The following is a 55,640-nucleotide window of genomic DNA, read 5'->3' on the forward strand; positions in this document are numbered from 1 at the left end:
AGTCGGCCGTCGGCGTTCTGGCCGACCGCGAGCCGGTCGATCCAGCCGCCGAGGGAGGCCCAGCCGGACCAACGGCCATTGGGGGTCTGCCACTTGTGCCAGAGGGCGCCGTCCGAGCCGCGGGCGAAGACCTCGAGCCGGCCGTCGGCGTTGCGGCCGACCGCGACGCGGTCGATCCAGCCACCCAGTGAGGCCCAGCCGGACCAGCCGTTGTTGGGTGCGGTCTGCCACCTGTGCCAGACGGCGCCGTCCGAGCCGCGCACGAACACCTCCAGCCGGGTCACCGGCTGGTTCTGGGCCGCTGCCGACTTCGCCTCGGCAGCGGGGGAGACGACGACGGTCAGCGCGGACGCGACGAGGGAGAACACCAGTGCCGCGACGAGCATGAGAAGCCGCCGACGGACAGGTCTGAGTTCCGTCATTGTGGATCCTGATTCTGTACGCTCATACCCCGAAATAGGGTGGGAAAGCCCCGCCGGCGACCGACAGTCTCGTGAACCGTCGTTTGTCCGGTACCCCAGTGCCGGCGCGAGCTCGAAGACTCTGCGCGCGGCTCCCATGGTGGCGGGCGGCAACCCGGGCGAGCAATCCCCGGTACGGGTCGACAAAAGACCCGAGCGAGTGATCACACCCCTCGTTCGAGTTCAGGCTAAGGTGAGGGTCCGTCATGGTCTTTCTGGGGAGTCATGCCTTCGCGAGCCGTCCACCGACGCACGGTCTTGCGTGCCGCCGCCCTCGGCCCGGCGTTCGGGTTGGCGGGCGGCTGCGCGGGACTGGGCCGAGCCACCGGGCTGGGTGAGTCCGTCCGGATCGCGGTGAGCTGGAGCTCGACCGAGCTTGCGGCGTTCCAGCGGGTGCTCGGCCGCTACGTCGACGACTGCGCGCTCGTTCCGCTGGGCGACGACATCGACGCCGCACTCGGCGCCAACCCCACCGGCCGGCCCGACATCGTGGCGCTGCCCCAGCCCAAGCTCGTGCGGGCGAACCGGGACCGGCTGGCACCGCTACCGGACGAGGTCTGGCACCACGACTTCGACGCGCTGTGGAGCCCGCAGCTGCCGGCATACGGCGGGCGGCACCACGCGGTGCCGTTCAAGCTCGCGCACTCCTCGGTCGTCTGGTACCGGCGGCGGCTGTTCGTCGAGCACGGGCTGGACACCCCGAGGTCCTGGACGGACTGGCTCGACCTGAACGAGCGGATCGTCGAGCGGACCGGTGTCGCGCCGCTCGCCCTGGGCGGCGCGGACGGGTGGCTGCTCGCCCGGTTCTTCGAGAACGTGCTGCTGCGTCACTTCGACGACACCTACGACGCCCTCGTCGCGGGCGAGCGGGGTGGCTGGGCTGGCCGCGACGTGCGGGACGCGTTCGGGATGGTGGCCGAGATGTGGGGTGCGTCCGGCGCGCTCGCCGGGGGGCCGGAGCGGGCGCTGGTCGCCCAGTACCCGGAGGCGGTCCTGGAGGTGTTCCGCCACCACACCGCGGCGATGGTGGCGGCGCCCGCGTTCGCCGAGTCGGTGACGCGCTCCTTCGGCGTGCCCGACGACGAGATCGGGACGTTCACCTTCCCCTCGGCGGCCGGGCTCGACGGGCGGCTCGTGGTCACCGGTGACCTGCTGGTGCTGACCGCACCGGCGAGCCCGGCGGCGCGCCGGGTGCTCCGCCACCTGTGCACCCCGGACGCCCCGGTCCCCTGGATCAGGGACACCGGCGGGTTCATCGCGGCCGACCCGGAGACCGACACCCGCGAGTACAGCCAGAACCTGCTCGAGCTGGCCCTGGAGCTGGCACGGCCCTCGAACGACCTCCAGTTCGGCCTGTCGGACACGGTGGCCCTGGGCGCTCTGCTGCAGGAGGTGCTGCAGAACCTCCTGCGCGCGCTCGCCGCCGGCACGGAGCCGGGCGAGGCCGCACGGGAGGCGGCGACCGCGATGGCCGACGCCGGGAGGGCGGCGCGATGAGCACGGAGATCCGGACCGCGGGTGGGCTGCGGCTCGAGGTCGCCGGGCGGGAGCTGACCGGCGGCCTGCGGCCGGCGACCGCTCGCGGCGGCTGGAGCTACCTGCTCGGACTACCCGCGCTGGCGCTGCTCGTCCTGCTGGTGGTGCCGATGGCGTGGACGCTGGTCTGGGCGCTGTGGGGGCTCGGCAACTTCGGCGACGTCCTCACCGACCCCGACGCGCTCCGCGCGGCCGGCCACAGCGTGCTGTGGGTCGGGATCGGCGTCGTTCTGCTGGCCGCGGGCTACGTGATCGCCGTGCTGAGCCGGCTGGTCAGCGGGTTGTGGCGGTTCCTGCTCTACCTGATGGTCCTGCCGTTCGGCGTCTCGGCGATGGTGTCCGGCGCCGCGTTTCGCATGATCTTCGACCCCAACCCCGAACGCGGCACGGTGACCGCGTTGTTCGGCGAGGCCACCTGGCTCGGTCCGGGCCTGATCTGGTGGGTGCTGGGCATCGCCTTCGCCTGGTCCTGGCTGGGTTTCGTCGTCGTGTTGTTCCGCGCCGGGCTGGACGCCAACAACGGCCTCGGCTACCGGGTCGGCCGGTTGCGCCTGCTCCGGGTCGGACCGGTCGCCTCGGTCGTCGTGCTGACCGTGCTCGTCGCCGCGATCCGCGTGTTCGACCTGGTGCTGATCGCCTCCCCGGACTCCATCTCCGCCGACGTCGACGTCGTCGGGCTGCTCTGGTGGCGGATGACGACCGGGTCGACCGAGACCGGGGCGCCCGCCGCGCTCGCGGTGCTGCTGTTCGCGGCCGTGGCGTCGCTGAGCCTGTTCGGCACCCGGGGGATCCGCCGGGCGCCGGTGCCGGACCCGGTGCCGCTGGCCGAACCGGCCTCGGAGCGGACCCGGTGGTGGAGCTGGGTGATCGGCCTCCTGATCGGTCTGGTGTGGACACTGCCGCTGGTGGTGCTGGTGGCGACCGCGCTGCACGACCCGGCGGCGGCCGGAGCGTCGGGCTGGTGGCGGCTGGACGGGCTGGGTCTCGGCTCCTTCGCCGCCGTCGCCGACACCTGGCTCTGGCCGGCGCTGGCCGCCAGCGTCTCCATCGCCGTTCCGGCCACCCTGCTGGTGGTGGCCTGCGCGGTGCCCGCTGCCTACCTGCTGACCTGGCGGCTGCCCAGCCGGGTCTCCGGGGTGCTGACCGTGCTGCTGGGCGTGCTGGCGGTGGCGCCGGTGCAGATGTACGCCGGGCCGCTCAGCGAGGTGTTCGCCGGCTCCCGGGTCTCGCTCGCGCTCGTGCACGCCGCGGCCGGGCTGCCGTTCGCGACGCTGGTGCTGCGGGCCGCGTTCGCCGCGGCGCCCCGGGTCGGCAGCGACGCCCGCCCCGCGCTGGACGCGATGTGGCGGCGCGGCCGGTACCGCCCGGCTCTGGTCGCGGTGACCGTGCTCGAGTTCGTGCTGGTGTGGAACGACTTCATCGTCAGCTTCCTGATCGGCGGACCGGCCGACAGCCCTCTGGCCCTGCTGCTGTGGGGTGAGGCGCGGCAGTTCGCCACCTCCGCCGGCACCGTCGCCGCGGGTGCCGTGGTGTCCGCACTCGTCCCGGTCGCGATCCTGCTGGCGACCTGGCGGACCGTGGTGGCCGGGCTGACCGGCGGAATGGCCAGGTAGCCGCGGTGGGCAGACCCGAGCGCAGGCTCCTCACCCGCGTCAAGCTCCTCCTGTTCGGCGCGGTCACCTGGTTCGTCGCCACCCTGCTCTCCGAGCAGCTCGGGGCCGAGGCGGGCGAGTCCTGGTGGGGGACCACGGTCGGCCCGCTGCTGCTGCCGGTCCTGACCGGGGTCGCGGTGCTCGCCGGCGTGGGCTGGCTGGTGCTGGTGCTGCTCGACCGCCCCCGCGAGCCGACCGAGCCCGAACCGCCGCGGATCGAGCACCTGCCCTGGCACGCCCCGTCGGAGCCGCTGTTCGGTCGGAGCGACGAGCTGGAGCAGGCGCGGGACCGGGTGCTGCGGTTGGGCGCGGTCGTGCTGGCCGGCGTCCGGGACATCGGCACCTCGGCCGTGGCCGAGCACGTGACCCAGCGGCTGGTCGAGAAGGACGGCGGCGACCCCAGCCGGATCTTCCGGTTCGACCTGCGCAGCCGGTCGACGAGCGAGCCCTACGACGCGGTCCAGACCGCAGCCCGGTTCGTGACCGCGTTCGGGGTGGACGAGCCGTCCGACAGCACCGACGAGGTGCTCGACCGGGCCGCCGAGCAGCTCCTGGACAAGATGCCGGGCCAGGGAGCCATCCTGTTCCTGGACAACGTCTCCACACCCGAGCAGGTGGCGTGGCTGTTGCGTCGGTGGCCGACCGGCACCTGGCCGCGGCTGGTGGTGGCCGGTGAGACGGCGGTCGGCGACGCCGCCGAGAGCCGCGTGGTTCCCGTCCTCGAGCTGCCCCTCGTCCACCTGCGGGAGATCTGGGAGCGGGAGGTGCCGGAGCCGGCGGCCCGGCAGAGGATCCTCGACCTGCTGCGCCGGCTGCGCGGCCCCAGACAGGACGACCCGGTCGACGCGCTGCTGGCCGCCTCCTGCGCCGGGCGACCGGGCGCGGTGAAGACCCTCGCCCGGGAGATCCGGCGGCTCAGCGCCGTGGAGAGCGCCGAGGAGTCGGTTCGGCGCATGCTCGTCCAGCTGCGGGCGAAGGGGCAGGTGCACGGGCCCCTGGAACGGGTGTGGACCGCGATCCTGGACAACATCCGCGACGGTCTGACCGTGCAGGAGGCCTGGCTGCTGCGGGCGCTCGCCGAGCTGCCGGTCACCGGGATCACCTGGGGCACGGTCGACGCGATCGTCCGCACCTGCGCGATGAGCCCGCCCGGGGGCAACGCCACGGAGCTGCTCGAGGCGCTGCGGCTGCGCAACCTGGTGCGGGAGCAGGACGGGCGGTACCGGGTGCCGCAGGAGATCCGGGGACCGCTCCTGCGCACCGAGCCGGCCCAGCGGCGCGCGGTGGCGCTGTGCGCGGTGCCGGCGCTGGTGCGGTACTTCGCCGGTTTCGTCGAGGAGTGGGCGGGCCGGCTGGACGTCGACACCACGAAGGCACGGGACTGGTTCCGCGACTCCGAGCCGTCGCTGCGCCCCCTGTTCCAGGGACAGCACCGTCCGGAGGGGGAGCTGCTGGCGCTGGTGTTCGACCACCTGTGCGTGATCGCCGACGGGCTGAACAGCTGGTACGTCCGCGAACAGCAGTCCCGGGGCCTGCTGGAGGTCAGCCAGGGGCTCTATGAGCTGGCGCTGGCCAACCGCCGCGAGGACGTGGCGGCGGTCGCCGTCCAGCGCATCGCAGCCGCGCACCGGCTGGCGCGCCGGCCCGGCGACGCGCTGCCCTGGCTCGACATCGCGCGCTCCCACGCGATGGCCGTCCACGGTCCCGTTCGCACCCAGCTCGACATCCGGGAATGGGTGGAGCGCGCACTGCTGGCGGCCGCCGGGCCCGAGCCCGACTCCGCCGCGATCGGCGCCGCGATGACGGCGCTGGAGGCGCTGCGGGCGGGGGCCGACCGGCCTGAACAAGCGGTGATGCTGGTCAACCTTGGCATGCTCGCGATCCTGCAGAAACAGCCCGACGAGGCGCTGGAGTGCCTGCGGGAGGCGGAGAAGGTCGCCCGGGACGCACGCGACGCCGGCAGCGAGGCGCACAGTGTCGAGCTTCAGGGCACGGCGCTGGCGACCCAGGACGGCACCCTGGTCGAGGCGGCCCGCTGTTGGCAGCGGGCGCGGACCGTGTTCCGCCGGATCGGCGAGGACCCCGGCGAGGCCCGTTGCCTGCAACACCTCGGTGCCGCCGCCCTGTGCGAACCCGGCGTCGCCGGCCTGGTCCGCGTCGGACGGCCGGTCCCGCTGCCCGGACCCGACGCGGCTGCCGTCGCGCTCGCGCTGCTCGAACGGGCCAAGGAGCTGCGCACCGGCCAGCCGGACACGGAGCTGGTGGACCACTACCTGGACCAGGCCCGCCGCGCGCTCAAGAGCTGACCCCGGCCCTCGTCCGGGGTCGGGGTTGCCCTGACGCAGGGGCAGTCGCCGAGCATGGGGGCATGGGCGCGCGAGCAGACCGTCTGGTGGTCCGACACGACGGCATACGGATCCCGGTGTCCCGCAGCGGGCGAGGACGCCCACTGGTCCTGTGCCCCGGGCTCCTCACGACGCAGGCCGAGCTGGGGGAGCTGACCGAGCTGCTGGGGCGCGACCACGACGTGGTCACCTTCGACCTCCGCGGACACGGCCGCACCTCGCCTGCCGTCCGGTACTCGTTCGAGGCGTTCCTCGGTGACCTCGGCGCCGTGATGGCGGAGCTTCCCCGCCTCGGGTGGCGTTCGGCACCCGTGCTCGTGGGCCACTCGCTCGGGGCGGACCTGGTCGTGCACCACGCGGCCGAACATCCCGACACCGTCGCCGAGCTCGTCCTGGTCGACGGCGCGAACCCCGTACCCGAACCGTTCATCACCGAGGCCGAGCTCCCGGAGTTCCGTGCCATGGCCGAGACCCTGGCCAGCGAGGCCGAGCGGGTGTCGCTGACCGCACGGGACATCCTGGACCTGAACGTGGAGGTGGAGGCGGTGCGAGCCAGGATCCTCGACCGGTACGAGAGGATCCCGCACCCGATCACCATGATCATGTCCACCGCGATGGCCGGCGAGAGCCGTCAGGGGCGGGCGGCGTGGCGCAACCGGAACTGGCGGGCGGGCGTCGAGCGGCTCGTCCGGGAGCGGCCGAACGTCGCGGTGTCCTGGCTCGACGCCGGGCACGGGCTGGTCCTCAGCCACGCCCAGGACGTCGCCCGGATCATCCGGACCTCTGGAAGGGAGGCCCCGTGCTGACGATCGGCGAGGTGGCGTCGTATGCCGGGGTGACGGTCCGTGCCGTGCGGCACTACCACGCGACGGGCCTGCTACCCGAGCCGGAACGGGACCACCGCGGCTACCGGCGGTACGGCGCCGAGGCCGTGCTGGAGCTGGTCAGGATCCGGACCCTGGCCGACGCGGGTGTTCCGCTGGCCCGGGTGCGAGAGCTGCTCGAGGCCGACGAGGAGGAGCTCGCCAGGGCCGTCGCGGACATCGACGGGCGGCTGCGGGCGGAGATCCGGCAGCGGCAGCGGCACCGCGAGCGGATCGCCCGCCTGGCCGCCGGCGACGACCTGGCGCTGCTCCCGGAGGTGGTCGAGTTCCTCGCGCACCTCCGCCAGCTCGGGGTGGACGAGCGAATCGTCCGGGTCGAACGCGACGGGTGGGTCCCGCTCGTCGCGCACCGCCCGGAGCGGGTACCGGCGTGGGTGGGACGGAAGCGGGAACAGCTCGCGGACCCGCGGCTCGTCGGGTTCTACCGCACCCTGGGCGAGACGCTCGACCGGACCGACGCCGATCGCCGACTCACCGAGCTTGCCGACGAGCTGGCCGCCGGCCTGACGCGGATGGCCGACGAACGGGGCGCGGACTACGTCGACGACCTCGACATCGACCCGTCGTTCGCCGCGGCGATGGACGCCCTGGCGTTCGACAGCGCCCCGCCGGCCCGCCGGCTCACGGAGCTCCTGACGCAGCGAGGCTGGACCGGCTGGACCACGCTCGAACGAACCGCGAGACCGGGACGATGACCGGGGCTCGCCGCCTGGGCGTGCGCTCGTCTGGACTCACGCTCCCGGCGACGGGCCGGCGAACCGTCGCGGGCGGTCCCGCGGAAGGGCAGGACGGCCGAGAGGCCGGCTCACCGTGGTCGGGTGAGCCGGCCTCTCGCCGTGATCTGGTCGGGATCAGCCGACCGGGGTGAACTCGACCCAGTTCAGGTTGACCAGGCCGCTCGCCGGGCCACCGGGCACCGACCGGAACACCAGGTAGAGCCGGTGCTCGCCGACCGGTCCGGACACCGGCACGGTGTGGCTCGCCCACGCGTTCGTACCGCTGGTCGCCGGCAGGGTGGCGGTGGTCACCACCGGGCCGGTCGGCGAGTCGAGGCGCAGCTCGACTGCCGCCCGGGGGTTGCCGACGGTCGTCGCCGAGCCGCCCGAGTACCGGAACGTCACCGCGGAGGCGTCGCCCGGGTTGATCGGGGCGAAGGCGATGTGGTCGCCCGTGTCGATGCCGGTCAGGGCGGTCCCGCCACCCGTGTCGTTGCTGACCGTCACGTCGACGCCCGATTTGACCTGGGCGTTCGCCGCCAGCTGGCGCGGGGTCTGGACGACCGCCTGGTCGATCGTGGTCAGTCCCGGCTGGCCGCCGCCGCCCAGGTCGGTGTACTGGGCGCTGATGCCGCCGTAGAGGTACCCGCCGGCGTGGTCGCCGCCGTCGGCGGGCGTGGGCAGCACCCCGCTACAGCCGGTGGTCGACCCCATGCCGTGCCCGTGGCTGTCGTGACCGAGGACGAAGGTCACCGTCACCCGCGAGCAGTCGATCGTGCCATCCTCCGGGTCGGTGACCGTCACCTCGAACGGGACGTCCTCGCCCCACTCGAAGAACGTGCCGCCCACCGGCGAGGTGACGCTCACTGTGGGCGCGGTGTTCCCGACGGTGATCGTCCGGGTGAGCACGGCCGTCTTGCCGCTGGAGTCGGTGACCGTCAGCTTGGCGGTGTAGGTCCCGTTGGTCGTGTACGTGAACGAGGGGCTCGGCTCGGTGGAGTCGACGGTTCCGTCGTTGGTGGAGTCCCAGGCGATCGAGATCGACTCACCCGGGTCCGGGTCGTGCGAGCCCGCGCTGGAGAACGCCACGGTGAGCGGTGCCGTACCCGAGGTGGGGGTCGCGCTCATCGCCGGCACCGGGGAACGGGTGCCCTTGACGTACCGGATCACCGACAGCTGGGCGTCCGGGTTCGGGCGGAAGAACCCGTCGCCGTACTCCAGCACGTACAGGTTGCCGTCCGGACCGAACTCCATCTCCATCGGGTTGTCGAAGACGGTGCCGGGCAGGAACTGTTCGACGCCGACCAGGTTGCCCTTGCCGTCGGTCCGCATCATGAACAGCTTGTCCCGGGTGAACTCACCGAACACGACCGCGTTGTCGTAGTACTCCGGGAACTTGGTGTTCGACGTGGACTCGCTGTCGTAGTCGTAGATCGGACCGCCGTGCGGACCGACACCGCCGGTGCCGATCACCGGCCACTTGAAGTCACACGGGGCGGGCGGCGTCACCAGGTACGAGCCGGCGCACGGGGTGCGTGCCTCGTAGGTGTACCAGAACTGCGGCTGCTGGACCGCCGGCAGCACGCGCAGACCAGTGTTGTGCCGCGAGTCGTTGACCGGCGCCCCGCAGTTGAACGCCGCACCCGAGATCTTGGTCTCGAAGTCGTAGTCGATGTAGGGCAGGCTCGGCGAGACGCAGAGCGGCCAGCCGTAGTTGCCGGCCTTGTTCGTGCTGAACCACCGGCCCGTGCCCTCCGGGCCCCTGGTGGGGCTCGACGTGCGTGCGTCGGGGGAGTAGTCGGCGATGTAGAGCCGGCCCGAGGGGTCCACGTCGAACCGGAACGGGTTGCGCAGGCCCATCAGGAAGATCTCCGGCCGGGTCTTGCCCTCCTGGTCGGCCGACTCCGGGAACAGGTTCCCGTTGGGGACCGTGTAGGTGCCGTTCTCGCGCACCTTGATCCGCAGGACCTTGCCGCGCAGGTCGTTCGTGTTGGACGAGGACCGGCGCGCGTCGAAGCCAGGGCCCTGGTTCGTCGCGTCGTTGATCGGGGTGTACCCGTCGGACCCACCGGCGTTCGTGTCGTCGCCGGTGATCAGGTAGAGCAGACCCCTGCCGTCGAACTTGACCTTGCCCGCGACGTGGCAGCAGATGCCGCGGTCGGCGTCCACCCGGATGATCTGCTGCTCGCTGGCCAGGTCCAGGTGCGGTGTCGGCGACTCGACCAGCTTGAAGCGGGACAGCTGGTTGTAGCCCTTGAACCGGTCCCACGCCGTGGGGTCGGTGCTGGTCGCCGGTGCGTCGCCCTCGTTCACACCCGGCGTCGAGGGGTCGTCGACCGGCGTGTTCAGCTTGGGTGAGTAGTAGACGTACACCCAGCGGTTGGTGGCGAAGTTCGGGTCGATCGAGAGGGTCTGCAGGCCGTCCTCGTCGTGGCTGTAGACCGGGATCGTGGTGATCACCGGGCTGGCGTCGGTGTCCGGGTCGTAGAGGCGGATCTCGCCGCCTCGGGTGTTGTGCAGGACCCGGCCGTCCGGCAGGACGGCGAGCGACATCGGTTCGCCCGGCTCGTCGTTGAGCGTGACCTTCTCGTAGTTGCCCAGCACCGTCGCGCCGCAATCGCCCGCGACCGCGCCGGCGGCCCACTGGATCCCGCCGAGCAGGTGGCCGCGTACGTTCTTGTTCCGGTAGGACTCGATGGAGTGGCCGAGCCCGGTGTACCAGGAACGCCCTCCGACGTGGTCCTGGCACCAGGCGACCGGGTGGTCGAAGCCCATCGTCCCACCGGTGAACGACTTCTCGTCCACAGTGGCCAGTACGTGCTGGCGTCCGCGGACGTTGGACGCGAAGTTGTACCACTCCTCGGTCAGCGTGAGCGTGCGCGCGACGGTTTTCGTCGAGGGGTGGGCGCGGTCGGCGACCTGTACGTTGCCCCGGCCCACGCTCGCCACACCGGCCACCTTCGTGCCGACGAGCTGCTGGTAGAACGCCCAGTCCGGCTCGGTCTCGGCGGCGGCGTGCACGCCGACGTAGCCGCCGCCGGCGCGGATGAAGCCCTCGAAGGCGCTTTGCTGGGTGTCGTTGAGGACGTTGCCGACGGTGTTCAGGAACACCACGGCGCGGAAGGTGGCCAGGCTTTCGGGAGTGAAGACGGCGGCGTCCTGGGTGGCGGTGACGGTGAAGCCGTTGGTGTTCGCCAGGTCCCGGATCGTTTGCACACCGTCCTTAATGGACGGTCTACGTTCGCCATCGGTCTTGTGGAACACCAGCACCCGGTAGGTCTCGTCGGCGGCGGGCGAGGGAGCGGCGGCGGCCGGCGTGACGCCGCCGACGGCAAGGGCTGTCACGGCGACCAGGGCGGCAGCGGTGCCGGTGGCCGAACGGAGCGCACGGATCATGTTTTCTCCAGCTGCGGCAGGGGACGCGGAGGTCAGCGGCGGCGGTAGATGGTCAGCTCGGACATGTTGGTGTAGCTCAGCGCGGCGAAGTCCAGCGACTGCGCGGGCAGCGTGGTGCCGCCGGGTGCGGTGTCCTGCTCCCAGTTGGCGTGGTGGAAGTCCTGCTCGCCGATCGTCTGGAAGAACTGCTGGAAGTTGATGTCGCCCTCGCCGAGCGGCACCATGTCGTAGCCGTTGCCCGCGGTCGGGTTCTTGTTGCCGTCCTTGGCGTGGAACAGCGGGAACCGCGTCGTGCGCGGGGCGACGGTGAGGATCGGGTCGAACACGTCGGTCCGCTGCCGACCGAGGCGGTCGGTGTAGGTGTGGTGCTTGAAGCGGGCGACGTAGGCCCAGAACACGTCCATCTCGAAGAAGACGTACCGGGGGTCGGTCCTGTCGAAGAAGTACTCGAGGCGGCGGAGGCCGGAGGAGCGGGTGGGCTTGCCGTTGGCGTCCAGGGGGCCGGCGTCGAGGAGGAAGCTGTAGGCGGCGTCGTGGTTGTGGGTGTACAGGCGGAGCCCGCGTGCCCGTGCCGTTCGGCCGAGGTCGTTCCAGGTGTCGGCGGCGGCGTCCCAGTCGGGGCGGTAGGCGCTGTTGGTGGGGTCGCTGCCGGTGCCGATGTTGCGCATGCCCAGTTCCTGGGCGATGTCGAGCTGTTGTTCGAAGGTGGCGGGGTTGATCTGGGTGTGGGTGCCGTTGGCGACCAGGCCGTTGTCGTCGAGGATCTTGCGGATCTCGCGTGGGGTGATCTGGCGGCCGAGGATCGAGGTGTGCTGGTTGTAGCCGGCGAACTCGATCTCCTTGTAGCCGATCTCGGCGAGGCGGGCCAGGACGCGTTCGAAGCCGTAGGGGACGCCGGAGGTGTCGGGTGCGGCCGTGATGCGGTCGCGGACGCTGTAGAGGATGATGCCGCGGTTGCGGGGTGGGATGAGGGGCTCTGGTCTCAGCCTGCCGTGTCGGGTGTCGGCGAGGGCTGGGGTGGCCGTGGTGAGGATGGGGAGGCCGGCGGCGGTCAGGGCGGCTGCGGCTGTGGCGGAGGCTTGAAAGACGTTTCTGCGGGTGACGGCGTTGTCAGGCATGGGGGGCCTTTGCTGGTGGGAAGGCATTGGGGCGAGTATTGCATGGTTTTGGCGAACTCCGGCTGACTTTTGTTGGTTAGTGACAGAAGTGGGCTGGGCGGGTAGGGTCCGCGCGGTTTGGCTGGGCTGAGGGGGCTGGGTTTGCTCAGGGCTGTGCGGGCTGGGGCTGCTCGGGGCTGCCTTGATGTCCTCGCCGGACGGGCAGGTCTCTGGGATGCCGGGGGGTGGGGAGGCGGGTGCGGTTGGGTGCGGCTCGGGGCCTGGCATCCCGTCGACCTCCCTGAGGGCTATCACTCCGCGTCAAGGGGCGTGGGGGGCTCGTTGGGGTTGGGTGGTGGAGGGCCCCTTGACGCGAAGTGATCGGGCTTCGCCAGGTCGACGGGATGCCAGGAGGCTCCTCTATGGGGTTTGGGTTGGGGGTGGGCGTTGTGGGGGAGGGGTTGGGGGTCGTATGTTGGGTTTGGGAGCGCTCCCAAACCCGGGCTCGGGTGTTGTGTATTGGTTCTGTGGAGGAGGTTGTTATGCGGTGGGGTGTTGGGGTCGTGGTGTTGAGTTTGGGAGCTTTGGTGGGGGTTGGGATGGGTGGAGAGAAGGGTGGAGAGAGGGGTGGGGTGGGGGAGGTGAGGGCTGCTGCTTGTCCTTCTGGGGCGTTTTGTGATGGGTTCGAGGATCAGGTGGGGGTTACGCCTTCTGGGGAGTGGAGCGTGGTGTTCCCCAACTGTCAGGGGACGGGGAGGGCGGTGGTGGACAGCTCTGTCGCGCATGAGGGGCTCCGGTCGGTGCGGGTTGATGGGGGGAGTGGGTACTGCGACCACGTCTTCGTGCGGACTACGCGGGGGGTGGGTGGGTCGGCCTTGTTCGCTCGGTTCTTCGTGCGGCACACGATTGCATTGCCTGATGCACATGTGACGTTTCTGGCCATGCGGGATGTGACAGACGGGGGGAAAGATCTGCGGATGGGTGGGCAGAACCGGGCGTTGCAGTGGAACCGGGAGTCCGATGACGCGACCCTGCCCGAGCAGAGTCCGGCGGGGGTCGCGCAGAGTGTGCCGCTCGCGGTGGGGGAGTGGGTGTGTGTCGAGTTCGGGGTGACCGGGTCCGAACTCCGGACGTGGGTGAACGGGAGTGAGGTCGCCGGGCTCCACGTGGACACCACGCCTACCCCGGACATCGACTCGCAGTGGTTGCGGCGGGGGCCGTGGACGCCGTCCTTGAGTGACTTCCGGTTCGGGTGGGAGAGCTACGGCAGCAGTGGCGACACCTTGTGGTTCGACGACGTCGCCCTGGGATCGTCTCGGATTGGGTGCTGAGGACTGCCGCTGCTCGTTGCCTGCGCTGTGAACCAGGCGACCGGCTCCTGACGTATACGAGACACACTGTATCGGAAACGTCACCACGTACACTCTGTCCGTGCCAAGATTGTGGAGCGAAACGATCGACGCGCATCGCCGCGAGGTTCGCGACGCGATCCTGGACACCACGGCCCGGTTGGCGGCCGAGCACGGCGTCCTGTCGGTGACCATGTCGCAGATCGCCGAGCGGACGGGCATCGGACGTGCCACGTTGTACAAGTACTTTCCGGACGTCGAAGCGATCCTGTTCGCGTGGCACGAACGGCAGATCGCCAGTCACCTCGAACTTCTCGCCCAGGTCCGAGATCAGGCGGACGACGCGGGCACGCGACTCGAGGCCGTACTCAAGGCGTATGCCATGATCCACCACCAGCGGGTGCGACACCACCAACACAAGCACCACGGCGCGGAACTCGCCAGCTTCCTGCACCAGGACAAGCACATTGCCGCGGCGCAGCAGCAGGTCCACTCCATGATCAGCGAGCTGCTGACCGCGGTCGCCGACGCCGGCGACCTCCGCGACGATGTCCCACCCCACGAACTCGCCACCTACTGCCTGCACGCCCTCGACGCGGCCAGCACCCTGCCCTCCAAGGCGGCGGTCGGGCGGCTCGTCACGGTCGTCCTGACCGCCTTGCGCCCACGGCCCTGACCCGACCTGGTCCCCTACCGGTCGCGTTCCTCATTCTGAACCGATCGCTCAGGGGGTCAGGCCGGCCTGGTGGGCGAGGATCGCGGCCTGGACCCGGTTGCGGGTCCCGAGCTTGTCCAGAATCGAGCTGACGTGGGCTTTCACCGTGCCCTCGACGATGAAGAGGGCGGCCGCTATCTCGGCGTTGGAGTGGCCGGCGGCCAACAGCACAAGGACATCGCGTTCGCGGTCGGTGAGGGTTGTGATGACGCGGCGGGCCTCGTCGTGGGGGCCTTGGGTGCGGTAGCTCGCGATGACGCGGCGGGCTACGGCGGGGGACAGGTAGGCGGCGCCGCCGGCTACGGCGTGGACGGCGGTGAGCAGTTCGCGGGGGTCGGACGCCTTGAGGAGGAAGCCGTCCGCGCCGCCGGTGAGGGCTCGGGTTATGTAGTCGTCCTGGCCGAACGTGGTCAACATGATCACTGCCGTCGTGGGGGCGACGACGGCGATCTCCTGGGCGGCTTGGAGGCCGTCGAGGTCGGGCATGCGGATGTCCAGCAGGGCCACCTGGGGGCGGTGGGCGCGGACGAGGTCCACCGCCGTGCGGCCGGTGCGGGCTTCGGCGACGACCTCGATGTCGGGGTCGGTGGCCAGGATGGCGCGGACGCCGGCGCGGACCATGGCCTCGTCGTCGGCCAGGACCACCTGGATGGGGGTCATGCCTGTTCCAGGCGGCTTGTCGAGACCAGCACGTCCTCGGCGAAGCAGAGTTGGTAGACGTCGGGGCCGAGGTCGAACAGGCCGTCGCCGACGTGGTAGTAGCGGCAGGTGGCCCCGGTGGGGTGGGGCGGGGTGGCGACGACCCTGGGCTCTCGGCCGATGTCCTGCGGCGGGAGCAGGCGCTCGACCTCCGACCGCGGCTGGCCGGGATGGAGGGCCTGGAAACGGTCGGGCGGGAGGCCCGTCCGGGTACCGGTGACGAGCTGGACCGCGGCCAGGGCTGCCAGCAACGTCAGGGCGAGGCCCAGGGGGAGCGTGGCCGTCTGGAGAAGCTCGCGCCTGGTCAGGCGTCTGCTGACGCCCAGGTCGACCTCGAGCGGGCCGTCGTCGTCCTGAGGGCTGGCGTGGTCGGGCAGAACGGCGGTGACGGCCCATCCGCCGTCGGGGCTCGGGCCGGCATGGAGGGAGCCGCCGGCGACCCGGACGCGCTCGTCGAGGCTGATCAGACCCTGGCCCGCTCGTTCCCGGGCCGGCGGGTCGGCGGCCGGGGCGTTCGCGATCTCGATGCGGGTGTGGGCGTTCTGGCGGGCGAGGGTGACGGTCACGGCGGCGCCGGGGGCGTGTCTGGTGGCGTTGGTGAGGGACTCCTGGACCAGGCGGTGAGCCGCCTGGCCCGCCATCGGCGACCACGCGGGGGGCGGGCCGATGCGGTGGAACTGGACGGGAAGGCCGGCCGTGGCGGCCCGGCGGACCAGGTTCTCGATGGTCTCGTCGACAGGACGCAGGTCGGCGGCGGCGTCGGTGCTGCCGAGCACCTGGACGATCTCGTGCAGGCGGTCGGTGGCGCGGACGGCGCACACCCGCAGGTTCGCCGCGGAGCGGCGTTGTTCCTCGGTGATCCCGCCGGCCAGCTCCAGGGCGCCGCCGTGCAGGGCGATCAGGGCCAGCTCGTGCCCGAGCGCGTCGTGCATGTCCTGGGCGATGCGGGCGCGCTCGCGCAGCCGGGCCTGCTGGGCGACGATGACCCTTTCGCGGTCGGCCTGTTCGGCGCGCAGGCGCCGGTAGCGGCCGAACCACCACGGGAGCACCGAGGACACGAGCTCGACCGAGACGACCGTGACCCAGTGGCCGAGCGGGTCCGGGGAGCGCCAGAACGCCAGGGCCAGGCCGGCGAAACCGACGGCGGTGAACACCCCGAGTGCGAGCGGGAAGGACACCATCGCGCGGCCCGCGGGGTAGGCCAGCGCGATCATGACCAACGGAAGCCAGTCGGGAGTGGTATCGCGAACCTCGGTGAGGGAGAGCGCGCTGGACACGGCCAGCAGCGGCGCCCAGGCCAGGTCGGCTCGCCGGTTTCGCACGGGGGCAACCCTACAAACCCGGGGCGGGGCGGCGCCCCTGACGAAAGTCAGGGGCGCTCCCCGGCGGAAGACCGATGATCCTGAGACGCCCGCCGCCCTAGCGTCGGCACCGCCTTCACCTGACCCGAACCGAAGGAGTCCCGTTATGCGAGCTGTCCGCTGGATCGCGGCGAGCGTCGCGGCTGTCGCGTCGCTCGTCGGCGCGGCACCCGCCGAGGACCGGCTCGTGCTCCCGGCACCCACCGGCCGGCACGCGGTCGGCTGGACCGAGGCACACCTCGTCGACCGGGACCGGGTGGACCCGTGGGTGCCGACCGGGCCGCGCGAGCTGATGGTCTCGGTCTGGTACCCGGCCGCCGCCGCGAGCGGTGACCGCGCACCGTACGCGAGTGCCGAGGAGTCACGGGCGTTGCTGGAGCTGTACGGGTTCGACCATGTGCCGCCGGACTCGATGCACCGCGTCGACACCCACGCGCGGGTCGACGCGCCACCGCTGCGGGGCCGGCGGCCACTGGTCGTGCTCTCGCCGGGGTTGGTGTTCTCCCGCTGGACGCTGACGACGCTGGCCGAGGAACTGGCCAGCCGCGGCTACGTCGTCGCGAGCATCGACCACACCTACGAGGCGGCGGCCGTCACCTTCCCCGACGGCCGCGTCGCCGAGTGCGTGGTGTGCGTGGGGGACTGGGACGGCGAGGCGATCGCCGCGAGCCGCGTGCTCGACATCTCCCTGGTACTGGACCGTCTGCTGCACGGGCCCCGGTACCGCCACCTGATCGACCCCCGGCGGATCGCCGTCCTCGGCCATTCGATCGGCGGCTCCGCGGCCGCCAACACAATGCTCGTCGACCGCCGGGTCGACGCCGGCGCCAACCTCGACGGCTCGTTCTTCCCCGCCCTGGCCGAGGACCTGTCCCGCCCGTTCCTGATGGTGGGCGCGGAGGAACAGGGCGCCCCGGGCGCACGTCCGGACTGGGACCGGACCTGGACGCACCTGACCGGCTGGCGCCGCTGGCTGCACGTACCGGAGATGGGACACGCCTCCCCGAGCGACGCGGCCGTCCTGGCCGAGTGGCTGGACCTGCCACGTCCGTCGCTGGGGGGGACCAGGATCGTCGAGATCATCCGCACCTATCTGACCGCCTTCCTCGACCGGCACCTGCGCCACGAGCACCGGCCCCTGCTCGACGGTCCCTCACCCCAGTTCCCGGAGGTCCACTTCGTCGGCCCGTCGACGGTAACGCCCGGGTGACGCGGGTTCCAGTGGGATCGGCCTGACCCGCGGCGGCGCGGGTCTGGTCGATCACTGGAGGGTTCGCGAGACGAACGGTAGTCACACTCGCGGCGGCGGCGCACCCGCGTTGCCGCTCCAGGTGGCCCGGTTCACCCCGGCGCCGGTACGAGGCCTGCCCTCCGCCTTGCCAGCGACGACCTGGATCACCAAGCCCATCGACTGGGACTGTGCGGACGCGCCCTAACCGGCGGGGCTCTGCCCCGAACCGTGGTCGTGGCGTAGGTGGGCGAGGACGGCGAGGACGCGGCGATGCCCGTCGACGTGGGGTGGGATGTCGAGCTTGGCGAAGATGTTGTTGACGTGTTTGGCGATGGCGGCGTCGGTGACGTGGAGTTGACGGGCGATCGAGGTGTTGGTGCGGCCTTCGGCGATCAGCGCCAGCACCTCGCGCTCCCGCGGTGTCAGGCGTTCCATCGGGGCCCGCATGGTGCGGCGGCTGAGGAACCTGCGCACGATGTCGGGGTCGATGACGGTGCCGCCGGCGGCCACGTCGTCGAGGGCGGTGAGGAACTCGGGGATGTCGCCCACCCGGTCCTTGAGCAGGTAGCCGATGCCGCCGCCCATGGCTACGAGCTCAGCGGCGTAGGTGTGCTCGACGTACTGGGACAGCACGAGTATGGGCAGGCCGGGGTGGTCCTGGCGGAGTCGGAGGGCGGCCCGGAGTCCCTCGTCGCGGAAGTCCGGTGGCATTCGGATGTCGGTGATGATGGCGGTGGGGACCGCGGCCGCGACGGCGGTGAGGAGGCCGGGCACGTCCGGGACGGGCGTCACCTCGTGTCCGGCGTGGCGGAGGATGTGGGCGAGCCCTTCGCGCAGCAGGGCGGCGTCCTCGGCGATCACTACTCGCACGGCAGCTCCGCTCGCAGGACGGTGGGTCCGCCGGGCGGACTGCTGAGGGTGATCCGGCCGTGGAGCACCGAGACCCGGTCGGTCAGACCCTGGAGGCCGGTACCGCGGTCGGGGTCGGCCGCGCCGACGCCGTCGTCGCCGACCTCGACGACCAGCAGGGTGCCGGCGTAGGCGCAGGTGACCCAGGCCCGGTCCGCCTGGCTGTGCCTGGCGACGTTGGTGAGGCCTTCGCTGATCACGAACCAGGCGGCCGCCTCCACGGCCCCCGGCGGCCGGTGGGGCAGCTCGAAGCGCACGTCGACCGGGACCGGTGAGCGCTCGGCGATCTCGGTGACGGCCGGCGGGAGCCCTCGGTTGGTGAGGACCTGGGGATGGATGCCCTGGACGAGCTCGCGCAGCTCGCTCAGCGTCGTCCTCGCCTGCCGATAGGCGTCCTCCACCGCCTCGCTCGCCGGACCCGGCGTGGCGGCGAGCTCGAGCCGCGCCATGCCGAGAGTCATGATCAGGCTGGTCAGCCGCAGCTGCGCGCCGTCATGCAGGTCGCGTTCGATGCGACGGCGCTGGGCGTCCATGGCGTCCAGGATCCGCTCCCGCGAACGGGACAGCTCCCGCACCCGGTGCTCGGTGTTCGCGTCGGGACGGTCGACGAGGAAGCGGCGGGCGAGCGTCGCGCGGGCGGCGGCGTAGGCGGTGACCAGGTAGAGCGTTATGGGCAGGACCGCGAGGCCCAGTGCCGTCGCCAGCAGCGCCTCGGGCTGCCGGGCCGGGATCAGACCGAAGAGCTCCGGCTGGTATTCGGGAATCAACGCGATCAGCACCGGGAAGGCCATCACGTAGCCGGCGCACAGCACGAGCAGCCCCACCGCGGCGTCCACCCACGCCAGCACCAGCGAGAAGAGAACGGCGTGACCGAGCTCCCGCCAGGTGACCGCCTCCCGGAACCGGGTACCCAGCCAGGCCACGAGCCCGGGCCTGGCCGGTGGGGAATGCGGCGAGGGCGCCGGCACCGGGTCGATCAACCGCAGGCGTCGACGTTCCACCACGCCCAGCGGTATCCCGCCGAGCAGCAGTACCAGCCCGAACGCGGGCACGATCAGCAGCAGGGCCGTCACGGCCACCCACAGCATCGCGACGATCCAGCCGGTCAGCAGATAGGCGACCGACCGCCACGGCCACGACGACGCGAGAAAACGCGACGGCCCGCCGGTCAGCGTCCGCCAGCTCGTCTCGTCGCTTACCGTGGTCATCGCAACCCCCGACCGTACGGGCCGGCGCCCCGGTTGTCAGTCACGCCACCACTACCTCTCTCACTCACCCTGGCACCCGTGAAGAACGGCCCGCCGGCGGACACAGTGGATCGCATGTCTGCCGAACCCGCGGTGCGGATCGTCGATCTCCGCAAGATCCACGGCACCGGAACCGTCGCCGTCACGGCCTTGGACGGAATCACGCTCGACTTTCCGGCCGGCACGTTCACCGCGATCATGGGGCCTTCCGGCTCGGGCAAGAGCACCCTCGCGCAGTGCGCCGCCGGGCTGGACCGTCCCACCTCGGGCGAGGTCGCGGTGGACGGTGTGCTCCTGAACGCCATGGACGAGACCGAGTTGACCGTGTTCCGCCGGAAAAGGATCGGCTTCGTCTTCCAGGCCTTCAACCTGCTGCCCTCGCTCACCGCCGAGGAGAACGTGACCCTCCCGCTTCGGCTCGCCGGAGCTCGCCCCACCCCGGGACGAGCCAGGGTGGCACTCGCGACGGTGGGACTCGGCGACCGGGCCGGCAGTCGTCCGAGCGAGCTGTCCGGCGGCCAGCAGCAGCGGGTGGCGATCGCCCGCGCCCTCGTCACCGCGCCGGCCATCGTCTTCGCCGACGAGCCCACCGGGGCGCTCGACTCGGGCAGCGGACGGGACGTGCTGCGCCTGCTGCGATCGCTGGTCGACGAGCACCGCCACACCGTCATCATGGTGACCCACGACCCGGTGGCGGCGGCCCAGGCCGACCGGGTCGTCGTCCTCTCCGACGGGCGGGTCGCCGAGGAGAGAACAGCCGAGAAGAGAACAGCGGAGAAGGCTCGATGACCGCCCTCGCCCGGCAGACGCTGCGGACGCGGTGGGCTGGCTTCCTCGGGTCGTTCCTCGCGCTGGCGCTCGGCGTCGGACTGTTCGCGACGGCGGGTCTGATCCTCGCCGCGGCGCTGCGCGGCCACGACATCCCGCCACGCTGGTACGTCGCCCCCTCCGTGGTCGTCGCCGGGCCCGACCGCGCCGGCGTGACCGCACTAGACCCCGCCGACGGGTTCGACCCGGCGCTGCCCCCCGACGAGCGCGGGTTCGTCCCCGCCGGTGCCGTCGACGCGCTCGCCGGGCTCGAGGACGTGTCGGCCGTGATCGTCGAGCACGTCAGCTATGCGCGGTTCGGTGCGGCCACCGAGGCACGTCCCTGGGCCGCGCGCGCGTTGCGTCCCGGCGGGCTCGCGGCGGGCGGCCCGCCCACCCGGCCCGAGCACGTCGTGATCACGGCCCCGACCGAGACGCGGGTGGGTGAGGAGGTGACGGTGGTGACCGTCGAGGGACCGCGGCGGTTCACGGTCAGCGGGATCATCGAGACCCCGGCGGAGCCGGCGCTCTACGTCGCCAACGACCTCGCCGCCCGGCTGGCCGGCGGCCGGGTCGCGGCGATCGCGCTCGTCCCCGCGCCGGGTGTGGACCCGACGACACTCGGCGAGGACGTCCGGGCCGCCCTCGACGCCTTCCCGATGCTTCGGGTGCTCACCGGCGACGACCGCCGCGGCGCCGAGCTCGACCCCGAAGCCGGGCTCTACGTCGGCGTCACCTCGCTCGCGGGCAGCGTCGCCGGGCTGTCGGGATTCGTGGCCGTCTACATCGTCGCCGGCACCTTCCGGTTCACCGTCACCCAGCGTCGGCGCGAGCTCGCGCTGCTGCGCGCCGCGGGAGCGACACCCAGGCAGGTCCGCCGGCTGGTGCGGAGCGAGGCGCTCCTCGTCGGCGCGGCCGCCGGCCTGGTGGGCATCGCCCTCAGCGCCCTCGGCGCTCCCGCCGCGGCGGGTTGGCTGGCCGGTCACGGGCTCGCGCCGACGGGGTTCACCACCGAGTTGGTGTGGTGGCCGCTCGCCGCCGCGTACGCGCTCGGTCTCGCCGTCGCCGTGGCCGGCGCGTGGTCACCCGCCCGCCGGGCCGGCCGGATCCGCCCGGTCGAGGCGATCGGCGAGGCCACGGTCGAACGGCGTGGCGGCGCGCGTGCCGTCGTCGGATGGGTACTCGGGTCGGCCTGCCTCGGCGGAACCATCCCCATGGCTCGGCTCATGTCCGGGCCGGCCGGCGCTGCCTACCTCCTCGTCGTGGTGATGCTGCTGATCGTCGGCGCTACGCTGTTGCTCCCGACGCTGATGCGGCCGGTCAACCGACTGGTCACGACGGGCCGGAGCCCGATCGCCATGCTCGCCAGGGCGAGCGCGCGATCCGAGACCCGGCGCTACGCCGCCAGCATCGCCCCGGTGCTCGTCACCGTCGGCCTGGCCGGCGGAACGCTCGCCGGCACAGCGACGATCAGCGCGACCGAGGCGGCCGGCCTCCGTGACCACCTCACCGCGCCGATGGTGGTCGTCCCCGCCGGTGCCGCGCGGCTGCCGTCCGGCACCGCCGACCGGCTCGCCGGCCTGCCCGGCGTCACGGCCGCGGTGCCGGTCAAGGCCACGAGCGTGTTCGACGACCGGGGCGACATGGTTCGCGAGCACACCGCGTGGTTCGTCCACGGTGCCGCCGCTCGGCACGTCGTACGGCTGCCGACGATCTCGGGTTCGGTCGACGGACTCTCCGCGGGGGCCGTGGCCGTCTCCGCGTCGCTGGCCGAGGCCCACGGCTGGCGAACCGGCGGCACCGCCACCCTCTGGTTGGGCGACGGCGCGGCGGTGACACCGCGGATCGCCGCGGTCGTCGAGGACCGGCTCGGCCTGCCCGCCGTGTTCCTTCCCTGGGAACTCGCGCGGACCCACTCGACGACACCGATGCCGGACGCGGTGTATCTCGCGCTCACGCCGCAGGCCGAGCTGGCCGCGATCCGTGCCGCCGTCCCGCTCGGCGCCCTGGTCACCGTGGAGTCGCACCTGACCACCCTGGACGAGCGGTTCGACCGGCTCAATCGGCTCTCGCTGATCGCGTTGCTGGGCGTCGCGCTCCTCTACACCGCCATCGCCATCGCCAACACCCAGCTCATCGCCGTCGGCGACCTGACCCGCGAGCTCCGGGTGTTGTGCCAGGTCGGCGCGACGCGACGCCAGGCGCTCGCGCTGGCTCGGCGAGAGGGCCTCACGGTGGCCGTGACCGGTGTGTCACTCGGCTGCGCTGTCATGATCGGTACGTTGGCCACCGTCCACATCGCGCTCGGTAGGGTCAGCGAAACCGTTCGGACGCTGGTCCCGTGGCCGCCCTTCCTGGCCGTGGTCGCCTGCTGCATCGCGATCACGCTTGCCGCCGGCGTCCTCCCGGCCAGGCGGGCACTTCGCCGCCGGGAGTCGCATGCCGCCGGTGGACGCCGAGCCTCTGCGTCGTAGCGGCAGGCAGGCCGACGCTACCGACCGGCTTCGCGGAGCACGTCGGCGACGATGCCGTTCAGCGCGGTGGGCCGGTGCGAGCCGGACAGCAGGAGCGTGAGCGCGTCCGGGGTGAGTCGGCGGTGGGTGGTGCCGTCGTCCATCCCGTGGCCATCGCAGCCGCTGTAGCGGACGAAGACCTCGTGGGTTCGGGCGCTGTCGCGGACCAGGAGCAGCAGCACCTCGTCGCCGTAGGCGACCTCGGGGATGCAGGACTCGGGCTGGTTGGGGCCCTCGCCCTGCGGTGCCGCCGTGACCGCGGCGACCACGGCCCGGGCCTCGTCGGCAGAGAGCACGGTCCGCGACAGCACGGGGCTCGTCCGGGGACGCAGGACGTCGGTCAGCGCATACCGGCAGAGGGTGGCCGAGCGCACCTCGCCCGCCTCCGGAAGGCCGCCGGGAGCGGGGGTCGGGCGCGCGTCCGGCCCGGTCAACACCGGGTGCTCGGTGGGGCAGCCAGCCTCGCCGTCGGTGGCCGCGCGGCGGGCCGAGTTGAGGATGCGGGTGCGCTCGGTGGCGTCGTCGGAGAACACCGTGAGCGGCACGCCCGCGACCAGGCGGGTTTCCTCCACCCAGCCGCCGTCGTGGGTGTGTACGCCCGGTTTGGCGCTGGAGTCGAACCACAGGTAGGCACTTCGGTCCGCCAGCTCCGGTACGGACGGGCCCATGCACCCGATGGACTCGACAGCGCCCGGGCGGCCGACGTAGGGGGTGTCGGGCTCGATGCTGGGCAGGCAGGGCGGCGTGCCGGTGGTGCCGTGGCCCCACTCGTCGGGCACCTGGACGTCGACCCCGCCGTAGGACTCCCACCGCCACCCGGCGGCGGGGGGTGGGGCCTCCTCGGGCGACGCGTCCGGGGGTTGCTGACCTACAGCGGCGAACACGACGAACAGCGCTGCCGCTGCCGCGACGGCGGCGACGGTGACACGAGACCAGGTCTTCATGGTGAGCACCTCCGGCGGGAGGACGGACAGGCGGGCCGTCCGGGTTGCACGCCGCCTCACAACGCGTGGGTCCGTCTCGTCGGACCGGTATGAACATCGCTCTGTGGGGCATCGCCGGGCTGCTGGCCGTTCTCTTCCTGGCCAGCGGCGTCGCGAAGCTCGTCCAGTCCAAGGAAAAGCTCGTCGCCTCGGGAATGGGAGCCCTCGAGGGGTTCGGCCCCGGCACCGTCAAGGTTATCGGGATGCTCGAGATCCTGGCCGCGGTGGGGCTGGTCCTGCCCGCACTGCTCGAGGTCGCACCGGTCCTGGTGCCGCTGGCGGCGGTCGGGGTGGCGCTGCTGATGGCCGGCGCCTCGGTCACCCATCTGCGGCGTGGGGAGACCCAGGGCGTCGTCGTGACCCTGACCATCCTCGTCCTGGCCGCCGTCCTCGCGTGGGCGCGGTTCGGTCCACAGTCCTTCGAGGGCTGAGGCATGGACGGCTTTCGCGACGTCGCCGACCGGATCGAGGTCGCGGCGCTGGCCGGCGAGTTCACCGACGCCGGGACGATGCGCGACTACGACCGCTTCGTCGCACTGTTCACATCGGACGGAGTGTGGCGGATTCCCCACGTGGGTATCGGGTTCACCGGTCGCGCCGAGATCCGCGCCGGCATCGAGCGGCTACAGGGGCTGTGGGACTACTTCGTCCAGACGGTGCACCCGGGCACGGTCCGGATCGAGGGGGACACGGCGACCGGTCGGGCCTACACCGCCGAGTTCGGGCGAATGCGCGACGGCGCCGCGCACCTCAACTACGCGATCTACCACGACCGCTACCGGCGCACCGCCGACGGCTGGCGGTTCGCCGCACGGGTGTACGAGGTGCGGTACGTCGACACGACGCCGCTGCCCGGCGGGCCGCCCGGCACCGAGAAGGCTATTTCCCTCAAGGACGGTTTGTAATAGATTCACCTCAAGTTGCTCCGTAAGGTCAGTGAGTACCCAACCTGAGGCGGAGGGGTGGCCGTGACCGACGCGACCGGCCTGGCGGCCACCGTGGTGCATCGCGCATTGGACGGTCGCCGGTACGAGCTCAGCGGGCCGTTGGACCTCGGACGGCCGTGCACGTCGTCGGTGGAGGTCACTGTCGGAGGCAGACGGCACGAGTTGGTCGCCGGGAGCACCGGGCTGGGCGCCGAGGTCGCCACGGCGCTCGGGCTGTCCGGTTTCGACGAGGAGCTGCGGTTCGACGGCGGCACCCTGCTCGTCGGGCGCACCCGCCGCGCCGAGCCGGGGTCGCGGATCACCGAGGACCTGCTGCTGGTCGTGTGGCAGGGCAGGCGGCACTGCCTGATCGGCCACTTCTACGCCACGACCACGGCCACGGCCGTCGAGCTGTTGCACTCGCTGGGCATCGCCGAGCACGACGACGGCCTGATGCTGCGACCCCGGGACCCGGCCAGCGCCTTGGCCGCGCCGGCGACGCTGGTCAAGGAGATTCCCACGCTCGGCCTGCTCGAGCTGACCGTCCCCTCGGCACCGCAGGCGACCCGGCTGCCGGCGTGGAAGGGTGCCCGGACCCGCTCCGGTGAGCTGTTCTCCGACCGGCTGTCCAACGGCGACCCCTACTTCGTTCTCGCCGGCGCCGACACCTGGACCACCGTGCTCCCGCTCGCCGCCACCGACCTTGAGCGGGTACCGGCAGTGGTGGACCGGCTCGGGCTGCGCCTGCTCGACGCCCGGTGAGGCGGCATGCTCGCGTTCCCGGCCACGGTCGCCGCCTACGTCGTGTTGTTCGTCCTGGTCGTGGCGGTCGCCGAGCGGGTACGGGCCCCCGGCGCGTTGCCGTTCGCCCTGGCCGTGCACGGGATCGTGCCGCGGCACGCGGTGCGTCCGGTGGCGGGCGCGGTGACGGCGGCCGAGGTGGCCGTCGCCGCGGCGCTGCTGGTCGGACTGGTGCGGGCGTCCGGCTCGCTCACCGCTACCGCGCTGGCGGTCGCGGCCGCGCTGTTCGCCGGGTACGGCGGCTACAGCCGGCACGTCGCCAGGAGCGGCCGCGGCGGGCCGTGCGGCTGCGGCGGGGCCGAGGTGCCGATGGGTCGGTGGGTGATGGTCCGGGCGGTCACCCTGGCCGCGCTGGCGGCGTTCGCCGCCACGGCCGCCGCCGTGGTCCGGCCGCTCACCCGGGTCGACCCGCCGCTGGTGGTGGCCCTGCTCGCCGCGCTCACGATCGGCACCCTGCTCTGGCACCTGCCAGCAGCGATGCACGACCCGGCCCCCGACCGACATCACGAGGTGGTCCCGTGAGCTTCCAGACCAGCGCGCTGATCGTGACCTGGGTTGCCCTGCTGCTCCTCGCCCTCGTCGTGTCCGGCCTGGTCCGCCAGGTGCACGCGCTGTCCTCGGGCACGGTCCGGCACACCGCGCGGAGCGGTGCCCGACCGGGCACCGGCGCGCCGGACCTGGACCGGCTCGGCACCCGGCTCCCGGCGGTGCTGCTGTTCCTGAGCCCGACCTGCCACACCTGCACCGAGGTGCTGGAGGAGACCGCCGGGGAGGTCGGGGACCGGATCCCGGTGCACGCGCTGTACGAGGGAGCCGCGCCCGACCCACCGCCCGCCGGCGTCACCGTCCACCCCGATCAGGGCGACCTGTTCGCCGCCTACGGCGCGCTCGCCACGCCGTTCGCGGTACTGGTCGACGACGACGGCCGGATCGGCGCCGCCGCCCCGGTGGGGTCGAGGGCGGCTGTCCGCGAGCTGCTCGACCCGGTGCGGACCCGCTGACAGGAGGCCAGACGTGACCACGATCGTCCCACCGCTGCGCGGAACCGAACCCGGTGTGCCCGTCGAGTGGCGTCCGCGGACCGCCCGACTGTCCGTGCGGGGCTGGGCGCCGACCAGACGTGCGGTCCTGCGGGCCGGCGGCGCCCTCGGGCTGTCCGTGCTCGGCACGGTGTTCCCGACGGTGCGCCGAGCCGTGGCCGACGGGTACGACATCTACCCGACCTGCCCGTCCTACGCCGCGGACCACAACTGCTCGCCGGGCTGCGGCCCGAGCACTATCTTCGCCGACGCGTGCGAGACCTCCGGGCCCAACCTCGGTTTCCACAAGGACGACCAGGTCACCTGGCGGCTGCGGCCCAACGCGTGCCTGTCCGGTAGCTACGACGGCTGGCTGTGGCGCTACGACCAGGCCTGCGGTACGTGCTCGTGCCACATCGAGCGGCGCTGCCACGACGGCTACCGGTCGACCGCGTCCGGATGGGTCCGGTCGATCTGCCGGTGGACCACCGAGTGCGGCTGCCCGCAGACGGTGAGCTGGCCCAGGGTCGGCTCGGGCGCGCGTGGCGAGACGGTGTCCAGTATCCAGCACCTGCTCACCCACCACGGCTTCGCGACCACAGTGGACGGTGTGTTCGGGTCGGGGACGACAACCTCCGTGCGCTCGTTCCAGACGGCTCGCGGGCTGTCGGTCACCGGCATCGTGGACACCGCGACCTGGCCGGTCCTGGCCGTCACGACCCGCTCCGGTGACAACGGCCAGCAGGTCCGTGCGGCCCAGGTGCAGCTCAACCGGTACGGCTACCGGCTGACCGTCGACGGGGTGTTCGGATCGGCCACCCGTGCCGCGGCGAGCGACTTCCAGCTGCAGAACAGGTTGTCCGCGGACGGGGTGGTCGGGCAGCAGACCTGGCGCACCCTCGCCGGCGGCGCGGTGTGACCAGGCCGTACCCCGCCTCCGCCCGGCGCGGGCTGACCCATCCGCTGGCGCCGTTGCTGGTGCTGGCCGCGGGCGCGGTCGCGCTCGCCCTGGCCGGCTGGGCGGTCGCCGCGTGGGCGGTGCTCGGCGGCCTGGCCGGGTTCACGCTGTCCGGCTCGGTTTGAACCAGGAACAGCGCTGTAGCGCTGACCTCGCCCGGGTGGCGGGGCCGGACGAGGCAAGGTGTCGCGCTCGGACTGTTCAGCACCGGGCTGGTGCTGGGTGGGGCGGTGAGCGCGGTGGTGCTGTACGCGGCCAGCGGCCTGGTCGCACCCGCCCCAGAGGCGGTGCGCTCCGGGGTCGTCGTCGCGCTCGCCGCCGTCGGCGTCGCCAGGGACGCCGGCCTGGTCAGGTTCCCACTGCCCCAGAACGCGCGCCAGGTGCCGCGCGAGGTGCTGACCGCGAACGTGGCACGCGGCTCCCTCCAGTTCGGCTTCGAGCTGGGCACCGGCGTACGTACCTATGTCTCGTCGACGGTCCCTTACGTCCTGGCCGCCGCGCTGCTGCTGTCCACACCGGACTTTCTCACGGCGGTTCTCACCGGGACCGGCTTCGGCCTCGGCCGCGCCCTCACCCCGCTGGCGCGCTTCGCGAGCCGGGCCGGCGAGGCGTGGGACACGACCCTGCGCCGGAGCCTGCGCACGGTCACCATCGGGGGTGGCCTCGCCGCGGCCGCCGCGCTCGCCCTGTTGGTGTTCATGACCGGCTAGGAGTTGGGAGACGAGATGAACCAACGCACCCGAGTGCGCCGAGTCCTGTTCGGAGGGTTGGCGGTGGTGGCCCTGGGGCTCGCCGGCCTGGCCCAGGCCCCGGCGGCCGCCGCCGAGCCGAAGAACCTCCAGGTGATGTCGTGGAACATGTGCGGCTCCCAGCGGCCGTCCTGGGGCTGCGCGAACACCGGGACACCGCAGGACAAGATCGATGTGGTGAAGCACCACGTCACCAACAGCTTCGTCCAGGCCGTGCTGCTCCAGGAGGTCTGCGAGAACGACCTCACCGCGCTGATGAACCAGCTCGGGGCCGGCTGGAGCCGCAGTTTCCAGCCGTACCAGTGGTCCGAGGACGGTGTGCGGACAAACAACAAGTGTGGAGAGGACACCGGCCGCAACGACCGGATCGGCACCGCCATCGTCGTGAAGGCCGGACTCGCCGACGCGCGGGCATACCCCACGACCCAACCGTGGACCGGCCAGAACCGACCGTTCCACTGCGCGACGGCCACCTACTGGAACCTCCGGCTCTGCAACCTGCACCTCACCCCGGCCGGCGGGAACCCCGACCAGCCCAGCTGGGAGTACGCCGACGACCAGCTCGCCGAGATCAAGGCCGTCGTCGACGGCTACCAGAACGTGGCCTTCGGCGGCGACTTCAACGTCGAGCCGCCGTACTTCGCCGGCAACTCCCGGGCCTGGCTGTGGCCGGCGGGGGTGTACGGGGGGCGGTACGCGGAGTGCGACAACGGTTCCGACCGGGACACCCACGACGGTGGCTACAAGATCGACTACATCTTCAGCACCGAGACGACGCGGTGGTGCGGCGTCGGGAACTCCGCCTACTCCGACCACCACGTGGTCGTCTACAGCGTCGAGGTGGTCTGAGGCGAAGCGGGATCGGCTCAGGTCGCTCGTGGGAACATGCCGGGGAGGCGGTCGAGGGTGGCCTCGATCCCCTCGCGGTTGCGGGCGGGGAAGCCGAGCAGCTCGATGACCTTGGGGAACCGTGCGGTGGACCAGTCGAAGGTCTCGGTCACCTCGGTCCGGCCGTCGCCGAGGTCGTCGAGCTCCCAGCGCCAGCGGTGCCCGGCGAAGTGCCGCCAGGCGATCTTCCTGCCGTCCTCGAACTCGACGACGGTGTTCAGGATCCGGTAGGGCAGGCCGAGCCGCATGTCCATGCCGAACCGCGAGCCCTGTTCCAGCCGCCGGGGTCCGGTGCTCCTCGACCCGCGAACGGTCCCGGACCCGTCGATCACCGGGTGGTTCGCGGGGTCGGCGAGCAGCTCGAAGATCTCCCGGGCCGGCGCTTCGACGACGCGGCTGGCCGACACCTGACGAGTCACCGGTCCACCATAGCTACGGCCCGCCCATCAGGATGAAGCTGACGTAGCAGCCGTCGGTCGCCTCGACGAGGACGGCGATGGGGGTCGTGCCGGGTTGAGGCTCCATGGTGAGGAACATGGCGTGGGGCGACCCCCACAGCGTGGGGACCTCGCCGACGCGGTGCAGCCGACCGAGTTCCAGCTCCGCACGCGGAGTGCAGTACGGGGTTCCCACGTCCGCGCGGCGCGTGCCGGGCTCGCACCAGTCGGCGCCGGCGCACGTCACGTGGCTGCGGTAGTCGCGGTCGCCGTACTCCACGCGGTAGGGCAGCCCCTGGTCGCCGGGCAGCGCGTAGCCGAAGTGGTTCGCACTCCACGGCAGGAACGCCGCACCGGCCAGGGCGCCCAGCCCGACCAGTACCACCGCGACGAACACCCACACCCGGCGCCTCCGCACAGCGTTCATCGTCAGGGGACGTCCACACCCACCGTTCGTTGCCTTTGACCGGAACAGCCTGTTGTATACTGTACACACGCAGAGTGGCTCAGCGGAGAGGACGGCCTGTGTCTCGGTTGCTGGCGTTCCTGGCAGTCCTCGTCTCGGTCGTTTCCTGTGGCGGTACCGACCAGGCCGCCGGCCCGTCGGCCGAGCGGTCGCTGATCCTCGCCACCACCACGAGCACGCAGGACTCGGGGCTGCTCGACGAGCTGCTGCCGGCCTTCACCGAGGACACCGGGTGGAAGGTCAAACCGCTTGCCGTGGGTAGCGGGCAGGCCATCGAGCTGGGTCGGCGGGGAGAGGCCGACGTCCTGCTCGTCCACTCTCCGGAGGCCGAGCTGGACTTCGTCGCCGAGGGCACGGCGGGGGAGCGCCGCCTGGTCATGCACAACGACTTCGTGATCGTCGGCCCGCCGGAGGACCCGGCCGGGGTGCGTGACCTCCCGAGCGCGCGGGCGATGCGGGCGATAGCCACGGCGAAGGCGGGTTTCGTCTCGCGCGGCGACGAGTCCGGGACGCATGCCCGCGAGGAGCGGCTCTGGGAGCAGAACCAGATCGACCCGAAGGGACAGTGGTATCGGTCGACCGGACAGGGCATGGGCGCGACGCTCCAGGTGGCCAGCGAGACGGCCGCCTACACGCTGACCGACCGGGCGACCTACCTCGCGCAGCGGGCGAACCTGCGGCTGGAGGTGCTGAGCGAGGGTGACAAGGCCCTGCTGAACATCTACCACGTCATCGAGCTGACCGAGCGCGCCGGCGACCGGGTCCAGCCCGACGGGGCCAAGGCCTTCGCCGACTGGATCGTCGGGCCCCGGGCGCAGCGGATGATCGGCGACTTCGGCACCGAGGAGGGCGGTCAGCCCCTGTTCGTCCCGGACGCCGGCAAGGACGAAGCGAACCTGGGGAACTGACCGCGTGGACGTGCTCGGCGAGGGCCTGCTCGAGGCACTGCGGCTGCTGCTGACCGGGGACGAGCAGACCTGGGAGATCACCGGGCTGACCCTGCGCGTCTCGCTCACCGCGACGGCCATCGCCGTCCTGCTCGGGGTTCCCGTGGCCGCGGCGCTCGCGCTCGGCCGCTTCCGGGGGCGGCAGGTGCTGCTCGCGGTCGCCAACACCGGGATGGGCCTCCCGCCGGTCGTGGTCGGGCTGTTCGTCACCGTGTTGCTGTGGCGCGACGGTCCGCTCGGTGCGCTCGGCCTGCTCTACACCCCCACCGCGATGGTGGTCGCCCAGGCGGCAATCGCCGTGCCGATCGTGGTGGCGCTGACGGCCGCGGCCCTGCGCCAGGTCGACCCCGACTTCCTGCTCCAGATGCGCGCGCTGGGCGCCACGAGGGTCCGCGCGCTCGGCGCGTTGCTGGCCGAGGCGAGGCTGCCGCTGCTGGCGGCCGCGATGGCGGGGTTCGGCGCCGTGGTCAGCGAGGTCGGCGCTGCGCAGATGGTCGGTGGCAACCTCGCGGGGGAGACGCGGGTGCTCACCACCGCCGCGGTGCTCGCCACCAGCCGCGGCCAGTTCGCCCTGGCGATCGCGTTCGGCCTGGTGCTGCTGGTCATCGCGTTCGCGGTCAACCTCGCCGTCACGCTCGCCCAGCACCGCACCACGGCTCCGCGGTGAGCATCGGCTGCCGCGATCTGCGGGTCAGCGCGGGCGGCCGGGAGGTCGTCGCCGTGTCGCGGTTGGACGTTCCGGCGGGGGAGACCCTCGCCGTTCTCGGGCCCAACGGCTCGGGGAAGTCGACGCTGCTGCGTGCGCTCGCGCACCTGGGCGGTGCGGCGCGGTCCGGCTCGGTCCTGCTCGACGGACGGACCGCCACGACCACCGAGCTCCGGCGTGCGGTCGCCGCGGTACTGCAACGCCCCGTGCTGCAACGCGCGACCGTGCTCGACAACGCCGCGGCCGGTCTCCGGCTGCGCGGGGTGCGGCGCGGCGAGGCACGGCACCGGGCGCGGCCCTGGCTCGACGCGCTCGGCGTCGCACAGCTCGCCGGCCGCGACGCCAGAACCCTGTCCGGGGGCGAGGCCCAGCGGGTCGCCATCGCCCGGGCGCTCGCCGTCGGTCCGCGGGTGCTGCTGCTCGACGAACCGTTCACCGGCCTCGACGCGACCACCCGCACCGATCTGCTCGCCGACCTGCGTGCCGCGCTCGACCGGCAGCGCGCCGCCGTCCTGCTCGTCACCCACGACCGGGAGGAGGCCCGTGCACTCGCCGACCGCACCGCCCTGCTGGTGAACGGCGAGATCCGTCAGCTCGGCCCGACCGCCGAGGTCCTGGACGCGCCGGCCGACCAGGAGTGCGCGACGCTGCTCGGGTTCACCACCCAGCTCCCGCCCGCGCTCACCGGCCGGGAGGTGTTGCTGGTCGCCCGGCCCGAGCGCTGCCGACCGCTCGCCGGGTCCGCACCGCCCCCACCCGACGCGGTCGTGGTCGAGGGTGTCCTGCGCCGGGTCGTCCCCCTCGGCGGTGCGTTCCGGCTCGACCTGGACACCCCGGCCGGTTCGCTCACCGCGGTGACCACGGCGGTCCTCACCGAGGGCCCGGGCGACGCCGTCCGGGTCGCGGTCGCCGCGGCGGACCTCCGAGCTTGTCGGTGATCTTGACAATCAGTAGACCGGTCGTCATAGTTTCGCCGTGGCCAGGCGAGGCGAGTCCCGGGAGCGGATGTTGCGCGCCGCGGCCCGGCTGTTCCAACGGCAGGGCTACGGCGCCACCGGCCTGAACCAGGTTGTCGAGGAGGGCTCGGCGCCGAAGGGCTCGCTGTACTTCCACTTCCCGGGCGGCAAGGAGCAGCTCGCCGCCGAGGCGGTGAGCATGGCCGGCGCCGAGCTGGGCACGGCGATGGCCGCCACGGCGGCGCGGGCCGAAGACGTCGGCGAGGCGATCATGGCGGTGGCCGAGCTGTTCGCCGCCGAGCTGGAGCGTTCGGACTACCGGGCCGGCTGCCCGGTGGCCACCGTCGCCCTGGACGCCGCCGCGGACAGCGAGCCGATCCGGGCCGCCTGCGATGGCACCTACTCGAGCTGGCTCGCCGGAATGGCCGAGCTGCTGCGCCGGCACCGGGTGGAGGACGCCGAGGCCGTCGCCGTGCTCGTGGTCTCGGCGATCCAGGGCGCGCTGCTGCTCGCCAGGGTCCGCCGCGACGCCACAGTCGTCCGATCCACGGCGAGGCAGGTGGCCGACCTGGCCCTCGCGGCGAAGGGAGCGAGATGAGGGTCCACCACCTCAACTGCGGTTCGGTCCGCACGATCGAGGCCACCTACCCCGGGCTGTCCCCGGCTCCGGTGGTGAACCACTGCCTGCTCGTGGAGACCGACACGGCGGGGCTGGTGCTGGTCGAGACCGGCCTCGGCCTCGACGACGTGCGCGACCCCGGCGGGTCGCTGGACGCCGACTGGGTCGCGTTCTGCGAACCCGCGCTGCGCGAGTCCGAGACCGCCCTGCGCCAGGTCGAGCGGCTCGGCCACGACCCCTCCGACGTGCGCCACGTGGTGGTGACCCACCTCGACGTCGACCACTGCGGCGGGCTGCCCGACTTCCCCCGGGCCTCGGTGCACGTCCTGGCGAGCGAGCTGGCCGCGGCGCTGTCCGGGAGCTACGGCCCGCGGTACCGGCCGGCCCACTGGGCGCACGGACCGCGCTGGGAGGTGTACGGCCCGGCCCGCGAGGAGCGGTGGTTCGGGTTCGACGCCATGCGGGTGCGGGGCGTCCCCGAGCTGCTGCTGGTGCCCCTGGGCGGGCACACGCCGGGACACACCGGAGTGGCCGTGCCCGACGGCGAGCGATGGCTCCTGCACGCCGGCGACGCGTACTACTACCACCGCGAGCTCGGCGAGCACCGGGAGCCGCACCCGCTGCTCGATGTCATCCAGACCCGCGCCGAGGTGCACCGGGACCTGCGGCTGGGCACCCATGCCCGGCTGCGTGAGCTGGCCGCGACCCACGGGGACGAGGTGGCGGTGTTCTCCGCCCACGACCCGTGGGAGTTCGCCCGCTTCGCCGCGCCCACGGCTGCCGCCAGTCCGGGAGGGACGTCATGAGAAGTCGCACCGTCGCGGTCGTACAGGCCGCGCCGCTGCTGTTCGACCTGCCGGAGACGCTGGGTCGTTTCGAGGCGCTGCTGGCCGACGCGAGCTCCGGTGGCGCTGAGCTGGTGGTGTTCCCGGAGGCGTTCGTCGGCGGGTACCCGAAGGGCGTGACCTTCGGGGCGACCGTCGGCTCCCGCACCGAGGAGGGGCGCGCGCTGTTCGCCCGCTACCGCCGGTCGGCGATCGAGATCCCCGGTGCGGAGTTCGATCTGCTGCGGGCCGCCGTCGCCGCGCACCGCGCGCACGTCGTGGTCGGGGTGATCGAGCGTGCCGGCCACACGCTCTACTGCACGGCGCTGCTGTTCGCCCCCGACGGCAGCCTCCTCGGCCACCACCGCAAGCTCGTGCCGACCGGCACGGAACGCCTGATCTGGGGCCAGGGTGACGCCTCCGATGTGGCCGTCGTGGACACCGACCTCGGCAGGGTCGGGATGGCGATCTGCTGGGAGAACTACATGCCGCTCTACCGCGGCGCGCTGTACCAGCAGGGAGTGGAGATCTACTGCGCTCCCACCGTCGACTGCCGGGACACCTGGGCGGCGAGCATGCGACACATCGGCGTCGAGGGCCGGTGCTTCGTGCTGTCCGCCGCCCAGTTCGCGGTGCGCGCCGACTACCCGCCGGACTTCCCGACCGATGTGGAGGAGGAGGTCCTGATCCGCGGCGGCAGCTGCGTCGTCGACCCGTTCGGCGCGTTGCTCGCGGGGCCGGTCTTCGACCGGCGGGACGTGCTGGTCACCGAGATCGACCTCGACCTGCTCGACGGCGCCTACCTGGACCTCGACGTGGTCGGGCACTACGCCCGCCCGGATCTGTTCCGATTGACGACGACGGAGAAACAACCGCGGCGGCCGAGAAAATCCGGCCACAATGGACCATTCGATTCATCCGAATGAATTCATAAATTCCCGTCCCATAACGCGAGCAAATTTCGGTTTGGTGTTGACCACCGCTCGCGGGCCTGGGCATACTCCCGTGAGTGACCGTTGGAGAATTACCCGAGAAATTAGATCTTGGGCACCGCTTCACCAGCCCGCCCGACCTCGTCGTATGGGGTCTGGGAAAAGTGGGAAGCAATGTGCTCAGACAGATCGCCGACCGGCACCCGCACCGGAATTTCGCGGCGGTCACCAGCCAACCGCGTCGGGCCCTTCGCCTCGGGCGCAACGTCACCCCCGCGGTGTTCGCGGAACTGGCCGACAACCGCGCCCCCGTGCTGGTCTGCGTCGCCGACGACGAGGCCGTGGCGCTGCGGTCGTGTGTGGAGGTGGAGGCCGGCCGTCTCGTCGTCGCGCGGCGCAACCACCGGCTGATCGAACGGTTTCTCGACCCGGGGACCTGGCGGGACCGTCCCGTGCTCGTGGTGACCAACCCGGTCGAACTGTTCTGCGCCAGGCTTGCGGAGGTCGCCGGTCACGAGTCCGTGTTCGGCGTGGGCATGCAGCTCGACGCGCAGCGCTGCCGGGACGTGCTCGCCGCCGGCTGGGCCGTCGACCTGGAACCACACGAGCTGCCCGTCACCGGCATGCACGGGCTCGGACCGGTTCCCGTGCTGTCGGCGGTACCAGGGCTTCTCGAACGGGTCGGCGCGCTGCCGTGGACGGTCGTCACGGCGAGACTCCAGGCCGCGGCGAACTCCTTCCGGCTGCCCTGGATCCGGCACCCGGAGCGGATGGCGGCCGTGTTCGAGCGGCGTGGTCACGTGCCGTCGGACGACCCGCACGGCCGGGTCGCCGTCGCGGTCGCCGCGCTGACGGCCGCCGAGTTCGAGCGGGACCATCCACCCGCGGACAGGGCGATCGGCCACGTCGCGCGCCTCGTCGACGCCTGGTTCGACGGCGGCACGGTTCCCGTCGCCGGCCCGCGCCGGGTCAGCTCTCGCAACGACGAGCTGGTCTACCTCGGTGGCCTCGCCCGCCTCCCCGACGGTGAGTTCCGGGTTCCCGATCTGTCGCCAGTGGAGTCCGCGCTGGTGGCCGACCAGGTTGCCCGGATGCGGGCGCTCGCCGCGGCGGTGGCAGCCGCGTGAACGGGCACCACGTACTGGTCATCTCCCTGCAGGTGGGCGACAGCGCGTCCAAAGGACACCTGAACCCGCTCGTCGGCGTCGTGCAGCACCTCTTGGCGCGTGGCCACCGGGTCAGCTGGCTCCCCCTGCCGGCCGCCGTCGGTCCGGCGGACCGGGCGCAGCTGGCCGAGGTGGGCGTCGAGCTCCTCGACACCCCGGCCCTGCCCGCCGGCATCCTCGCCGGACCTCGGCAGATGGCGGCGGTCGCGCGTGACCCGGCCCGGGTCTGGGCGGTTTACCACTCGTTCCTGCTGGCCCCCGTGCCGCACCTGCTCGAGGACGTCCGCGCGCTGCTGGACCGGTTGCGGCCGGACGTCGCCGTCGTGGACACCATGTCCTACCCCGGAATCATCGCCTGTGAGCTGGCGGAGCTGCCCTGGGTCGGCGTATGCGCGGGACTGAAGCTCGTGCACCCGCCGGGTTTCGGCCCGGCCTACCGCGGCGACATGTCCGCTGTCGTGGCACCGAGAGCGGACCTGTTCGCCCGGTACGGACTTGACCCCGACTTCCGCCTCTTCGAGTGTCCTTCACCGACGGCCAACGTGGTGTTCGGTACCGAGGAGCTCGTCGGCAACGTCAGCCCACCGGCCAACACCTCGCTCGTCGGACCCACCATCACCCCGCGACATCGAGGCGACGAGACCGAGTTCCCGTTCCACCTGGTCCCTGAGGACCGGCAGCTCGTCTACGCGTCGTTCGGAAGTGTCCACACCGGACTCACAATCCACGGTGTGGTCGAGGCGCTGGTCGAGGCGACAGGCAAGCTCGGCGCGTGTCTGGTGATCAGCTCGGAGGCGGTGGACCAGCGCGCCGAGGAGCTGCCGGACCACGTGATCACCACGTGCTACGCACCGCAGCTCGAGATGCTCGCCCACGCCGACGCGTTCGTCACCCACGGCGGTGCCAACTCGGTCATGGAGGGCCTCTACAGCGGCGTGCCGCTGCTCGTCGTCCCGCTGGCCAGCGACCAACCGTTGCAGGCGCGCCTGGTGGAGAGGGCCGGCGCCGGGATCGCCGTCGACCCGGCGGACCTGACGACGGACTCGGCGATGGCCGCGCTCGCGCGGCTGCTCGACCCGGACGGTCCGATCCGGCACGCGGTGGCCCGGGTCCAGAAGTCCTACCGGGCCAACGACGGCGCACGGCGGGCGGCCGAAATCGTCGAGCGGGTCGCGGCGGCGCGGGGAGGAGCCCGTGGGTAGCCCGACGCGGTGCAGTGTCATCGTTCCGACCTACAACCGCAGGCGGCTGCTCGAGCTCACGCTCACCTCGCTCGCCCGGCAGACCCTACCCGGAGACCAGTTCGAGGTGCTGGTGGTCGACGACGGCTCGAGCGACGGCACCGCCGAACTGGCCCAGGGGTTCGCCGACCGGCTCGACCTGCGGTACTTCTTCCAGTCCGACGAGGGCTACCGGCTGGCCCGCGCACGCAACGTGGGCATCGAGCACGCCCGCGGCGACATCTGCGTGTTCGTCGACTCCGGTGTGCTGCTCCACTCGGGATGTCTGCGGGCCCATGTGGACGACCACGACGCCACGCCGCACCCGCGGGTGGTGAACGGGTACGTGTACTGCTTCAACCTCGACAACGACGACGCGCAACGCATCCGGGCGTTCGTCGACCTCGACGACCTCGACGCCACCATCGCGGCGATGGCCGCGCGGGGAGCGTGGCCGGACCTCCGCGAGCCGTTCTACACCCGGTACACCGACCACTTCGGACACGTTCCCGCGCCGTGGCTGATGGCCTGGGGCTGCCACCTGTCGGCGCGGACAGAGCAGCTGCGCTCGGTGGGCATGTGCGACGAGGCGTTCCGGCAGTGGGGCGGTGAGGACCTCGACCTCGCCTACCGGTTGCACCGCGACGGCGCGCGGTTCAGCGTGAACAGGGCAGCCGCCTCCATCCACTACCCACACGAGAAGGACCACGGCGACAACGCGAGGTCCGCCCGCCAGAACTACCGCTACATCGCGGGCAAGTACCGGACGCCGATCACCCGGCTGCTGACCGAGGTGCCGCGGGTCGACTTCGGCACGCTCAACGAGGTCATCTCGGACCGGGGTCTGCCCAGCTGCGCGGAGTACCTGGCGCGGGGCAGGGCGGCCGGATAGCGGCATGGCACGACGCTCCTGGTTGCGGCAGCTCACCGCCCGGCGGGACATCGCCGCGCTGCTGCCCCGCGCCGGTTCCGGGCTCGTCGCGGCGCTGGCCGGGGCGAACCTGCTGCTGGGCGTGCTGCCGGTCGTGTTCGCCGTGGCGACGGCACTGGTGCTCGGAGGAGTTCCGGCGGCCGTCGAGGCCGGCTCGGACTCGGCGGCGTGGAGCGCGCTCGTCGCGGCGTTCGGCGTGGCGGCCGCCGCGTTCGTCGCCAGGCAGCTGCTCGCACCGGCCGAGCGCGCCCTCGCCGAGCTCGCCGCGCGCCGCGTGGACGGCGGGGTGTTCGACGAGCTGATGGCGGCGGCGCTGCGCAGCCCCGGACTCGGTCCGCTCGAGGACCAGCAGGCCCTCGACGCGCTGCGGACCGCCGCGCGGGAGGTGGAGTTCGGCGTGCGGAGCCCGGGCCGGGCCGCCACCGGCCTGCTGGCGCTGGTCGCCCGCTACACCGAGCTCGCCGGGTACGCCGTCGCGCTGGGCGTCGTGTTCTCCTGGTCGGCCGCCGCGGTCCTGGTCGGCGTGGTCCTATTGTTCCGCCACGGGCAGCGCGGCGGGCTGCGGCGCTACGCCGACGTGCGGGTTCGACTCGCCGCCGACGAACGGGAGATCGACTATCTGCGCGGCCTGGCCGCCGGAGCCGAGGCGGGCAAGGAGATCCGGGTCTTCGGCCTGGCCGGTTGGCTGCGCGCGCGCCTGCGCGAGACCCACCTCCGTTTCCTGCGCCCGCTCTGGGCCGAGCGCCGGCGCATCTACCTGTGGCCGTTCGTCTGGCTCTCGGTGCTGGGGCTGGCGGTCACCGGGCTGGTCCTCGGGATACTCGGCGCGAGCGGGCACTCGCTGGGGCTCGCCGACGTCGTGCTCGTCGCGCAGGCCACGCTCGGCATGCTGCGCTTGGCGGAGCACTACCCCGAGGCGGACATGCCGACGGTGATCGGCATGAGCGCCTGGGACGCCGTCCGCCGCTTCGCCGACCAGGTCCCTCCTCCGCCGGAGCCCTCGTCGGGAGCGGCGGTGCCCGAACCGGTCGGCACGATCCGGTTCGACAAGGTCTCGTTCCGCTACCCGGGCCAGCGCCGGATGGTCTTCGACGGTCTGGACCTGACGATTCCCGTCGGCCGCTGTACCGCCCTCGTCGGGGTGAACGGCGCGGGCAAGACCACGCTGGTCAAGCTGCTGGCCCGGCTCTACGAGCCCACCGCCGGCGCGATCAGGCTGGACGGCGTCGACATCCGTGCCTTCCCGCTCCCCGAATGGCGGGCCAGGCTCAGCGTGATCTTCCAGGACTTCGTGCGATACGAGGCGTCGGTCGCCGACAACATCGGGCTCGGCGCCGTCGCCCACCTGGACGACCGGCAGGCCATCGCCGACCTCGTGGCGTCGGTCGGGCTGGCCGGCCCGGTGGGCCGGCTTCCCCGCGGTCTGGACACCCCGCTCGCCCGGCACCTGCGCGGGGGAGCGGAGCTGTCCGGCGGGCAGTGGCAGCGCGTGGCGCTCGCCCGGGCGCTGTTCGCGGTGCGCCACGGGGCGCCGATCGTGGTGCTGGACGAGCCGACGGCGAGCCTCGACCCGCGGGTGGAGGCCGGCTTTCTCGAGGAGTTCAGCCGCCTCGCCGAGGGCGCCACGACGCTGCTGATCTCGCACCGGTTCTCGACCGTGCGCCATGCCGACCTCGTGGTCGTCCTCGAGCACGGCCGGGTCACCGAGCAGGGCAGCCACGCCGAGCTGATGGCCCGCGACGGGAGCTACGCCCGGCTGTTCCGGTTGCAGGCCGACCGGCTCACCGGCGCCGGGGAACCAACCCGGTGAACGGGCTCCTCGCCGGTGCCCGAACGATGGCCACGACCGCCTGGCGGACGAGCCGGGGCCGGACCGCACTGGCCGTGGCCCTGATGGTGGCCGGTGCCGTCGCGGCTCCGCTGCTGGCGGCGGCGCTGGGCTGGATGGTCGTCGAGATCGTCTCCGGTGACGGCGGCCGGGCGGCGCTCGCCGGGGTGACGGCGGGCGTGCTGGCGGTCATGGTGCTTACCCTCGGCCACTTCGCGCACCTCGCCTACTACGAGATCGCCGAGCTGGCCGAGCTGGACTTCGACGAGCGCCTGATCGAGGTGTCGAACGGGTCGCCGGGCATCGAGCACCACGAGCTGGCCGAGCACGCCGACGCGCTGACCGTGCTGCGCCAGGAGGGCCGGCAGTTCCGCACCGGCCTGGAGGCGCTGCTGAACGGTCTGGGCCTGGTCCTCGCCGTGACCCTCACCGCGGCCCTGCTGGCCGCGCGGAACCCGGTGCTGCTGCTCCTCCCCGTCGCGGCGGTGCCGCCCCTGCTCGCCGGGCGCTGGGCCGAGCGGACCGTCGACCGCGCCAGAACGGCGACCGCCGAGCCGACCAGGGCCGCGCTCAACCTGTTCCACCTGGCCACCTCGCCCCGGGCGGCGGGCGAACTGCGGGTGTGCGGGGTCCAGGACGAGCTGCGGGCCAGGCACGGCCGGCTGTGGGCCACGGCGACGCGGGGCCTGTGGCGCGCCCAGCTGAGGGCGACCTGGGTCCGTGCGGCGGGGCAGCTCGTGTTCGCGCTCGCCTACGTCGGCGGCGTGCTGCTCGTGGTGCAGGACGCGGCCGACGGGCGGCGCGGCGTCGGCGACGTCGTGGTGGTCATCGTGCTCGCCGGCCAGGTGAACCAGCAGGTCGCGACGGCGGTCACCCTGCTACAGGACCTCCAGCGGGCGGCCGGCGCCTACCGCCGGCTCGCCGAGGTCGGCGCCGCGGTGACCTCGTCCGCGGCACCGACGCCGCGCACGCGGCCGCCGCGTCGGCTGCGTACCGGGATCGAGCTCGCCGGGGTGACGTTCGCCTATCCCGGCACGGACGCCCCGGTGATGCGCGAGGTCGACCTCCGCCTCCCCGCCGGCGCCACCGTCGCACTCGTCGGCGAGAACGGTGCCGGCAAGTCGACGCTGGTCAAGCTGCTGTGCGGGTTCTACCGGCCCTCGGCCGGCCGCATTCTCGTGGACGGGACGGACCTGCACGCCATGCCCCTTGGCGAGTGGCACGCCCGGATCGCTGCGGGGTTCCAGGACTTCGTGCGCTACGAGCTCTCGGCCCAGGAGGCGGTCGGCGTCGGTGACCTGCCCCGGGTCCGGTCCGAGCCGGCCGTGCGAGCGGCGCTGGACCGCGCCCAGGCCGCCGGTGTCCTCGACGACCTGGCCGACGGCGCACGCACCCAGCTGGGCAAGAGCTTCGCCGACGGGGCGGAGCTGTCCGGCGGGCAGTGGCAGAAGCTCGCGCTGGGGCGGGCGATGATGCGGGAGGCGCCGCTGCTGCTGGTCCTGGACGAGCCGGCGTCGGCGCTGGACCCCGAGGCGGAGCACGACCTGTTCCAGCGCTACGCCGAGCACGCCGGCCGCGTCGCGGCCAGGACCGGCGGGGTCACCGTCCTGGTGTCCCACCGGTTCTCCACCGTGCGCTCGGCCGACCTGATCGTCGTCCTCGAGGACGGCCAGGTGGTGGAGTCGGGCGACCACGCCACCCTCGCCGCCGGATCGGGCCCCTACGCCGAGCTGTCCGCGCTCCAGGCGCGGGCCTACGGCTGAGCGGGTTGGCCTGCGGCCCGCCGGGCGCGAAAATCGGGGGCATGCTCACCTCGCTGCTGTTCGGCCTGGCCGCCTCGAGTGCGTTGGTGATCGGCTCGGTGGTGGGTGCCATGTGGCGTCCACCGCGCCGGGTCACCGGTGTCCTGCTGGCCTTCGCCAGCGGAGCGTTGATCTCCGCCCTCGCCTTCGAGCTGTTCGAGGAGGCGTTCCACCTCGGCGGGGCGGTCCGGTCCGGGCTGGGCCTGCTGGCCGGCGCGGCCACGTTCGTGCTCGTGGACTCCGCCCTGGACCGCTACGTCACCGGCCACCCCGGGCCCGAGCAGCAGGAGGTGGCCAAGACCGGGGCGCGCGGTGGCGTCGGCCTCGCGCTGCTCGCCGCGGTGACCCTGGACGGCGTGCCCGAGAACCTCGCGCTCGGGGTGTCGCTGGTCGGCGGCGCCTCGCTGACGCTGCTTGTGGCGATCTTCTTCTCGAACCTGCCGGAGTCGCTGGTCGGCGCCGTCGCCATGCGCGAGGCGGGGCAGAGCAGGCGGACCGTGATCGCCACCTGGACGGTCTGCGCACTGCTGCTCACCGCCGCCGTCGTGCTCGGCAGGCTGGCGGCGGGTGGGCTGAGCGACACGGTGCTGGCCGTGGCGCTGTCCTTCGCGGGGGGAGCGGTGCTCGCGTCGCTGGCCGACACCCTGATGCCCGAGGCGTTCGAGCACGGTCGGCCACTGAACGCGTTCGCCACCGCCGGCGGCTTCTTCCTGTCCTTCGTCCTCGCCGCCTAACCGCGCTCAGCGCCGCCTGCGACGCAGCGCCGCCCGGACGCCGGAGTAGGCGAGGCCGCCCGCGAGCACCCACGGACCGGCGACGATGACCGGGTCGAGCAGGTGGTGCCCCGCGTCCGCGCGCTTCTTGCCGAACCGGGAGGAGAAGCCGTGCCGGGAGAACTCGCTCAGCACCCCGGTCTCGGTGATCGGGTTGTCCGGGCGCGCGGTGGCGAACGAGCGGAGGTGGTTCTCCCAGGCGTCGACCCGGTCGGCGGCCAGCAGCAGCAGCCAGTGCGCGGCGCGACCCTCGCTGAACCTGCGGTAGGAGAACCGGCGCAGCGCCCCGGAGACACCGCGGGGCGGGCACGAGGTGCCGAAGACCGGGGTGAGGAACGCGTGCTCGATCGAGCGCTCGCGCGGCCACCGCTCCGGCTGGCGCTCGGGGAAGTCCCAGTGGGCCCCGGTCCTGTCCTCCTGCCACCGCAGCTTCGGCACCGACGGCCGGTCCTTCGGGTCCAGGTCCGCGCCCCAGCCCGGGATCCGCGCACGCAGCTGCTCGGTCGTCTCGGGGAGCGGGGGCTTGTCCGAGGTGTAGGTCATGGCGTCGTCCTCCTTGCTCAGCCGGCGTTCGGGACGACCAGCGGCTTGATGCACCCGTCCAACTTGGCCGAGAAGATGTGGTAGCCCTCGGCGATGTGCTCGAGCGGGATGCGGTGGGTGATGATCTCGCTTGGCTTCAGGTAACCGTTGCGGATGTGCTCGAACAGGCGCGGCCACTGCCGCTTGACCGGGCACTGGTTCATCCGCAGCGTGAGGCCCTTGTTGAGGGCGTCGCCGAACTTGACGGCGCTGAACATGGGCCCGTACGCGCCCATCACCGAGACCGTGCCGCCCTTGCGTACCGAGTCGATCGCCCAGTTGAGCGCGACCGGGGAGCCGCCCTGCAGCTTCAGCTTGGCCGCCGTGATGTGCTGGGTGAGGTTGCCGTCGGCTTCGGCGCCGACCGCGTCGATCGCGACGTCGGCGCCGAGGTGGTCGGTGATCTTCTTCATGTGCACGACGATGTCGTCGTACTCGGTGAAGTTGTAGGTCTCCGCGTGGGCGAACGTGCGGGCCTTCTCCAGGCGGTACTCGAGGTGGTCGATGACGACGACCCGGCCGGCGCCCATCAGCCAGGCCGACTTCGCGGCGAACAGGCCGACCGGCCCGGCGCCGAACACCACCACCACGTCGCCCTCGACGATGTCGCCGAGCTGGGCTCCGAAGTAGCCGGTGGGGAGCGCGTCGGTGAGCAGGACGGCGTCCTCGTCGTCCATCCACTCGGGAATGATCGTCGGGCCGACGTCGGCGAACGGCACCCGGACGAACTCGGACTGACCACCGTCGTACCCGCCGCAGGTGTGCGAGTAGCCGTAGATGCCGCCGACCGCGGTGGCGTTGGGGTTGACGTTGTGGCAGTTGGAGTACAGGCTGCGCGCGCAGAACCAGCAGGTCCCGCAGAAGATGTTGAACGGCACCATGACGCGGTCGCCCCGGCTGAGGTTCGCCACCCCGGAGCCGACCTCCTCGACCACGCCGATGAACTCGTGCCCGAAGGTCATGCCGACGCGGGTGTCCGGCATCATCCCGTGGTACAGGTGCAGGTCCGATCCGCAGATCGCCCCCAGCGTGACGCGGACGATCGCGTCGTTCGGGTGCTCGATCGGGGGCATGTCCTTCTCTTCGACCCGGACCTTGTAGGGCCCGCGATACACCATGGCTCGCACCAGCGCCTCCCGTCGACGACCGCGTCTGGAGCGGGCGGGATACCCGTCGTCGCCGCGATAAACCTTCGGTCCCGCCGTGGTTGACCCGCCCGGCGCTGGGTACGCCTGGGGCAGCCAAGTGAGTACGAAGGAGAGTGCGATGGCCGGCCTGATGAACCGGATCAAGAGCTTCATGCGCAGCCCGAAGGGGCAGCAGGTGACGAACAAGGCGCGCGAGATGGCGCGGGACCCGCGCAACCGCGAGCGGGCCAAGCAGGCCGCGCAGAGGCTTCGCCGCAAGCGCTGAGACCGATCCGGGCCCGTCGACTAGTCGACGGGCCCGCGCAGGGTCAACACCACCCGCAGCACGTGCTCTACGGCCGCGGGGAACACGGCCCCGCGGAGCTCGTCCCGGACGGCGAGGGTCCGGGACGCGAACTCGAGCATCCGCTGCGGCCCCAACCGACGGACGACGAGCGAGGCGACCTCCTCGAGGTCGAGGCCCGGGTTGTCCAGGCGAACGAGGGCGAACTCGACCACGAGCTCCTCGTCGCTCATCACGCCCTCCTCGCGGTTACCCCGAGCCTAACCGCTCACTCCCCGGAGGGGCGGCGTTCGAAGAACGTGTCGGGGGCCGACTCGGGCATCTCGGTGCGGAGCTCGGAGTCGCGCAGTACCTCGCGGGCCTGGGCCTCGGGGTCGGCGCTGCCGGTCTCCTGCTCCTCGGGCAGCAGGCTCGCCCGGGTCCCCACCCGCTCGTCGACCCCGTTGCGGCTGTCGAACTCCTCGGGGCGGTCGAGGTCGTGCTCGCGGCGGGCGCGGGCCTCCTCGTCGGGCGTCAGCTCGGTCCTGCCGGTGTCCAGTGGTTCGCTCACACCCCGGCTGTACCCCGTTCCCGGCCTCGTCATGCCCGGGCCGGCCCCGGGACAGACCCGGGGCCGGCGGCGTTCACCAACCGTTGCCGATCCTGACACGGGGGGTGTCGAGGGGGCCGCCGTGGCTGTCGCCGGGGTAGAGCCACAGGTCGCGGCCGGCATCCTCGCGGACGATCACGTCCAAGGACCACCGGGCGGTTCGCCACCGTGATCGAACCGGCGACGGCCTCGGAGACGGCGCCGAGCATGCTCGAGGCCTACCAGCTCGGACCGCGGGAGCAACAGGTCGCCCAGCTGGTCGCCCGGGGGCTACCCACCCGGGAGATCGGCGCGGCGCTGCACCTGTCCCGCACACAGTTCGGGACTACCTGAAGCAGGTGTTCGAGAAGGTCGGGGTGTCCAGCCGCGGCGAGCTGGTCACGCCGCGGCGACCGCCTCGATCTCCAGGAGCCACGCCTCGTCGTAGATTCCGGTGATGATGACCGTCAGCGCCGGTTCGTGATGCCCGAGGACCTCATGCCGGATGCGGGCGTTGGCTTCCCGGTACTTCCGGTCGGCGAGGAAGACCGTGACCTTGACCAGGTTCTTCTCGGTCATGCCGCCCTGTTCGAGGACGGCGAGAACGTTCTGCCAGGCGAGCCGGCACTGCGCGTCGAAGCCCTCGGGCACGCCGCGCTCGCTCGTCTCGGGCACCTGACCACTGACGAACAGAACTCGGTCGAAGTCGGTGAGCAGGGCTCCCTGCGCGTAGGAGCGGGGCTGGGGATCGATGGGGGTCACGGGCACTCGCGAAGTGTAGGAGGCCGGCCGCGGCGCTGTAGGTCAGGGCGCGACGCTCGCCTTCTCCAGCACCTGCATGAACGCGCGGGACCACTCGGGGAGGTCGGGCCAGCCGCGGCACGAGACCATCGCGCCGTCGACGACGTCCGGCCCGTCCACGAACGTGGCGCCGGCCTGTTCCAGGTCGGTCCGCAGGGGTGGGAACCCGGCGGTCGTCCGGCCCCGCAGCAGGCCCAGCGCGGCCGGCACCTGTGGGCCGTGGCAGATCGTGCCCACCGGAAGGCCGCGGTCGAAGAAGTGCCGGACGATGCGGGCGACGTCCGCGTCGGTCCGGATGTACTCCGGTGCGCGGCCGCCGGGGATCACCAGCGCGTCGTAGTCCTCTGGGCGCACGTCGCCGAACGCGAGGTCGACGGGCAGTTGGTGGCCGGGCTTCTCGGTGTAGGCGTCCCAGCCGGGCTCGAAGTCGTGCACGACCAGCTTCACCGGCCGCGTGGTCGGGGCGGCGACGACCGCCTCGTGGCCGCCCTCGCGCAGGCGGAACACCGGGTACATCGAGTCGAGCTCCTCGGCGGCGTCGCCTGTCAGGACCAGCACTCGTGCCATGCTCGCTCCTCTCCTCGGTTCGATGGTGCCACCCTGGTCCAGCCCTTGGCGAGAAATTCTTGACCGGCCGTCCAGTTGGTGACCTAGGACCCTGGCGCACGGTGGCGTCGACGCGCGATTCTCGTCGGATCGACATACAGGGGGAAAGGTCGTCTCAATGCTGCACAAGAAAACGCACAGGAACATGTCCCTGCTCGCCCGCGCCGCCGTCATCGCCGCGATCGCCATCGTCGGCGCCGCCACACCCGCCGCGGGCCTGCCGGCTTCCGCGCCGGCGGAGACGCCCGGCCGCGTGCCCCAGTGCGGGGTCCGCGACGTGGACGTGGCACTCGGCGACTCCGAAGGGACCGCCGGAACCAGGTACCACGCCCTGGTGTTCACCAACAACGGCCGCCGCACGTGCACCGTCCAGGGTTTCCCCGGAGTGTCCTTTGTGGCGGGTGACGACGGGCACCAGGTGGGTGCGCCCGCGGCCAGCGTAGGCACGGCGGGCCCGGCGGTGACGCTGGCACCCCGCGGCACGGCGGCCGCCCCGCTCGGCGTCGTGAACCCGGACAACTTCGACCCGGCGGACTGCCTCGTGGTCCCGGTGCGCGGTCTGCGCGTGTACCCGCCGAACGAACGCAAGGCCGAGTTCCTGCCCTGGGCCACCCGCGCCTGCTCCGGCCCGATCCCCGAGAGCCAGCTGAAGATCGGCACGGTCCATCCCGGGAGCGGCCTGACCTGAGCCCGCCCTTGCGCCAGGCCGACTCGTGCGCCGCGGCCGTTCGCCAACCGGCGAACGGCCCAGCGGCACCACCGTCGCGTGCAGCATGGCCGCGGCCAACCGCGACGAGGACGCGGCACGTCCCGGTCACCGACCGCTGAGCGGAGAACCTCGCGAATCCCCGCGGGTATCCTCGATCGACCAGCGTGATCGGAGTCCGGATGGACGACAGCGCGAACACGTTCACGGGAACCGCACGAAGTGTGGTGCAGGCGCGCGACGTGTACGGCGATGTGCATGTCAGCCACGCCCCTCTGCCGGTGCGAGCACCGGTACCTCGCCAACTTCCGCCTGATGTCGCCGGTTTCACCGGCCGCGGGACGGAAATGGCGGCACTCGACGCGCTCCTCGCCCAGGACGAACCAGTGCGAATCGGCCTGATCGCCGGAACCGCGGGGGTGGGAAAGACCGCCTTGGCCGTGCACTGGGCGCACCGCATCTGCGGTGAGTTTCCCGACGGTCAGCTTTACGTGGACCTGCGCGGGTATTCCCCGGACGAGCCTTTGTCGGGCCAGCAGGCGCTCGAGCAGTTCCTCTACGGGCTCGGGTTGCCGGGGCAGAACATCCCCACCAGTGTCGACGCTCAGACGGCGCTCTACCGTTCGTTGCTTGCCAATCGCCGGCTGCTCGTCGTGCTCGACAACGCGTACGCCGTCACGCAGATCCGGCCGTTGCTGCCCGGATCGCGCACCTGCCTGGTCCTGGTGACCAGCCGGAACGGCCTCTCCGGGCTTGTCTCCCGCGACGGTGCCGTTCGGCTGCGGCTCGGTCTTCTACCCAACGAGGATGCGATGGCGCTGCTCCGCCATGCGGTGGGCGCTGGTCGAATCGACGACGAACCAACCCACGCCGAGCGACTCGCGCGGCTCTGTGCTCACCTACCCCTCGCCCTGCGCATCGCCGGCGAACGGGTCGCGGACGACGAGTACAGCTCACTCGCCGATGTCGTCGGTGACCTGAGCAGTGAACGCGAACGTCTGGACGCGCTCGGGTCCGAGGGTTCACACGACGAGACCACGGCGGTCCGATCGGTCTTCTCGTGGTCCTACCAGGCCCTGGAAGCGGACACCGCTCGGCTGTTCCGTCATCTCGGTGTCCACCCAGGCGCGTCCTTCAGCATCGACGCGGCGGCGGCGCTGCTCGACCGACCACCAGCTGAGGCGCGGATGCGGCTACGCCAACTCGCCGATGCCCACCTCGTCGAGCCCGTCGCCCGCTCTCGGTACGCGTTCCACGATCTTCTGAAGGTGTACGCGGACGAACGCGCCGAGGTCGACGGCCGGTTCGATGACGGGCAGGCCGCCCTTCGCCGGTTGCTGCTCTGGTATCTGCACACGGCCGACCTCGCCGATCGGGCTCTTCTCCCACTCCACCGCCGCACCGCGCTCGCACTTCCGAGACCGCGGCACGGCGTGGAGGAGTTCGCCGACCGGGAGCACGCCCTGGCCTGGTGCGAAGGGGAACGGTCCAACCTGGTCGCTGTCGTCCGACGTGCGGCCGCGATCGGCGAGCATGCGGTTGCCGCTCATTTTCCCAGGGCATTGTGGAGTTTCTTCGACTTGCGCAAGCTCTGGAGCGAGTGGATCCTCATCTATCGGATCGGTCTCGAGTCCGCTCGGGTCAGCGAGGACAGGGACAACGAGGCGTGGATCCTGAGCGGCCTCGCCGTCGCCCACTACGACCTGGAGCAGTTCGACCGAGCGATCCGGCTCAGCACGCAGTCCATCGTGATTCGGCGGGTGATCGGGGACCGGTGGGGAGAAGCAGGCACGCTGAGCAATCTCGGCCTGGTGTATCGCCGTCTGGGGCGGTACGACATCGCTCTGAACTGCCTGAGGAGGTCGTTGTCCATCCGGCGGGCTCTGGGTGACCGCCGCGGCGAAGCCGGAAGCCTCAGTCGTCTGGGCGCGACGTGCCGGGACCTTGGCCGGTTCGAGGAGTCGCTGGCTCACCTGGCCGAATCCCTCGCGATTCGCAGGGAGATCGGTGACCAGCACGGTATCGGGTTCGCGCTGCACAGCCTCGGGGCCACCTACGAGCAACTGGGTCGACTCGACGAGGCCGTCGGCTGCTACCGCGAGTCCCTGGACGCGCGGAGGGAGATTGGCGACCGGCTCGGCCAGGCCGCGAACCTCTTCTGTCTCGGCAAGGTCCTGGACCGCGTGCACCGGCGTCCCGAGTCGCAGCGGGCGTTGGAACAGGCCTTGGCCATCTTCGCCGAGCTCGAATCGCCGCAGGTGGCTGTGGTCAAGGACTACCTCGCCCGCCGGACAGGTACGTAGGCGCCGGCTCGCGGTCCGGTGGCCCGGACCGGTCCGCGGGGGAGTCCCAGGGCGACAAGCTCGTGGGCAGCATTGAATTCACAATTGTTGACAATCCGGTAGGGTGCGCGGTCACTCACTCACTGCCACCGCACCTTCACTCCCGGGAGAGACCCACATGCCCCCACGCACCGGCCCGAACCACGTTCGTCGCCGCCATCTCCTCGCCGCCGTCGCCGCCGTGGCGCTGGTAGCCGGCGGGTGCGGGGAGGCGGCCTCGACGTCCTCGGACGGGAAGACGGCGGTCACCGTGGGCGTCATCCCGATCGTCGACGTGGCGCCGCTCTACCTGGGGGTGGAGAAGGGCTTCTTCGCTGAGGAGAACCTGGAGGTGAAGCTGGAGACCGCCCAGGGCGGCGTGGCGATCGTGCCGGCCGTGATCAGCGACCAGTTCCAGTTCGGGTTCAGCAACACCACCTCCCTGCTACTGGCCCAGTCGCAGGGCCTGGCGGTCAGGGTGGTCTCCTCGGGCGTCGCCTCCACCGGCGCCGAGGGCGAGGACTTCGGCGCGGTCATCGCGAAGGCGGACGGGCCGATCAGGACGGCCAAGGACCTGGCGGGCAAGCGGGTGGCGGTCAACACCCTGAAGAACATCAACACGACGACGGTCAACCACGTGGTGCGGGAGGCCGGTGGCGACCCGTCCACCATCAGCTACGTCGAGCTGCCGTTCCCGGAGATCGCGGCGGCGGTGGCCAACGGTGAGGTCGACGCCGGCCAGGTCGTCGAGCCGTTCCTGACCCTCGCGACCGGGGACGGCCACCGGCAGGTTGTCTCCAACTACGCTGGCACCAGCCCGAACATGACCGTCGGGATGTACTTCACCTCCGATCGCTACGCCGAGGAGAACCCGCGGGCCGTCACCGCCTTCGAGAAGGCGATGAAGAAGTCTCTGGACTATGCGCAGCAGCACCCCGACGAGGCCCGAGGCGTCCTGGAGAGCTACACCCAGATCGACTCGACCGTGCGGGACGACCTGGTGCTGCCGACGTGGCCCAGCGAGATCGACCAGGAGTCGGTGCGGCTGCTGGCCGAGCTGGCCAAGGACGACGGTCTGATCACCAAGCCGCTGGACGTGGACGCCCTGCTGCCGTGACGGCGGCGATCCGCTGACCCACTCGGCCGGTAACCGGCGACGTGCACTGCCTACGATGGGGGAGAGCGGAGGCGACAAGGAGTACCAGGCGAAATGAGGGTTCGAAGATCGCGCCGCCGGCCGGTGCGACGATGAGCGACGTGTTCGGCGAGCTGCGCACGGCGATCCTGCGCGGCGAGTACGCGCCGCTCCAACGCCTCATCGAAGCCGAGCTGGTCCAGCGGTACGGCACCACCCGGTTCGTCCTCCGCAACGCCCTGACCCGGCTGGCCACCGAAGGCCTGGTCGAGCTCCAGCCCAACCGCGGCGCCCGGGTCCGCGAGGTCACCGCCGATGAGGCCATCGAGATCACCGAGATCCGCCGGGCCGTGGAGTCGCTGGTGGCCGCCCGGGCGGCCGAGCGCGTGACCGACGAGGAGATCACCGAGCTGCGGAGGCTGGGCGAGGCGATGAGCGCCGCGGTGGAGCAGATGGACATGCTGGGCTACTCCGAGCTCAACGCCCAGCTGCACGGCACCATCCGCGGCATCGCCCGGCACGGCACCGCGACGCGGATCATCGAGCAGCTGCACGGGCAGCTGGTCCGCCACCAGTTCCGCCTCTCGCTCGTGCCGGGCCGCCCCTCGGTGTCGCTGCCCGAGCACCTGGCCATCATCGACGCGGTCTGCGCCCGCGACCCGGAGCGGGCCGAACGCGCCATGCGCGTCCACCTCGACAGCGTCCTCAAGACCCTCACCACGGTCGTCCGTTAGGGCACGGCCGCGAACGGGGCACGGAACCAGCCCGGGGAACGGTGGGGTTGTCCCCACCCCGGTTCCGGGTGGTGGCACCACTGTGCGGCGGCGCCGGACGCGAGAGCGTGAGTGGGTGACTTCTCCTACTACCCGTTCACCGCGCGCTGTCGCCTTCGTGCGGGTGGCGCTCGTGTTCCTGCTGGCGGCGGTGGGACTGGTACCGGCGGCGCCGGCGGTCGCGGACGGCCAGCCGAGCCTGCCAGCGCCGTCGGGCCGGCACGCGGTCGGAACGGTCTCGGTGCACCTGGTGGACCGGTCGCGACCGGACCCGTGGGTGGCGTCGATGCCGCACCGGGAGCTGATGGTCAGCGTGTGGTACCCCGCGCTGCCCAGCGCAGACCGCCCCCGCGCGCGGTACATGTCGCCGGGCGCGGCCGAACGGTTCGACGCGGTCAGGGCGCCGGGCCTGGGGATTCCGTCCGGGACGGTGGACTGGGCGGGCATGCGCACCCATGCCCGCGACGGCGCACCGGTCGACCGGCGGGGCGGGCGGCGGCCGGTCGTGCTGTACTCGCCGGGCGCCGGCGACCCGCGCACCTGGGGCACGGTCCTGGTCGAGGAGCTGGCCAGCCGGGGATACGTGGTGGTCACGATCGACCACACCTACGACTCGCCGGCGGTGTCGTTCCCCGACGGGTCGGTCACCGGCAACGAGCCGCTTCTCCGGGCCTTCGCGCAGGCCGAGGAGGAGGGCACCATCCCAGCGCTGCTGGAGAAGCTCCTGCGGGTGCGGGTCGCGGACGCCCGGTTCGTGATCGACCGGCTCGGTACGCTCCCGGGCGGCCTGGCCGACGTGGTCGACCCGCGCCGGGTGGGGATGTTCGGGCAGTCGGCGGGCGGCATCACCGCGGCCCAGGGCATGTACGAGGACCGGCGGATCAGGGCAGGCATCGACCTGGACGGCACCCTGGAGTACAGCCGGGTGCCGGACGGGACCACCCTCATGCCGGTGGCACGCCACGGGCTGCGCCAACCGCTCCTGCTGATGGGCCGGGAGGGCAGCGACCACACGACCGAGCCGTCCTGGGGAGCGTTCTGGGCGAACACCCACGGGTGGAAGCGCGACCTGACGCTGCGCGGCTCCCGACACCAGAGCTACACCGACCTGGTCGCCCTGCTGCCGCAGGTCGGTGTCGGCCAGGAGGTCATCGAGAGCACCATCGGCACGGTCGACCCGGCTCGGGCGGTGGCCGCGCTGCGCGCCTACGTCACCTCGTTCTTCGACCGCTGGCTGCGCGGCCGGGACAACCACCTCCTGGACGGACCGTCCGCCCACTACCCCGAGGTCGCGTTCGTGCCGCGGCCACCCGTTCAAGATTTTTCTGAACCATCCGCGGCTCGAATCCGTGTGCCGATCACGAAGTGCTCAGCGCGGGGAGGGCAGATGGTCGCGGAACCCGGAGGGTTCGCTCTGGACGGCACGAGCGGACGCGATCTCATTTCGGCGCTCGAGGCGCAGCTGGACCGGGTCGAGGACTGGTCGGCGCGCGTCGCCGAGCTCGCCCGGCCGTTGCCGCTGGGTGCGAACCCGGTCGGCGAGGCGATGTCGGCGCGGTTCAGTGGATGGGCGGGGGAGTCCTTCGCCGCCGCGCTCGCCGGGTACCGCGTCGCGTTGCAGGGGGCGCGCGACGCCGTCCGCGACTCGCTCGAGCTGTACTCCTCAGTCGACCAGGAACGTGCGGGTGCCTTCCGATGACTCCCTGGGACGGCCCGGTGAACTGGGCCGGGATGTCGCACCCGCAGCTCTACCTCGCGGCGACCGTGGACAACGAGCCCGGCGTGGCCTACGAGCTCGGGCGGGACTGGGCGGCGCTCGGGGCGGACATGCTCGACCAGGCGCAGGTACTCGCCGCACGGATCGCCGCGACCGAGCCAGGTTGGCGGGGAGCCGCCGGCGAGACGGTACGGGCGGCCACGCTCGCCCTCACCCGCTGGTGTCGGGACGCGGGGACGAGCGCGCAGGCCGTGGGGGAGTGCGTCACCGAGCAGGCCGACGCCGCCGAGGCCGCCCGGGTGCTGATGCCGGAGCCGGACGAGTTCGACTGGGACACCGCGCTCGGCTCCTTCGGCCGGGCGGGCGACCCGCTCGCGGCGGTGTCGGACCTGCGGGAGCCAGGCGAGCGGGCGCGTACCGCCCTGGAACGTGCCGTCGACGTGATGACCGAGCTGGAGCGGTGGAGCGAGCGGATCGACGGGGAGATCCCGACCTGCCCCGAACCGCCCCCGCCGCCCCAGGCCCGGACCGGCGGCGCCGAGGCCGCCACCGGCGCCGGAGCGCTGCCGGCCGTCCCCGCGCCGGGTGGGGACGGCCGCACGACGACCGCAGGGGTGACCGGGGGAGTCGCCGGTGCCGCTGAACCCACCCTGGCCGGGTTCGGCGGCACCGGCGGCGCCGAGGTCCGGGGCGCGAGCCCCGCGCCGGTGCTGTCGCCGCGGATCCCGCTCCGGTCGGTGCCGGTCGAGCGCGGGCAGGTGGACCTGCCGGCGCCTGGCGGTCCCGCGACCGGTCGAGGTCCACTCGCGACCGGCGGGCCGGGCATGCTCGGCGCCCCGGGGGCGGGTACGGGGACCGGCGCCGGCCAGTCCGGGGAGCACCGCACGCCCAGGTTCCTCGGCGGCGAGAAGGTGTTCAACCCGCTGCCGGCGGTACCCGCGGTGATCGGCGACACCTGGACCGCCGAGTGGTCGGCCGGACCAACCCCGGCCACGGACCGGGAGGGGCGTTCGCGATGAGCACCACCGGCATCGCGCTGTCCGCCGTCGAGTTCGAGGTCGCCTGGCAGGAGCTCGGTCTCGGCCGCATGCCCTACCCGCTCGTGCTCCCCACCGCCGACCGCCCAGTACGCGAGCGGGCGCGGGAGGCGTTGTGGCGCAGGGGACTGTGGTACGAGGGGCCGATCGCCGCGCTGGCCGAGCCGCTCGGGGTGCTCGCGTCCGGACGGACCACTGTGGACGCGGTCGGCTTCCTCGGCGGACCGGTCCGCGCACTGTCCGCCGAGGACGGCTGGTACGGCGCCGTCGCCGTGGCGCACCGGGCCGGGGTGTGGGTGGCGGCCATCCCGCCGGAAGCGCTCGTCCACGAGATCGTGCGCGTCACCGGCGACGCACCGGCGGGACGGGGTCCGTCGCTCACGGTCCCGGTCGAGGAGCTGCGCTCGGGAGGCGAGCATGCGGCCGAGCTCGCGGCGCTGCTGGCCGAACGGAGGGCCGGCGGCCAGTTCGGGTGCACCGCTACCACCGGGTCCGGGCGCCGCAGCCGGGCGCGGACGCTGGTCAGCTGGTTCGACACGCCGGGCGGACGCTACCTGCTGGTGCGCGAGGACGGTTGGGTGAGCCTCGCACCGGCCGACCGGCCACGGATGGCCCACCGCCTCGGCGAGGTCGTGACCGCCCCCGAGCTCGCGCGGTGAACAGCGGAAACTTCCGCCGCGACGACGTAGTCGACGCCCATTCCCGTTCTTTAGGCTGCGCCCATGAAGATGAGGGCCGCGGGTTTTCTCCTCGTTGTTGTCACCGTTTCCGCCGCCGGATGTGGTGACGCGCTCAGCGAGGCGTCCGCACAGGCGTGTTCGGAGGGGCGGAGCAGAGCCGCGCAGGCGCGGGAGTTCGTCGAGAACGGACCGCCCGAGCTCATGGTGGAGCTGGCCAGGACCACCGGCCCGGAGTTCGGCAAGCTGGCGGAGAAGGCGGACGACGAGGACGTGAGCGCCGCGCTCGCCGAGCTGTCCCGGACGTTCGAGGAATTCGAACCCGACATGTCCAAAGTGCCTACTGCCCTGCAGCGGTACCCGGAGTTCGACCGCTACATCGAGGATTTCAAGGCCAGCGTGCGGAACCATTCCGAGGAGCTGAACACGGCCTGCGC

General features: G+C 72.3%; 56 protein-coding genes and 1 pseudogene (1 of these 57 running past the window's edge). 41 read left to right on the plus strand and 16 right to left on the minus strand.

What is annotated here, in order from left to right; genetic code table 11:
- Positions 1-422 (minus strand): annotated as a pseudogene (locus tag BU204_RS01660) (carbohydrate-binding protein); the annotation flags it as partial.
- A 264-nt stretch (positions 423-686) separates the two neighbouring features.
- Between BU204_RS01660 and BU204_RS01665 the strand changes: the two are divergent.
- The 5 genes from BU204_RS01665 (at position 687) to BU204_RS01685 (ending at position 7,573) form a co-directional block, all read left to right on the plus strand.
- A complete protein-coding gene (locus BU204_RS01665; protein ID WP_143229250.1) occupies positions 687-1,958 on the plus strand; it encodes an extracellular solute-binding protein in 1,272 nt (423 codons plus the stop codon).
- A complete protein-coding gene (locus tag BU204_RS01670) occupies positions 1,955-3,610 on the plus strand; it encodes a hypothetical protein (RefSeq protein ID WP_075123710.1) in 1,656 nt (551 codons plus the stop codon). The genes BU204_RS01665 and BU204_RS01670 overlap by 4 nt, the downstream gene beginning before the upstream one ends.
- A 5-nt stretch (positions 3,611-3,615) precedes the next feature.
- Positions 3,616-5,955, plus strand: a complete 2,340-nt coding sequence (locus tag BU204_RS01675) for a tetratricopeptide repeat protein (protein ID WP_075123711.1) — start codon at positions 3,616-3,618, stop codon at positions 5,953-5,955.
- Between the two features lie 62 nt (positions 5,956-6,017).
- A complete protein-coding gene (locus BU204_RS01680) occupies positions 6,018-6,800 on the plus strand; it encodes an alpha/beta fold hydrolase (protein ID WP_083660921.1) in 783 nt (260 codons plus the stop codon).
- Positions 6,794-7,573 carry a MerR family transcriptional regulator gene (locus BU204_RS01685; protein WP_075123712.1) on the plus strand — a complete coding sequence of 260 codons (780 nt, stop codon included), beginning with the start codon at positions 6,794-6,796 and terminating at the stop codon, positions 7,571-7,573. Before BU204_RS01680 ends, BU204_RS01685 begins: the two co-directional genes overlap by 7 nt.
- Positions 7,574-7,729: 156 nt before the next feature.
- Here BU204_RS01685 and BU204_RS01690 read toward each other — a convergent pair whose 3' ends face one another.
- Positions 7,730-10,990 (minus strand): ThuA domain-containing protein, encoded by a 3,261-nt coding sequence (locus BU204_RS01690; RefSeq protein WP_083660922.1) that lies wholly within the window; start codon positions 10,988-10,990, stop codon positions 7,730-7,732.
- A gap of 32 nt (positions 10,991-11,022) precedes the next feature.
- On the minus strand, positions 11,023-12,108 hold the full coding sequence (locus BU204_RS01695; protein ID WP_075123713.1) for a sugar phosphate isomerase/epimerase family protein: 1,086 nt from the start codon (positions 12,106-12,108) through the stop codon (positions 11,023-11,025).
- Positions 12,109-12,686: 578 nt separating this feature from the next.
- Here BU204_RS01695 and BU204_RS42140 point away from each other — a divergent pair.
- On the plus strand, positions 12,687-13,418 hold the full coding sequence (locus tag BU204_RS42140) for a hypothetical protein (RefSeq protein ID WP_332888564.1): 732 nt from the start codon (positions 12,687-12,689) through the stop codon (positions 13,416-13,418).
- Between the two features lie 100 nt (positions 13,419-13,518).
- Positions 13,519-14,112, plus strand: a complete 594-nt coding sequence (locus BU204_RS01705) for a TetR/AcrR family transcriptional regulator (RefSeq protein ID WP_075123715.1) — start codon at positions 13,519-13,521, stop codon at positions 14,110-14,112.
- A gap of 48 nt (positions 14,113-14,160) precedes the next feature.
- Here BU204_RS01705 and BU204_RS01710 read toward each other — a convergent pair whose 3' ends face one another.
- On the minus strand, positions 14,161-14,811 hold the full coding sequence (locus tag BU204_RS01710; protein WP_075123716.1) for a response regulator: 651 nt from the start codon (positions 14,809-14,811) through the stop codon (positions 14,161-14,163).
- Positions 14,808-16,172, minus strand: coding sequence for a sensor histidine kinase (locus BU204_RS01715; protein WP_075123717.1), 1,365 nt, complete (start codon positions 16,170-16,172; stop codon positions 14,808-14,810). Before BU204_RS01715 ends, BU204_RS01710 begins: the two co-directional genes overlap by 4 nt.
- A 145-nt stretch (positions 16,173-16,317) precedes the next feature.
- Between BU204_RS01715 and BU204_RS01720 the strand changes: the two genes are divergently transcribed.
- Positions 16,318-17,421, plus strand: a complete 1,104-nt coding sequence (locus BU204_RS01720; RefSeq protein ID WP_075123718.1) for an alpha/beta hydrolase family protein — start codon at positions 16,318-16,320, stop codon at positions 17,419-17,421.
- Positions 17,422-17,643: 222 nt separating this feature from the next.
- Here BU204_RS01720 and BU204_RS01725 read toward each other — a convergent pair whose 3' ends face one another.
- Both BU204_RS01725 and BU204_RS01730 read right to left on the minus strand, forming a co-directional pair.
- The gene (locus BU204_RS01725) at positions 17,644-18,312 is read right to left on the minus strand and encodes a response regulator transcription factor (protein ID WP_075123719.1); all 669 of its coding nucleotides are present in this window, start codon (positions 18,310-18,312) and stop codon (positions 17,644-17,646) included.
- A complete protein-coding gene (locus BU204_RS01730; protein ID WP_075123720.1) occupies positions 18,303-19,559 on the minus strand; it encodes a sensor histidine kinase in 1,257 nt (418 codons plus the stop codon). The genes BU204_RS01725 and BU204_RS01730 overlap by 10 nt, the downstream gene beginning before the upstream one ends.
- A 114-nt stretch (positions 19,560-19,673) precedes the next feature.
- On the opposite strand from BU204_RS01730, the gene BU204_RS01735 reads away from it, so the two are divergent.
- Together BU204_RS01735 and BU204_RS01740 are read left to right on the plus strand one after the other, a co-directional pair.
- Positions 19,674-20,387: an ABC transporter ATP-binding protein gene (locus BU204_RS01735; protein WP_075123721.1), complete on the plus strand. Its 714-nt coding sequence runs from the start codon at positions 19,674-19,676 to the stop codon at positions 20,385-20,387.
- On the plus strand, positions 20,384-22,879 hold the full coding sequence (locus BU204_RS01740) for an ABC transporter permease (RefSeq protein WP_075123722.1): 2,496 nt from the start codon (positions 20,384-20,386) through the stop codon (positions 22,877-22,879). Before BU204_RS01735 ends, BU204_RS01740 begins: the two co-directional genes overlap by 4 nt.
- A gap of 17 nt (positions 22,880-22,896) precedes the next feature.
- Here BU204_RS01740 and BU204_RS01745 read toward each other — a convergent pair whose 3' ends face one another.
- Entirely contained in the window at positions 22,897-23,862 is a 966-nt protein-coding gene (locus tag BU204_RS01745) for a hypothetical protein (RefSeq protein WP_075123723.1), read from the minus strand.
- Between the two features lie 89 nt (positions 23,863-23,951).
- Here BU204_RS01745 and BU204_RS01750 point away from each other — a divergent pair, with 89 nt between their 5' ends.
- The 9 genes from BU204_RS01750 (at position 23,952) to BU204_RS01785 (ending at position 29,203) form a co-directional block, all read left to right on the plus strand.
- Positions 23,952-24,332 carry a DoxX family protein gene (locus tag BU204_RS01750; RefSeq protein WP_075123724.1) on the plus strand — a complete coding sequence of 127 codons (381 nt, stop codon included), beginning with the start codon at positions 23,952-23,954 and terminating at the stop codon, positions 24,330-24,332.
- A 3-nt stretch (positions 24,333-24,335) separates the two neighbouring features.
- Complete coding sequence (locus BU204_RS01755) at positions 24,336-24,806, plus strand: nuclear transport factor 2 family protein (protein WP_075123725.1); 471 nt, start codon at positions 24,336-24,338, stop codon at positions 24,804-24,806.
- A 63-nt stretch (positions 24,807-24,869) separates the two neighbouring features.
- Complete coding sequence (locus BU204_RS01760) at positions 24,870-25,589, plus strand: hypothetical protein (protein WP_198942732.1); 720 nt, start codon at positions 24,870-24,872, stop codon at positions 25,587-25,589.
- 6 nt (positions 25,590-25,595) lie between these two features.
- The gene (locus BU204_RS01765) at positions 25,596-26,150 is read left to right on the plus strand and encodes a MauE/DoxX family redox-associated membrane protein (RefSeq protein WP_075123726.1); all 555 of its coding nucleotides are present in this window, start codon (positions 25,596-25,598) and stop codon (positions 26,148-26,150) included.
- On the plus strand, positions 26,147-26,629 hold the full coding sequence (locus BU204_RS01770; protein ID WP_075123727.1) for a hypothetical protein: 483 nt from the start codon (positions 26,147-26,149) through the stop codon (positions 26,627-26,629). Before BU204_RS01765 ends, BU204_RS01770 begins: the two co-directional genes overlap by 4 nt.
- A gap of 13 nt (positions 26,630-26,642) precedes the next feature.
- Entirely contained in the window at positions 26,643-27,566 is a 924-nt protein-coding gene (locus tag BU204_RS01775) for a peptidoglycan-binding domain-containing protein (RefSeq protein ID WP_075123728.1), read from the plus strand.
- Complete coding sequence (locus BU204_RS40550) at positions 27,563-27,730, plus strand: hypothetical protein (RefSeq protein WP_198942733.1); 168 nt, start codon at positions 27,563-27,565, stop codon at positions 27,728-27,730. Before BU204_RS01775 ends, BU204_RS40550 begins: the two co-directional genes overlap by 4 nt.
- Before the next feature lie 105 nt (positions 27,731-27,835).
- Complete coding sequence (locus BU204_RS01780) at positions 27,836-28,315, plus strand: hypothetical protein (protein ID WP_198942734.1); 480 nt, start codon at positions 27,836-27,838, stop codon at positions 28,313-28,315.
- Between the two features lie 15 nt (positions 28,316-28,330).
- Positions 28,331-29,203 carry an endonuclease/exonuclease/phosphatase family protein gene (locus tag BU204_RS01785; protein ID WP_075123730.1) on the plus strand — a complete coding sequence of 291 codons (873 nt, stop codon included), beginning with the start codon at positions 28,331-28,333 and terminating at the stop codon, positions 29,201-29,203.
- 17 nt (positions 29,204-29,220) lie between these two features.
- Here the strand turns inward: BU204_RS01785 and BU204_RS01790 are convergent, their stop codons facing one another.
- Positions 29,221-29,661 carry an SRPBCC family protein gene (locus tag BU204_RS01790; protein ID WP_075123731.1) on the minus strand — a complete coding sequence of 147 codons (441 nt, stop codon included), beginning with the start codon at positions 29,659-29,661 and terminating at the stop codon, positions 29,221-29,223.
- Positions 29,662-29,674: 13 nt separating this feature from the next.
- Positions 29,675-30,106, minus strand: coding sequence for a hypothetical protein (locus BU204_RS01795; RefSeq protein ID WP_075123732.1), 432 nt, complete (start codon positions 30,104-30,106; stop codon positions 29,675-29,677).
- Between the two features lie 98 nt (positions 30,107-30,204).
- On the opposite strand from BU204_RS01795, the gene BU204_RS01800 reads away from it, so the two are divergent.
- The 12 genes from BU204_RS01800 to BU204_RS01855 all read left to right on the plus strand — a co-directional run bounded on the left by BU204_RS01800 (position 30,205) and on the right by BU204_RS01855 (position 42,810).
- A complete protein-coding gene (locus tag BU204_RS01800) occupies positions 30,205-31,053 on the plus strand; it encodes a substrate-binding domain-containing protein (RefSeq protein WP_198942735.1) in 849 nt (282 codons plus the stop codon).
- Between the two features lie 4 nt (positions 31,054-31,057).
- Positions 31,058-31,759 carry an ABC transporter permease gene (locus BU204_RS01805; protein ID WP_075123734.1) on the plus strand — a complete coding sequence of 234 codons (702 nt, stop codon included), beginning with the start codon at positions 31,058-31,060 and terminating at the stop codon, positions 31,757-31,759.
- Positions 31,756-32,736: an ABC transporter ATP-binding protein gene (locus BU204_RS01810; RefSeq protein ID WP_075123735.1), complete on the plus strand. Its 981-nt coding sequence runs from the start codon at positions 31,756-31,758 to the stop codon at positions 32,734-32,736. Before BU204_RS01805 ends, BU204_RS01810 begins: the two co-directional genes overlap by 4 nt.
- 37 nt (positions 32,737-32,773) lie before the next feature.
- Positions 32,774-33,352: a TetR/AcrR family transcriptional regulator gene (locus BU204_RS01815; protein ID WP_075123736.1), complete on the plus strand. Its 579-nt coding sequence runs from the start codon at positions 32,774-32,776 to the stop codon at positions 33,350-33,352.
- Positions 33,349-34,179, plus strand: coding sequence for an MBL fold metallo-hydrolase (locus BU204_RS01820; RefSeq protein ID WP_075123737.1), 831 nt, complete (start codon positions 33,349-33,351; stop codon positions 34,177-34,179). The genes BU204_RS01815 and BU204_RS01820 overlap by 4 nt, the downstream gene beginning before the upstream one ends.
- On the plus strand, positions 34,176-35,123 hold the full coding sequence (locus tag BU204_RS01825; protein ID WP_075123738.1) for a carbon-nitrogen hydrolase family protein: 948 nt from the start codon (positions 34,176-34,178) through the stop codon (positions 35,121-35,123). The genes BU204_RS01820 and BU204_RS01825 overlap by 4 nt, the downstream gene beginning before the upstream one ends.
- Positions 35,124-35,305: 182 nt before the next feature.
- The gene (locus tag BU204_RS01830; RefSeq protein WP_075123739.1) at positions 35,306-36,256 is read left to right on the plus strand and encodes a Rossmann-fold NAD(P)-binding domain-containing protein; all 951 of its coding nucleotides are present in this window, start codon (positions 35,306-35,308) and stop codon (positions 36,254-36,256) included.
- Entirely contained in the window at positions 36,253-37,497 is a 1,245-nt protein-coding gene (locus BU204_RS01835) for a glycosyltransferase (RefSeq protein WP_083660923.1), read from the plus strand. Before BU204_RS01830 ends, BU204_RS01835 begins: the two co-directional genes overlap by 4 nt.
- Entirely contained in the window at positions 37,490-38,407 is a 918-nt protein-coding gene (locus BU204_RS01840; RefSeq protein WP_075123740.1) for a glycosyltransferase, read from the plus strand. Before BU204_RS01835 ends, BU204_RS01840 begins: the two co-directional genes overlap by 8 nt.
- Before the next feature lie 4 nt (positions 38,408-38,411).
- Entirely contained in the window at positions 38,412-40,256 is a 1,845-nt protein-coding gene (locus BU204_RS01845) for an ABC transporter ATP-binding protein (protein WP_075123741.1), read from the plus strand.
- Positions 40,253-42,037 (plus strand): ABC transporter ATP-binding protein, encoded by a 1,785-nt coding sequence (locus tag BU204_RS01850; protein ID WP_143229252.1) that lies wholly within the window; start codon positions 40,253-40,255, stop codon positions 42,035-42,037. The genes BU204_RS01845 and BU204_RS01850 overlap by 4 nt, the downstream gene beginning before the upstream one ends.
- 41 nt (positions 42,038-42,078) lie before the next feature.
- The gene (locus BU204_RS01855; protein WP_075123742.1) at positions 42,079-42,810 is read left to right on the plus strand and encodes a ZIP family metal transporter; all 732 of its coding nucleotides are present in this window, start codon (positions 42,079-42,081) and stop codon (positions 42,808-42,810) included.
- A 6-nt stretch (positions 42,811-42,816) separates the two neighbouring features.
- Here BU204_RS01855 and BU204_RS01860 read toward each other — a convergent pair whose 3' ends face one another.
- Both BU204_RS01860 and BU204_RS01865 read right to left on the minus strand, forming a co-directional pair.
- Complete coding sequence (locus BU204_RS01860) at positions 42,817-43,392, minus strand: hypothetical protein (RefSeq protein ID WP_075123743.1); 576 nt, start codon at positions 43,390-43,392, stop codon at positions 42,817-42,819.
- 17 nt (positions 43,393-43,409) lie between these two features.
- Positions 43,410-44,549: a zinc-dependent alcohol dehydrogenase gene (locus BU204_RS01865; protein ID WP_233159015.1), complete on the minus strand. Its 1,140-nt coding sequence runs from the start codon at positions 44,547-44,549 to the stop codon at positions 43,410-43,412.
- Positions 44,550-44,697: 148 nt separating this feature from the next.
- Between BU204_RS01865 and BU204_RS39850 the strand changes: the two genes are divergently transcribed.
- On the plus strand, positions 44,698-44,844 hold the full coding sequence (locus BU204_RS39850) for a hypothetical protein (protein WP_158073382.1): 147 nt from the start codon (positions 44,698-44,700) through the stop codon (positions 44,842-44,844).
- A 20-nt stretch (positions 44,845-44,864) separates the two neighbouring features.
- On the opposite strand, the gene BU204_RS01870 is transcribed toward BU204_RS39850, so the two are convergent.
- The gene (locus tag BU204_RS01870; protein WP_075123745.1) at positions 44,865-45,095 is read right to left on the minus strand and encodes a hypothetical protein; all 231 of its coding nucleotides are present in this window, start codon (positions 45,093-45,095) and stop codon (positions 44,865-44,867) included.
- Positions 45,096-45,130: 35 nt separating this feature from the next.
- The gene (locus BU204_RS01875; protein WP_233159023.1) at positions 45,131-45,412 is read right to left on the minus strand and encodes a hypothetical protein; all 282 of its coding nucleotides are present in this window, start codon (positions 45,410-45,412) and stop codon (positions 45,131-45,133) included.
- A gap of 207 nt (positions 45,413-45,619) precedes the next feature.
- Between BU204_RS01875 and BU204_RS40555 the strand changes: the two genes are divergently transcribed.
- Complete coding sequence (locus BU204_RS40555) at positions 45,620-45,784, plus strand: LuxR C-terminal-related transcriptional regulator (protein ID WP_198942736.1); 165 nt, start codon at positions 45,620-45,622, stop codon at positions 45,782-45,784.
- Positions 45,785-45,829: 45 nt separating this feature from the next.
- Here BU204_RS40555 and BU204_RS01880 read toward each other — a convergent pair whose 3' ends face one another.
- Positions 45,830-46,198: a RidA family protein gene (locus BU204_RS01880; RefSeq protein ID WP_075123747.1), complete on the minus strand. Its 369-nt coding sequence runs from the start codon at positions 46,196-46,198 to the stop codon at positions 45,830-45,832.
- Positions 46,199-46,234: 36 nt separating this feature from the next.
- A complete protein-coding gene (locus BU204_RS01885; protein WP_075123748.1) occupies positions 46,235-46,798 on the minus strand; it encodes a DJ-1/PfpI family protein in 564 nt (187 codons plus the stop codon).
- Positions 46,799-46,955: 157 nt separating this feature from the next.
- Between BU204_RS01885 and BU204_RS01890 the strand changes: the two genes are divergently transcribed.
- The 8 genes from BU204_RS01890 to BU204_RS01925 form a co-directional block, all read left to right on the plus strand.
- On the plus strand, positions 46,956-47,525 hold the full coding sequence (locus BU204_RS01890; RefSeq protein WP_075123749.1) for a DUF4232 domain-containing protein: 570 nt from the start codon (positions 46,956-46,958) through the stop codon (positions 47,523-47,525).
- 200 nt (positions 47,526-47,725) lie between these two features.
- Positions 47,726-49,846: an ATP-binding protein gene (locus BU204_RS01895; protein WP_083660924.1), complete on the plus strand. Its 2,121-nt coding sequence runs from the start codon at positions 47,726-47,728 to the stop codon at positions 49,844-49,846.
- A gap of 157 nt (positions 49,847-50,003) precedes the next feature.
- Positions 50,004-50,981 (plus strand): ABC transporter substrate-binding protein, encoded by a 978-nt coding sequence (locus tag BU204_RS01900; protein ID WP_075123750.1) that lies wholly within the window; start codon positions 50,004-50,006, stop codon positions 50,979-50,981.
- 131 nt (positions 50,982-51,112) lie between these two features.
- A complete protein-coding gene (locus tag BU204_RS01905; protein ID WP_075123751.1) occupies positions 51,113-51,733 on the plus strand; it encodes a GntR family transcriptional regulator in 621 nt (206 codons plus the stop codon).
- A gap of 115 nt (positions 51,734-51,848) precedes the next feature.
- Positions 51,849-53,471 carry an alpha/beta hydrolase family protein gene (locus tag BU204_RS01910; RefSeq protein ID WP_233159032.1) on the plus strand — a complete coding sequence of 541 codons (1,623 nt, stop codon included), beginning with the start codon at positions 51,849-51,851 and terminating at the stop codon, positions 53,469-53,471.
- Complete coding sequence (locus BU204_RS01915; protein WP_075123753.1) at positions 53,468-54,508, plus strand: PPE domain-containing protein; 1,041 nt, start codon at positions 53,468-53,470, stop codon at positions 54,506-54,508. Before BU204_RS01910 ends, BU204_RS01915 begins: the two co-directional genes overlap by 4 nt.
- A complete protein-coding gene (locus tag BU204_RS01920) occupies positions 54,505-55,185 on the plus strand; it encodes an ESX secretion-associated protein EspG (protein WP_143229254.1) in 681 nt (226 codons plus the stop codon). Before BU204_RS01915 ends, BU204_RS01920 begins: the two co-directional genes overlap by 4 nt.
- A 63-nt stretch (positions 55,186-55,248) precedes the next feature.
- Positions 55,249-55,640 carry the 5' portion of a hypothetical protein gene (locus BU204_RS01925; RefSeq protein ID WP_075123755.1) on the plus strand. It continues 4 nt past the right edge of the window, so 392 of the gene's 396 nt are visible here — the first part of the coding sequence; the start codon lies at positions 55,249-55,251; its stop codon lies beyond the right edge, outside the window.

Source organism: Actinophytocola xanthii (assembly GCF_001921205.1).
In the GTDB taxonomy this organism is placed as follows: Bacteria; Actinomycetota; Actinomycetes; order Mycobacteriales; family Pseudonocardiaceae; genus Actinophytocola; species Actinophytocola xanthii.

Coding starts and splice junctions, on each gene's coding strand:
- BU204_RS01740 (WP_075123722.1), top strand. CDS start 20,384: ATGACCGCCCTCGCCCGGCAGACGCTGCGGACGCGGTGGGCTGGCTTC.
- BU204_RS01860 (WP_075123743.1), bottom strand. CDS start 43,392: ATGACCTACACCTCGGACAAGCCCCCGCTCCCCGAGACGACCGAGCAG.
- BU204_RS01890 (WP_075123749.1), top strand. CDS start 46,956: ATGCTGCACAAGAAAACGCACAGGAACATGTCCCTGCTCGCCCGCGCC.
- BU204_RS01680 (WP_083660921.1), top strand. CDS start 6,018: ATGGGCGCGCGAGCAGACCGTCTGGTGGTCCGACACGACGGCATACGG.
- BU204_RS01820 (WP_075123737.1), top strand. CDS start 33,349: ATGAGGGTCCACCACCTCAACTGCGGTTCGGTCCGCACGATCGAGGCC.
- BU204_RS01690 (WP_083660922.1), bottom strand. CDS start 10,990: ATGATCCGTGCGCTCCGTTCGGCCACCGGCACCGCTGCCGCCCTGGTC.
- BU204_RS01855 (WP_075123742.1), top strand. CDS start 42,079: ATGCTCACCTCGCTGCTGTTCGGCCTGGCCGCCTCGAGTGCGTTGGTG.
- BU204_RS01665 (WP_143229250.1), top strand. CDS start 687: ATGCCTTCGCGAGCCGTCCACCGACGCACGGTCTTGCGTGCCGCCGCC.
- BU204_RS01765 (WP_075123726.1), top strand. CDS start 25,596: ATGCTCGCGTTCCCGGCCACGGTCGCCGCCTACGTCGTGTTGTTCGTC.
- BU204_RS01745 (WP_075123723.1), bottom strand. CDS start 23,862: ATGAAGACCTGGTCTCGTGTCACCGTCGCCGCCGTCGCGGCAGCGGCA.
- BU204_RS01825 (WP_075123738.1), top strand. CDS start 34,176: ATGAGAAGTCGCACCGTCGCGGTCGTACAGGCCGCGCCGCTGCTGTTC.
- BU204_RS01720 (WP_075123718.1), top strand. CDS start 16,318: ATGCGAGCTGTCCGCTGGATCGCGGCGAGCGTCGCGGCTGTCGCGTCG.
- BU204_RS01735 (WP_075123721.1), top strand. CDS start 19,674: ATGTCTGCCGAACCCGCGGTGCGGATCGTCGATCTCCGCAAGATCCAC.
- BU204_RS01900 (WP_075123750.1), top strand. CDS start 50,004: ATGCCCCCACGCACCGGCCCGAACCACGTTCGTCGCCGCCATCTCCTC.
- BU204_RS01915 (WP_075123753.1), top strand. CDS start 53,468: ATGACTCCCTGGGACGGCCCGGTGAACTGGGCCGGGATGTCGCACCCG.
- BU204_RS01905 (WP_075123751.1), top strand. CDS start 51,113: ATGAGCGACGTGTTCGGCGAGCTGCGCACGGCGATCCTGCGCGGCGAG.
- BU204_RS01710 (WP_075123716.1), bottom strand. CDS start 14,811: ATGACCCCCATCCAGGTGGTCCTGGCCGACGACGAGGCCATGGTCCGC.
- BU204_RS01920 (WP_143229254.1), top strand. CDS start 54,505: ATGAGCACCACCGGCATCGCGCTGTCCGCCGTCGAGTTCGAGGTCGCC.
- BU204_RS39850 (WP_158073382.1), top strand. CDS start 44,698: ATGGCCGGCCTGATGAACCGGATCAAGAGCTTCATGCGCAGCCCGAAG.
- BU204_RS01870 (WP_075123745.1), bottom strand. CDS start 45,095: ATGAGCGACGAGGAGCTCGTGGTCGAGTTCGCCCTCGTTCGCCTGGAC.
- BU204_RS01750 (WP_075123724.1), top strand. CDS start 23,952: ATGAACATCGCTCTGTGGGGCATCGCCGGGCTGCTGGCCGTTCTCTTC.
- BU204_RS01845 (WP_075123741.1), top strand. CDS start 38,412: ATGGCACGACGCTCCTGGTTGCGGCAGCTCACCGCCCGGCGGGACATC.
- BU204_RS01785 (WP_075123730.1), top strand. CDS start 28,331: ATGAACCAACGCACCCGAGTGCGCCGAGTCCTGTTCGGAGGGTTGGCG.
- BU204_RS01730 (WP_075123720.1), bottom strand. CDS start 19,559: ATGACCACGGTAAGCGACGAGACGAGCTGGCGGACGCTGACCGGCGGG.
- BU204_RS42140 (WP_332888564.1), top strand. CDS start 12,687: ATGGGTGGAGAGAAGGGTGGAGAGAGGGGTGGGGTGGGGGAGGTGAGG.
- BU204_RS01885 (WP_075123748.1), bottom strand. CDS start 46,798: ATGGCACGAGTGCTGGTCCTGACAGGCGACGCCGCCGAGGAGCTCGAC.
- BU204_RS01895 (WP_083660924.1), top strand. CDS start 47,726: ATGGACGACAGCGCGAACACGTTCACGGGAACCGCACGAAGTGTGGTG.
- BU204_RS01865 (WP_233159015.1), bottom strand. CDS start 44,549: ATGGTGTATCGCGGGCCCTACAAGGTCCGGGTCGAAGAGAAGGACATG.
- BU204_RS01795 (WP_075123732.1), bottom strand. CDS start 30,106: ATGAACGCTGTGCGGAGGCGCCGGGTGTGGGTGTTCGTCGCGGTGGTA.
- BU204_RS01670 (WP_075123710.1), top strand. CDS start 1,955: ATGAGCACGGAGATCCGGACCGCGGGTGGGCTGCGGCTCGAGGTCGCC.
- BU204_RS01755 (WP_075123725.1), top strand. CDS start 24,336: ATGGACGGCTTTCGCGACGTCGCCGACCGGATCGAGGTCGCGGCGCTG.
- BU204_RS01695 (WP_075123713.1), bottom strand. CDS start 12,108: ATGCCTGACAACGCCGTCACCCGCAGAAACGTCTTTCAAGCCTCCGCC.